This is a genomic window from Flavobacterium sp. BFFFF1 (genome assembly GCF_002256285.1).
In the GTDB taxonomy this organism is placed as follows: domain Bacteria; phylum Bacteroidota; class Bacteroidia; order Flavobacteriales; family Flavobacteriaceae; genus Flavobacterium.
Genome location: NZ_NKJE01000009.1, coordinates 1 through 57,671, shown reverse-complemented (window position 1 = coordinate 57,671; position 57,671 = coordinate 1). Strand labels below are relative to the sequence as shown.

Annotated in this window: 40 protein-coding genes, 4 tRNA genes and 1 pseudogene (1 of these 45 running past the window's edge); 36 read left to right on the top strand and 9 right to left on the bottom strand. The window is 44.1% G+C overall.

Going from position 1 to position 57,671, the window contains the following annotated elements; all coding sequences use genetic code 11:
* A protein-coding gene (locus CFE23_RS07390) for a T9SS sorting signal type C domain-containing protein (RefSeq protein WP_291086297.1) crosses the window boundary here: on the bottom strand, positions 1–4,398 show its 5' portion. It extends 3,591 nt beyond the left edge of the window; only the first 4,398 of its 7,989 coding nucleotides appear in the window; its start codon is at positions 4,396–4,398; its stop codon lies beyond the left edge, outside the window.
* Between the two features lie 440 nt (positions 4,399–4,838).
* Positions 4,839–6,779: a putative porin gene (locus tag CFE23_RS07385; protein WP_291086295.1), complete on the bottom strand. Its 1,941-nt coding sequence runs from the start codon at positions 6,777–6,779 to the stop codon at positions 4,839–4,841.
* 177 nt (positions 6,780–6,956) lie between these two features.
* Here CFE23_RS07385 and CFE23_RS07380 point away from each other — a divergent pair, with 177 nt between their 5' ends.
* Complete coding sequence (locus CFE23_RS07380; RefSeq protein ID WP_291086293.1) at positions 6,957–13,454, top strand: MG2 domain-containing protein; 6,498 nt, start codon at positions 6,957–6,959, stop codon at positions 13,452–13,454.
* Positions 13,455–13,513: 59 nt separating this feature from the next.
* Positions 13,514–15,295: a T9SS type A sorting domain-containing protein gene (locus CFE23_RS07375; protein ID WP_291086291.1), complete on the top strand. Its 1,782-nt coding sequence runs from the start codon at positions 13,514–13,516 to the stop codon at positions 15,293–15,295.
* Between the two features lie 291 nt (positions 15,296–15,586).
* Here CFE23_RS07375 and CFE23_RS07370 read toward each other — a convergent pair whose 3' ends face one another.
* The 6 genes and pseudogenes from CFE23_RS07370 to hpt all read right to left on the bottom strand — a co-directional run bounded on the left by CFE23_RS07370 (position 15,587) and on the right by hpt (position 21,794).
* Positions 15,587–17,731 (bottom strand): S46 family peptidase, encoded by a 2,145-nt coding sequence (locus tag CFE23_RS07370; RefSeq protein ID WP_291086289.1) that lies wholly within the window; start codon positions 17,729–17,731, stop codon positions 15,587–15,589.
* A gap of 113 nt (positions 17,732–17,844) precedes the next feature.
* On the bottom strand, positions 17,845–18,846 hold the full coding sequence (gene obgE, locus CFE23_RS07365) for a GTPase ObgE (protein WP_291086287.1): 1,002 nt from the start codon (positions 18,844–18,846) through the stop codon (positions 17,845–17,847).
* A 2-nt stretch (positions 18,847–18,848) separates the two neighbouring features.
* Positions 18,849–19,252, bottom strand: a pseudogene (locus CFE23_RS07360) (four helix bundle protein).
* A gap of 81 nt (positions 19,253–19,333) precedes the next feature.
* Positions 19,334–20,611, bottom strand: coding sequence for a hemolysin family protein (locus CFE23_RS07355; RefSeq protein WP_291086285.1), 1,278 nt, complete (start codon positions 20,609–20,611; stop codon positions 19,334–19,336).
* Positions 20,612–20,639: 28 nt separating this feature from the next.
* The gene (locus tag CFE23_RS07350; protein WP_291086283.1) at positions 20,640–21,212 is read right to left on the bottom strand and encodes an adenylate kinase; all 573 of its coding nucleotides are present in this window, start codon (positions 21,210–21,212) and stop codon (positions 20,640–20,642) included.
* Between the two features lie 51 nt (positions 21,213–21,263).
* Positions 21,264–21,794, bottom strand: a complete 531-nt coding sequence (hpt, locus tag CFE23_RS07345) for a hypoxanthine phosphoribosyltransferase (RefSeq protein ID WP_291086281.1) — start codon at positions 21,792–21,794, stop codon at positions 21,264–21,266.
* 484 nt (positions 21,795–22,278) lie between these two features.
* Between hpt and CFE23_RS07340 the strand changes: the two genes are divergently transcribed.
* From CFE23_RS07340 to CFE23_RS07285, 12 genes are all read left to right on the top strand, one after another.
* Positions 22,279–23,547, top strand: coding sequence for a sorbosone dehydrogenase family protein (locus tag CFE23_RS07340; protein WP_291086279.1), 1,269 nt, complete (start codon positions 22,279–22,281; stop codon positions 23,545–23,547).
* Between the two features lie 3 nt (positions 23,548–23,550).
* A complete protein-coding gene (locus CFE23_RS07335; RefSeq protein WP_291086276.1) occupies positions 23,551–25,623 on the top strand; it encodes a TonB-dependent receptor in 2,073 nt (690 codons plus the stop codon).
* An 80-nt stretch (positions 25,624–25,703) separates the two neighbouring features.
* The gene (locus CFE23_RS07330) at positions 25,704–26,138 is read left to right on the top strand and encodes a response regulator (protein WP_291086274.1); all 435 of its coding nucleotides are present in this window, start codon (positions 25,704–25,706) and stop codon (positions 26,136–26,138) included.
* Positions 26,139–26,146: 8 nt separating this feature from the next.
* Entirely contained in the window at positions 26,147–26,764 is a 618-nt protein-coding gene (locus tag CFE23_RS07325) for a biliverdin-producing heme oxygenase (protein WP_291086272.1), read from the top strand.
* Positions 26,754–29,018, top strand: coding sequence for an ATP-binding protein (locus CFE23_RS07320; RefSeq protein WP_291086270.1), 2,265 nt, complete (start codon positions 26,754–26,756; stop codon positions 29,016–29,018). Before CFE23_RS07325 ends, CFE23_RS07320 begins: the two co-directional genes overlap by 11 nt.
* On the top strand, positions 29,011–29,550 hold the full coding sequence (locus tag CFE23_RS07315) for a hypothetical protein (protein ID WP_291086268.1): 540 nt from the start codon (positions 29,011–29,013) through the stop codon (positions 29,548–29,550). Before CFE23_RS07320 ends, CFE23_RS07315 begins: the two co-directional genes overlap by 8 nt.
* Positions 29,551–29,592: 42 nt before the next feature.
* Positions 29,593–30,804 (top strand): cation:dicarboxylase symporter family transporter, encoded by a 1,212-nt coding sequence (locus tag CFE23_RS07310; RefSeq protein ID WP_291086266.1) that lies wholly within the window; start codon positions 29,593–29,595, stop codon positions 30,802–30,804.
* 230 nt (positions 30,805–31,034) lie between these two features.
* Positions 31,035–31,421: a DUF5675 family protein gene (locus CFE23_RS07305; RefSeq protein ID WP_291086264.1), complete on the top strand. Its 387-nt coding sequence runs from the start codon at positions 31,035–31,037 to the stop codon at positions 31,419–31,421.
* 79 nt (positions 31,422–31,500) lie between these two features.
* On the top strand, positions 31,501–31,695 hold the full coding sequence (locus CFE23_RS07300; protein ID WP_291086262.1) for a hypothetical protein: 195 nt from the start codon (positions 31,501–31,503) through the stop codon (positions 31,693–31,695).
* A 249-nt stretch (positions 31,696–31,944) separates the two neighbouring features.
* Entirely contained in the window at positions 31,945–33,306 is a 1,362-nt protein-coding gene (locus tag CFE23_RS07295) for a pyridoxal-phosphate dependent enzyme (RefSeq protein ID WP_291086260.1), read from the top strand.
* 17 nt (positions 33,307–33,323) lie between these two features.
* Positions 33,324–33,812 carry a 3'-5' exonuclease gene (locus CFE23_RS07290; RefSeq protein ID WP_291086258.1) on the top strand — a complete coding sequence of 163 codons (489 nt, stop codon included), beginning with the start codon at positions 33,324–33,326 and terminating at the stop codon, positions 33,810–33,812.
* Between the two features lie 70 nt (positions 33,813–33,882).
* Positions 33,883–35,154 carry a DUF2851 family protein gene (locus tag CFE23_RS07285; RefSeq protein ID WP_291086256.1) on the top strand — a complete coding sequence of 424 codons (1,272 nt, stop codon included), beginning with the start codon at positions 33,883–33,885 and terminating at the stop codon, positions 35,152–35,154.
* Position 35,155: 1 nt separating this feature from the next.
* Here the strand turns inward: CFE23_RS07285 and CFE23_RS07280 are convergent, their stop codons facing one another.
* Positions 35,156–36,346 carry a hypothetical protein gene (locus CFE23_RS07280; RefSeq protein ID WP_291086254.1) on the bottom strand — a complete coding sequence of 397 codons (1,191 nt, stop codon included), beginning with the start codon at positions 36,344–36,346 and terminating at the stop codon, positions 35,156–35,158.
* 95 nt (positions 36,347–36,441) lie between these two features.
* Here CFE23_RS07280 and CFE23_RS07275 point away from each other — a divergent pair, with 95 nt between their 5' ends.
* From CFE23_RS07275 to CFE23_RS07170, 22 genes are all read left to right on the top strand, one after another.
* Entirely contained in the window at positions 36,442–36,669 is a 228-nt protein-coding gene (locus CFE23_RS07275) for a PspC domain-containing protein (protein ID WP_291086252.1), read from the top strand.
* Positions 36,670–36,688: 19 nt separating this feature from the next.
* Positions 36,689–37,567, top strand: a complete 879-nt coding sequence (locus CFE23_RS07270) for a helix-hairpin-helix domain-containing protein (RefSeq protein WP_291086250.1) — start codon at positions 36,689–36,691, stop codon at positions 37,565–37,567.
* Between the two features lie 31 nt (positions 37,568–37,598).
* Positions 37,599–38,768, top strand: a complete 1,170-nt coding sequence (locus tag CFE23_RS07265) for an acyl-CoA dehydrogenase family protein (protein ID WP_291086248.1) — start codon at positions 37,599–37,601, stop codon at positions 38,766–38,768.
* Positions 38,769–39,182: 414 nt separating this feature from the next.
* The gene (gene rpsU, locus CFE23_RS07260; RefSeq protein WP_291086246.1) at positions 39,183–39,377 is read left to right on the top strand and encodes a 30S ribosomal protein S21; all 195 of its coding nucleotides are present in this window, start codon (positions 39,183–39,185) and stop codon (positions 39,375–39,377) included.
* A gap of 70 nt (positions 39,378–39,447) precedes the next feature.
* A complete protein-coding gene (locus CFE23_RS07255; protein WP_291086244.1) occupies positions 39,448–40,344 on the top strand; it encodes a tyrosine-type recombinase/integrase in 897 nt (298 codons plus the stop codon).
* 34 nt (positions 40,345–40,378) lie between these two features.
* Entirely contained in the window at positions 40,379–40,681 is a 303-nt protein-coding gene (gene raiA / locus CFE23_RS07250) for a ribosome-associated translation inhibitor RaiA (protein WP_291086242.1), read from the top strand.
* Positions 40,682–40,774: 93 nt separating this feature from the next.
* Positions 40,775–40,848, top strand: a tRNA-Thr gene (locus CFE23_RS07245).
* Positions 40,849–40,957: 109 nt separating this feature from the next.
* A tRNA-Tyr gene (locus CFE23_RS07240) sits at positions 40,958–41,038 on the top strand.
* Between the two features lie 220 nt (positions 41,039–41,258).
* Positions 41,259–41,330, top strand: a tRNA-Thr gene (locus CFE23_RS07235).
* 53 nt (positions 41,331–41,383) lie between these two features.
* Complete coding sequence (gene tuf, locus CFE23_RS07230) at positions 41,384–42,577, top strand: elongation factor Tu (protein WP_291086240.1); 1,194 nt, start codon at positions 41,384–41,386, stop codon at positions 42,575–42,577.
* Between the two features lie 59 nt (positions 42,578–42,636).
* Positions 42,637–42,707, top strand: a tRNA-Trp gene (locus tag CFE23_RS07225).
* Positions 42,708–42,725: 18 nt separating this feature from the next.
* Positions 42,726–42,920 (top strand): preprotein translocase subunit SecE, encoded by a 195-nt coding sequence (gene secE, locus CFE23_RS07220; RefSeq protein ID WP_291086462.1) that lies wholly within the window; start codon positions 42,726–42,728, stop codon positions 42,918–42,920.
* Positions 42,921–42,934: 14 nt separating this feature from the next.
* The gene (gene nusG, locus CFE23_RS07215) at positions 42,935–43,486 is read left to right on the top strand and encodes a transcription termination/antitermination protein NusG (RefSeq protein WP_291086238.1); all 552 of its coding nucleotides are present in this window, start codon (positions 42,935–42,937) and stop codon (positions 43,484–43,486) included.
* Positions 43,487–43,553: 67 nt separating this feature from the next.
* Positions 43,554–44,000, top strand: coding sequence for a 50S ribosomal protein L11 (gene rplK, locus CFE23_RS07210; RefSeq protein ID WP_291086233.1), 447 nt, complete (start codon positions 43,554–43,556; stop codon positions 43,998–44,000).
* Positions 44,001–44,003: 3 nt separating this feature from the next.
* Positions 44,004–44,693 carry a 50S ribosomal protein L1 gene (gene rplA, locus CFE23_RS07205; protein ID WP_291086231.1) on the top strand — a complete coding sequence of 230 codons (690 nt, stop codon included), beginning with the start codon at positions 44,004–44,006 and terminating at the stop codon, positions 44,691–44,693.
* A gap of 19 nt (positions 44,694–44,712) precedes the next feature.
* Positions 44,713–45,207, top strand: a complete 495-nt coding sequence (gene rplJ, locus CFE23_RS07200; RefSeq protein ID WP_291086228.1) for a 50S ribosomal protein L10 — start codon at positions 44,713–44,715, stop codon at positions 45,205–45,207.
* 67 nt (positions 45,208–45,274) lie between these two features.
* Positions 45,275–45,646, top strand: coding sequence for a 50S ribosomal protein L7/L12 (gene rplL / locus CFE23_RS07195; protein WP_291086225.1), 372 nt, complete (start codon positions 45,275–45,277; stop codon positions 45,644–45,646).
* Positions 45,647–45,902: 256 nt separating this feature from the next.
* Positions 45,903–49,715: a DNA-directed RNA polymerase subunit beta gene (rpoB, locus tag CFE23_RS07190; RefSeq protein ID WP_291086223.1), complete on the top strand. Its 3,813-nt coding sequence runs from the start codon at positions 45,903–45,905 to the stop codon at positions 49,713–49,715.
* A gap of 113 nt (positions 49,716–49,828) precedes the next feature.
* Positions 49,829–54,136, top strand: coding sequence for a DNA-directed RNA polymerase subunit beta' (gene rpoC / locus CFE23_RS07185; RefSeq protein ID WP_291086220.1), 4,308 nt, complete (start codon positions 49,829–49,831; stop codon positions 54,134–54,136).
* 3 nt (positions 54,137–54,139) lie between these two features.
* The gene (locus CFE23_RS07180) at positions 54,140–54,451 is read left to right on the top strand and encodes a DUF3467 domain-containing protein (RefSeq protein ID WP_291086217.1); all 312 of its coding nucleotides are present in this window, start codon (positions 54,140–54,142) and stop codon (positions 54,449–54,451) included.
* A 235-nt stretch (positions 54,452–54,686) separates the two neighbouring features.
* Positions 54,687–55,190 (top strand): hypothetical protein, encoded by a 504-nt coding sequence (locus CFE23_RS07175; RefSeq protein ID WP_291086215.1) that lies wholly within the window; start codon positions 54,687–54,689, stop codon positions 55,188–55,190.
* 20 nt (positions 55,191–55,210) lie between these two features.
* Complete coding sequence (locus tag CFE23_RS07170; RefSeq protein ID WP_291086212.1) at positions 55,211–57,571, top strand: hypothetical protein; 2,361 nt, start codon at positions 55,211–55,213, stop codon at positions 57,569–57,571.
* Positions 57,572–57,671 lie beyond the last annotated feature (100 nt).

Here is a 57,671-nt window from a genome sequence, read left to right as displayed (position 1 = left end):
CTTATTCACAAAAACATTGTTCCTGATATCAATCGTGGTATCTGCACCTCCAACGGCTAAGGCCAAACTTGAGCCGTTAGTTCCCGTGCCCCTGTCTCCCGCCATGGAAACGCTATTATGATACACCTGAAGTGAAGAACCGGTAGCAGGAATCACAAAAATACCCGCAGTGATATCCCCTCCGGTGGAATTGCCAATAACGCCATAGACTCCATTATTGATAACCCGGTTTGTTCCGGATGCCGCAGGGCCCACAAGAATACCCGCAGCGCTATTGGTCCCGGTATTTTGAACTGTCCCAATAGTATTATTGCTGATAGTAGTATTCGTGACTTCGCTTCCAGTAGTAGTAGTGGCAACCCACGAGTTCAACCCAAGAGAAATTCCAAATGCATCTGTCGCCGAATTAATTCCTGAAACTATATTTCCCGAAACCGTATCTCCCGTCTCAAAGGCCAGGAAAATTCCACCTGTCTGTACGTTATCCGGAGCAAGCGCAACAATCGCGTTTTGGTTTACAATAGTCCCGGTATTCTTCGCTACCGAACTGAGTCCCTGGCAAGAAATACCGAATTGAGATCTGGACAAATTATTATTGATAAAGGAATTGTTATTGTTTCCTCCGGTGGCACCGGTATTTACAGAACCGATTCCTGTACGGGTAGTCGTATTAGAGTTACCCACTATGTTGCAATTCTTAATCGTGTTATTTGAAGCACCATTGGTACCATTATTAGTAATTCCAAGTACTCCAGACAACGTGCTCGTGTTGGTATTGGTAATGGTAAGGTCTCTCGTAGCAACGCTGGGAGGACAAATCGTATTGGCCGTACTTCCAAGTGAACCATCAATGATGACGTTATCTGCACCAAACAAAAGAATCAAAGTGGTAGTCGAACTTCCCGAGATTGCTCTTGGACTTCCGGTAGGCTTTATGGTAAGCGTGTATAGTGAAGCAAACTCGTTTAAGGTAATCGCGCCGGTTTCTGTAGTTAGATCGCCGGCGATTTCGAGTGTGATATTTGAGGTAACAACCGAATTGTTGATTGCCTGGAAGGCACCTCCGGCAACGGTAAGGGTAGCATAATCACAGCCCGAAGGACATACTGTTTTAGTCCCTCCAATAGCATTAAGTATTGTATAGGAATTAATGGTTCCTCCGATAGGAAACTGGGCTGACAAAAGCGCCACACTGCTTGGAGACGCAGTAAATGTGCCTGAATTGATGGCGACATTGGGCCCAGCGGTATCCTGAGCCACCACAAAATACTGAATTACATCATTAACAGAGACGGAACCTGCATTCAGCAATGAATAATCGATAGTAAAATCAAATGGAGACGTCGTCCCATTTGCTTCAACAAATTTCCATCCTGTAAGGTCATTCGCATCTCCTGATTTTTTATAATATAAACGCGGTTTAGTACCGGGGGTTACATTAACACCGGTTACATCGGTAATCGTAACATTCGTGAACGCCCTGGTTGTATTGACAAGATCATTGCTAAGATTTGTATATCCGATTGCCGGAGCGGCAAGATCCAATCCGATAAAGTTGCCTGCGTCGGCACCAATATCAGTTGGTGTTAAACCTGAACGCGTCTGTCCATCAAAATCATCAGTTACAGATGCTATCAGGAAACCATTCGCTTCCGCCGCGGTTGCAACAGCGGGATTGATATGCAGGTCTGGCGTTGCACTCGCAGGCGCAACGAACTGCGGATTCGTATCAAAACTGCCGGCGTCCTGCCCTACTGCTGTTCTCCATGCCGGTAACGAAAGTACATCAAGCGAGTTGAAGAATCCGAAGACCGCGCCCGTTCCCGCAGCATTATAAATGTTGTTATTAATAGTCAACCCTGTCGGGTTTGCCGCAGTACCTCCTACCCTAATGATGTAGTTCTTACCGGTTGCTCCATTGTTTGACCTATTGTTTACAAAAATGTTATTCCTGAAAGATCTTGTATTGGACGGAACTGTACTGTGGAATGCAAAAGAATTCGCTGTTCCCGCAGTTGGGGCACCACCAATATAAACACTATTATTAAAAAAGCTGTTGGTTCCTGTAGGCTCATTGATACCATTGACCACTATCGCATTGGCAATACCATCGCCTACAGCAATCATGTTATTTTTATAAACACTGGTACCACTTCCTACCCTGATTCCATTGATTTCCGCAGTAGCAGCATTTGTGGCGGCAGTAAGGCCATAAATCAAATTCCTTTCAATTACACCGGTAGTACCCCCTCCGTATTGTATACCAGTAACGGTAGACGCTGCTGTCGCATTGGTGTTTGTAAGGTTGAAAATGGTATTCTGTGACAGTGTGCCGCTACCAGTGCTCGCAGTAATAAGGATTCCAACTACTGAAGCAGTCGTTCCAGTTCCCGTGCCTATATTATTGGTAAGGTTCCTGATGGTATTGCTGGTGAGCAATGAAGGTGCGTTACCCGTGAACATCCCTACAACCTGAGATGCAGTTCCTGGGGCATTCAGCTGGATTGAATTGGCCACTGTGCCACCAATGTTATTGCCTGAGGCAGTCCACAATGTCGAACTGGTAGTATTAGCCCTCATACCATAAACGAGGAAGGTTCCCGACGCACCAAGGTTCGTTGCAGAAATCCCCCCGATATTATTATTGTTTGAAGTCCACGTGCTTGAGCTAAAATTATGAATGCCGTATACATCTGTAGCACTGGTCGTAGTAGTAGAAAACACCAATGATCCTGTGGCAGACTGGCTTCCTATGGTATTACCGTTGGTTATCCCAACACCTTCCTGGAAAAAAATTCCCATAAACACACCAGCCGAACTTGTACCGGCAGATGTAACACCCGTCATGCTTACAGCAGCAACGGTGTTGTTTGAAATCGTAGTTGCAGCACCTGTTGAAATTCCATTGAAATGGATACCCCAAAAACGCGCACCAGTAACAGCACCCGTTAAAGCATAGGTGCCTGTTTGCGTGTTGGAAGCATATCCAATGATGTTTCCTGTAATGGTAAAGGCCTGCGCACCGCTTGTCGTTGTAGTTGACGCTATCCAGATCGGGGAATGCTGCCCTCCGGTGGTCCAGGTGCGTGTGCCTGTCTGGTAAAACCTGTTATTGGTAATGGTCCAGGTATTACACCCACCTGAAACGTTAATCCCCGCACTCGTACCTTGAGCAAAGAAGTCAAAAATATTATTGTTGTTGATTACGATACCACTGTTTCCAATTGCCGTGGTGGTCGTCGAACCGTTTCCATAAATTCCTTTAGAAGGCAGGTTACTTCCCGCAGGCCCGATATTACAATTTGAAATCGTGTTGTTGTCATTTCCATTTGCCGTTACGCCATCAGTACTAAAGAAGATATTACCCCCATTGGTTACCACTGACATCGTTGCAGAACCTAATACACTGCAATTTGTAATTGTATTCGAAGTGGCACCACCTATAAATTTCAGGGTACTGGTTCCAGAAGTAGCCGAGGTACTGGTGTTTGAAATCGTAAGCGAATTACCGCCCGTATTCAAACCATCAACCGTTACATTATCGGCACCATTGAACAAAATCAATTCAGTAGCCATAGAACCCGTAATGGTACGCGCGCCGCCTCCCACTGGAACAATACTCATTGACGTATAAGAGGCCGATCCAGCACCGCTTGCATTTAATGAAGCAATGGCTGCCTCAGTTGTATTTCCGCCGATATAAACTGAAATAACGCCGGTATGAGTACCTGCGTTCACCGCGTCAAAAGCAGCTTTTAATGTTGCATAACCTGTTAAGGTAGTCAGGCCCGTTGTTGAAGATACCAATACCGGTAAAGCAGGATCCGCCTGTACCGTAAAAGTGGCCTTGTAATTATTCCCTCCATTGCTGGAAAAAACAGTTCCGGGAACACCGTCCGCTTCTGAATACACCTCCAGGGTGTAATTCCCCGGAATCCTTCCACTGATGATGTTCGTGGTACCACCGGTGCCCTGCCAAGTCTGGTTTCCACCACAACCGCCGGAATCGTTGGAAAGGAACCCCATACTTTCGGCGTTGAATGCGCCTGATGCGCCGGCACTTGTAAGCCAAACCCGCCATCTCAGTTTACCATTCGTGATGTCTCCACCACTGCATTTGAAGGTCTTGTTCTGACCTCCTTTTACCACCAGGGTATTGGTTCCCAAAGTAAATGACCCCAGGTTAGCCCCATTTAAATCGGGGTTTACTGTTGCTGCCTGCATGTCATAGTAGGCATTTGCGCCTCCATTGACACTTAAGATAGCATAGCTTTCATAAATGCCGTTTGACTGTGCCGCTGCAAAATTTACGACACACAACAGCATCAATGACAACAGCAATTTTCCCTTTTTAAGGAGCGTACTGCCATCAGCAAATAAGCGTAAAACTCGTTGCATAATTTTTTTGATTTAGATTAACATTTAGATTTTAGAAATTTTCATAGCCTGCAAAAATAAAAAAAATAATATACCGTAATATTTTAACCATTAGAATTACGAAATACATATTTTTTAGTCAGTATGACTGCAAACATCTCGATATTTTGCCAAATCTAGCCAATTTAATAACACACAAAGTTATCAAAGCTGATAATTTGTTAAACTACAACGTTTTCGTGTTGAAAAAAGTTATAATTTTTTATATCTGGCTGAAATAGATCGGAAATAACACAAATGTATTAACGTAATTTTAGCAATTACAGTTTTAAGATACAAACAATCGGGAAAATTGCTCCAGGTGACGAGCGTGCCACTTTAGGAAGTTAGCAAACATATACAGGATACAAATGCCTAAGATTTTCCAGACCGTATCCAATCGTAGCGGGATTACCCTGAATTTATTGGAAGAAATTCCAGACCAGCCCGAAACGGATGACAAAATCCTTGTATGGATAGTTTGGCGCGGCATAGAAGTTATTACCGGTCATTGCAGAATTGAAGTGCTCGGCCTTTAAGTAGATTCTTGTTTGCTTAACCCGGGCATTCACAAAAAAGTCAAGCATAGGGAACGCGCCTATTTCCTTTTGGTTTTGCACGTAGAATTCGCCCAGAACAGGATTGTAGTCATTCGCAAAATACTTCGTAAAATAACTAAAAGTCACTCCTGTCTGAAGGAACATCGCTTTCCTGAAAACATAATTGCTATAGTAAAGTGTATTTCTGGTTAACAATTGCGGCACATTCAGGATATCGTTATCCTGGGCTGTTTTCTGGTACAGCACGGTATTGTCAAGCGCAAAATGCCCATATTTAAATTCCTTAGAGACCTTAACTGACAAATAATTGATCGTGCCATCATATTGTTTTGGAGAAACAATCAGTTGCGAGCCGCTGTCATTGCTGAAATAAAGCTGGTCTTTAAAAACCGACAACTGCAGTTCTGCCGCACCCCATTGCGTATCAGCCTTGACAATAAGGTTGTTGATTTTTTCATTCTTAAAATCGTTGTACCAGTTGTATGCGATATAACTGCTTTGGAACAGATTATAATTGACATTCGGAAGCTTGTTGATTTTCTGAAACTGAAACGAAACAACGTTATAATCGTTCGGCTGCCAACTTAATGACAGATCAATATTGGAAAGATCCTGATCGGTAATGGAATTGGAGTAAAGCGCCTTCCCGTTCCAGTCTTTTTTGCGATACGCATATTGGGCGCCAAAAGCGCTTATGTGGTCGTTTATTGATGAAGGCACCGTACCGCTGCTCTGCACAATGATGCTGTTGTAATAATAATTGTAATTAAAGTCTTCGAGGTAAAAACCGATTTGACCTAAGGTCTTATTTTCATAAGCAGCCCCTACCTTATTATACAACCTGTTGTAACGCGTCTTGTCCTTTATATTCGACGGCACGTATGACGCGCCAAACCTATCGCTGATGGTAGGCTCATTAAACTCGTAAAACTTGTTTTCAAAATTGAACTGATGCGTCAGGTAAAGGTTATTTTCATTGTCGCTTTTATTGATCCGGAACGAATGATCGAGAAACAGCCTGTTCCCTTTCATCACTGATTCGGCATCCCGGAGATACACCTCAAGCCTTGCCCGGTCTTTGAAGTCAGAATTACCGCTTTCAAAATCCTCAACATTAATAATCCCTCCATTCTCCTGGTTCAGGAAATCCTGTCCCGTAAAGTGCATATTCAGCAAATAACGGCCGCTCTTCGTACTGTAATTGCTGGTAAACCTGAAATTTCCGGTACTCGAAAGTTGGTTAACATACTTCCCAAGGGAACGCAGGCCCTTGTAAGCAATCGAAAAATTCAATCTTTCGTGTGTATTCAGCGTGATAAAAGCGTCCAGCGACTGTCCCTGTTCCAAAACCGTTTTAAAATACAATTCCGTCAACGGTGTCGGTACTGAAAAATATTTTATATCACTGACTTCCTGATACCCAAAATGCCTTGCCTTAAACCCAAACTCAGGATAAGGAGAAAAGGTATTGAGGCTGTACTGAAGCGTGTTGTATGGCTGTCCGTCATTAGAAAATGGAAGCAAACCAAAGTTGTCCCTCCTAAGATAATTAAAAATATAATCCTTGTAAATTGTCAACGAAGTGTCAATGGCAGTGGTGTCGCGCTCCAGCGTAATAACCTTATACATGTCAATTGTCGCTTTGGGTGCGGCGGCGGAGGTGCTTTTTGTATCTGACGACAACCGATTTGTTGAGGCTCCGGCGGGAAGGGTTTTTAACTGCTCCGTTTTTGTCTGCGTTTTCTGCGCAGCAGCAGTTATGGAGAGCACCAAAATAAACAGTAAGAAGAGCTTCTTTGTCATTGCATTAGCCGGATATGGCGCAAAGGTAGCATTTTTAAAGAGAAAAAAAACTTAAAAAAGAGGCTGTATCTACGTAACCTGCCCGGGTCATTTCAGGAATTTACTATCTTCATAAAAATTTTGCAATTTGGAGATTTCCCAGCCTTCTTACTCCAAAAAGCATCAATAACCAAAAACATGAAAAAACTACTTCTCATATTATTTTTCATTTATTCAGCTTCATCATTTTCACAGCATTTCAATGATGATTGGGAAAAAGTCGTCTTACTGGAAGAACAGGAAAAAATTAAGTCGGCTTCAGAAATTGTCGACAGGATTTACGCGAAAGCGAAATCAAGAAAAGACGAACCGCAAATCATCAAATGCTTTTTCTATCAGTCAAAATACATGCTGAAACTCGAAGAAGAGGGCCAGTCAAAGATACTGGCATCGCTTCGCAGGAATATTGACATCGTCTCCATTCCGTCAAAATCACTACTGGAAATGGTGTACGCAAAATGCCTCGACAAATACCTGCAAAAAAACAGTTACAAACTCTATTCCCGCAAAACTCCCGCAGATTCTAACGGAAATTTCCTGACTTGGAACCACGCTGAATTTACAAAGGAAATAGAACTCGCTTACGAAAAATCCGTCGCAGATAAGGAGGTTTTAGAGAAAACGTCATTGCTGGCATACGAACCGGTATTTGACTTCCTTAGACCTGAAAAATTCAAAAAGGAAAATCTATACGATTACCTGCTGAAGGAGTACATCGACTATCTCTCAAAGCAACTCTTTTTAAATGACTACAACAGGTTGAAATTTGATTACAGCTTGTTTTTTTCAGATTCCGCCAGATTCCTTACTGCTGATTTTTCAATTTTACAGAACGGGCAACTTCCAACAATCATCAAATGCCTCAAAGAGCTTGAAGCAAATGACGCTTCCGCAGAAAGACAACTGTACCGCATTGTCTTTTTCGGCATCCATGCCTCCCGCGACGAAAGTTACCTAAACGCCTTGGAACGCATCGGAAAAATGAATACTGACATGGCCTTAGCGCAGGAAATCTTACTATCGAAAGCGCTTTATTTTCAGGAAAAAGCATCAAAGCAGGAAACAGCAGATTATCTGGTGCGATCGGTAAACATCTGCGACAGTATTATGGCTATGAAAAACAGGCCGAATGCTTACCGTTCCGCTTTGGTCTTAAAAATGAGGATTCAGTCAAAAACACTGAGTGCAGACCTGGAAAAATACACGTATCCAAACCAAAACGCCCGTGCTTTTATCAATTACAAGAATGTGAATCGTGTTTCGGTGTCGTATTATTCCATCAGTAATGCCTTTGCAAATAAATTCATGTATGAAAAAAATAAGGATAGTATTGTCGGGAAAATCAGGGAAACAAAGCCCGTGGCAAGTCAGGAGTATAACCTCATCAACAAGAATGATTATTTGAATTATACTACGGAACTGCTGCTGCCAAAAATCGGAAAAGGCAATTACCTGGTCTATTTTGAAAGCGACGGAAACGAGGATAATAACAATGCATTCGCTGCCGAAATCATTGCTGTCACCGATTTCAGCGTGGCCCACAACAGGACAATTGACGAAGATATTTATCAGGTAAAGGACCGCAGGACAGGATTCCCGATACCGAATGTAGTGGTTAAAAAGGATTCCACTACCGTAAAAACGGATCGCAATGGCTATGTATTTGTAAAAAGGAACAAGAACACCGCAGACCAGATTACGCTTTCAAAGGATGGGGACACCCTTTCTTTTTCTGCTTATAACCGGTACGGTTATGAAACCTATGATAAGTATAAAAACAATAGAGACGATAAGGACGACGAAGATTATGAATTCGAAACGGAATTAAACATTTATCTGGATCGCGCTATTTATCGCCCGGGGCAGACCGTATATTATAAAGCGATTGCAATATCGCGTCTGGGAAATGAGACCAGCGTGGTATCCCACACTAAATTTGCAGTAACCATTACAGATGCACAGGGTAATGAACTGAAGAAATATGACATCCGTACGAATGAATTCGGGTCTTTTTCAGGAGAATTTACAATCCCTGAAAACACTTTGACAGGGGAATTTGAAATCGCTGTAGATGAGCCGGAAGATTATGAGGATGACCCAGTTTACAATAAAAGAAAAGACGAGCATCCTTTTTGGGATTATGCCGATTTTAATGGCAGAGAAATTAGTTTTGTTGTAGAAGAATACAAAAGACCACGATTTGAAGCGTATTTTGAGCCTGCAAAAGGGCACGTCGGACTCTATCAGAATATTACTGCCGAAGGCGTCTGCAAAGCATTTGATGGAAGCACAATGGCCGGCGCAACAGTGAAGTACACTATTGCATGGGATAGCTACGGCAGTAAAGAAACCGCGGACCAGATTGAAGGCACCGTTAAAACCGATTCTGCGGGGAAATTTAAGATTGATTTTACAACCAACCCGCCTGCTGATTTTGACGAAAACAATGAACTTACCTATGAAATAAAAGCCGACATCACTGATCTGAATGGTGAAACACACACTGCAGAAACCATAATCCGGGCAGCGAAAAAGACATTGCGGATCCAAACCCAGATTCCGGGTGTTGTGATGACAGAAGATAAAAATTTCGTAACCATCCGCACCAACAGCCTGAATGGCCAATTTATTCCGGCAGACGGCACCCTTGAAGTTTTCTTTTTAAAACCCGATAACCAGAAATTTAAGAAAAGAACTTTTCCGATGCCCGATTTACCTGGATTTACAAGCGATGAATTTGAAAAAATATTCCCTTACGAAGACAATTCAGATGATAAAAAAGGCGTTGAAAATAGTGAAGGAACGCTTGTGTATTCCAGAAAAGTCAATACTGCTGAAGAAACCAAAATCGCAACCGACTTCATGTCCAGTTTTAACCCGGGCAAGTACAGATTGGTGTTTTCTGCCGAAGATGCCGGTAAAAACCTGATCAAAGGCACTTCTCATTTCATCCTGAAACGCAGTAACCAGCCGTTCGATCCTTCGCAATTAATTACAGTTAAGCAGATTAATGCAAATGCCAGACAGGATGGTCATGTCATGTTAAAGATCACATCAGCCACGCCGGAACTTTTCGCCAATATTTCCGGGTTTTATAATGGTGACAGGTATTTCCAGAAGGACATTATGATTCATAAGAATGAAGCGGTAATAAAAATCCCGGTCAATGATGAATTTCGCGAAAATATAGTATTCTCTTTTGAAAGCACTTATGAAAACCAGGCTTTTAATTTTGAAAAAGAGATACTCCTGCCCGATGAAAAGCCTACGGTAAAATTCGGGGTGGAAAGTTTCCGTTCTAAAATACAGCCGGGTAGTATTGAAAATTGGTCATTTGCAATACAGACGGAAAAAACATCAAACAAAATGGAAGTGCTGGCTTCGATGTATGACCGTTCACTCGACGAATTCGTACAACGCGAGTGGCAGGATTTCTACTTTGAAAGAAACAGGAATTACGCCTCCAAAAGTAATCCTGTTGGGTTTCAACAAATCAATCTAAACATCAAAAACCTGAATACGTTAATACCCCAAATGGATTTCAAACAGGAGAACACGCAACTGATCTGGTTTGGTTTTGACTTTAATGATGCACGGCCAAACCTTACCGTTTATAAAGAGCAGATTACCAAAAAAGCTAAAAAACCGGCAAATGCAGCATTAATACACGGCATAGTTTCTAATGACAACATGCCCTTACCCGGCGTATCTGTAATTGTGAAGGGAACCATCCGCGGTACAGAAACTGATATTGACGGCTATTATGAGATTGAGGCGGCACCGGGGGAATCACTGGAATTTCATTATGTAACACTGATAACCGAAACTGTGCCTGTAAACGCTCTTGAAATAGATGTAGCAATGAGAGAAGATGATAGGGCACTGGAAGTTGTTACAATCAATACAGGATATAAGACTTTTACGAAGAGGGATAATCCTTCAGCGATTTCCTCAATAACAATAACTGATATAGAGGAGCGTGCCAATGCTTCCATACTACAAAACCTTCAAGGACGGGTTGCAGGTTTGAGTATTGCAACAGGAAGCGGACAGGTTGGATCTGACAGTACGATCATTCTTCGTGGGGTCGGCTCTGTCAACGGTAATATTGAACCGTTATTCGTTGTTGACGGGGTTCCGGTTGATGAAGGTGCTTTCAGGAGCATAAACCAGAATGACATTGCAAACATTAGTTTTTTAAAGGATGCATCAGCCACAGCAATCTATGGGAACAGGGGAGGCAATGGTGTCATTGTCATCACCACGAAAAACGCGGCTTTGCAGAATGAAATCGCCAGAAGGGCTTTGTCTCAGGTTAAAACCCGGAAAAACTTCAATGAGACTGCCTTCTTTTTCCCAAAAATAAGAACGGATAAAAACGGACGCCTGAGCCTTAATTTTACCTCTCCCGAAGCACTAACGGAATGGCGTTTCAGGATGCTGGCACACAATATGGACGGCGTTGTCAGTCAGTTCGAAGATTTGGTCACCACCCAGAAAGACCTGATGATTACACCAAACTTTCCCCGGTTTTTCCGTGAAAAGGACACTATCGAAATTTCCGCTAAAATTGCCAACCTCAGCAGTACATCGAAATCCGGCATGGCAGTATTGATGCTTTTTGATGCCAATACGATGCAACCCATCGACACGATTGCGATGAATACTGAGGATACACGCAATTTTACCGTGAATCCAATGGGGACAACCTCAGTAAGCTGGAAGATTTCAATTCCAGAAGGACTGCAGGGAGTCCAATATAAGGTACTTGCAAAAGCCGGCGACTTTTCTGACGGCGAGGAAAACATCATCCCTGTCCTGAGTAATTCCATATTGGTAACAGAATCACTGCCACTATGGGTAAGGGAAAACTCAAAGAAGACGTATGTGTTGAACAACCTGAAAAACAATACCTCAACTACGCTTCGCAACCACAATCTTACGCTCGAATACACCTCAAATCCGGCCTGGATAGCCATACAATCGTTGCCCTACCTGATGGAATATGAGCATGAATGTGCAGAACAGACCTTTTCGAGGTTTTATGCCAATGCGATTGCCACGAAAATTATTTCAGACAATCCAAAGATTTCGTCCGTATTTAAAGAATGGAAAGAAAAAGGGAAAGGACTATCAGAACTGGAACAAAATGAAACACTGAAATCCATCGCACTGGCAGAAACACCGTGGGTTGCTGATGCCAAAACCGAAGAGGAGCAGAAAAAAAGGCTTTCGTTACTTTTTGACCTGAATAAACTCAGTGGTTCCCAAGCTGAAACTGCACAAAAACTCTCAGAAAAACAAAAACCATCAGGTGCTTTCGGTTGGTTTGACGGCAGCCCCGAAAGCCCTTACATTACCCGCCATATCCTTGGCGGACTGGGACACCTTAAGCAATTGGGAATCCAAAATCCGGTGACAGACAAAATCATCCTGAATGCTGTCGCGTATACTGACGGTGAATTCATGAAAGAAATAGCAAACTCCAAATCCAAAACAGGCATTCGGTATAACAACTCTTATAATGGGCTGCACTATCTATATATGCGCAGCTTTTTCCTTAAGGATCATCCGTTGACACAGCAGCTGGAAAAAGAAATTGCCATTCAGCTCAAAACAATAAACCAAAACTGCCTTCAATATTCATTATACGAAAAAGGCCTGGCGGCGTTGGTATTGTACCGATTCAATGATAAAGCGGGTGCCGATAAAATCCTGACCTCACTTAAGGAAACTTCGTCCAACAATACAGACTGGGGCATGTACTGGATTGAAAACAAAGCCGGCTGGTATTGGTATCAGGCTCCGATTGAAACGCAGGCACTGCTTATTGAAGCCTTTACCGAAGTGGATAACGACACCAAATCTGCAGATGCGATGAAAGTATGGCTGCTCAAGAACAAGCAACGTAAAAACTGGCCTTCGACCAAATCAACGACGGAAGCTATTTATGCACTTTTGATGCACGGCAGTGACTGGCTCGACATTAAAGACAATACTGTTTTTAACATCGGGGATGAAAAGATTTTTACAAAAAAGCTTTCGGAAAATGAAAAAGAAGCGGAAACCGGGTACATAAAAATCAATTGGAAGCCCGAAGAAATCAATAGTGATGTGGCAACATTATCGGTAGAAAACAAGTCGAAAGTTCCTGGTTATGGTGGTTTTTACTGGCAGTATTTTGAAGATATTGACCAAATCAAAGCAAGTGATTCCCCGCTTTCGGTAGCCAAAACAATGTACCTGAAGCAAAATGGAAAAGAGCTTCAGAAAATAACGCCCGAAACCGCGCTCAGGGTTGGAGATTTAGTGACGATACGACTTGTTGTTAAAGCAAATGAGGATGTTGAGTATATTCACCTAAAAGATCTTCGTGCCTCCTGTTTTGAGCCAGTTGATGTGCTTTCAGGCTACCATTGGAACGATGGATTGGGTTATTACCAAAGCACAAAGGATGCTGCCACGCACTTCTTCTTCGACAGTATCAGCAAAGGAATTTATACGCTTGAGTATGATGTCAGGATCAATAATACCGGCGACTTTTCCGCAGGCTTCGCAAATATAGAGAGCATGTATGCGCCTGAATTTGCCGGACATTCAAAAGGGAGCAGGTTGCGCATTTCGGATAAAAAATAAAGCAGCAGCCTGCTCACCGTCAGGTGGTTATTTGCATATATTTGCGGGAAACTATTGGCATGATTAAAAAATACTTGTTCGGAATCGCGTTTGTCGCGTTCAGTAATTTTGCGCTCTCCCAGCAATCACCGTTGGTTCACGGCAGCATCAATGCGCCCGCATACGTTTGCGACCCCGGCGCCTGTGTTACCCTTACCGCGGCGTTGGAGCATTCGAGACAGACCACAGATTATACCGTGAACCCGATTGTTTACCAAAGCCTTTTTCCTTACACCGGCGGCATCGTAATTCCCCCAGTGGACGACGATGTTTTCGGGCCTGCCTTTGCTTTGCCTTTTAACTTTTGCTTTTACGGAAATACCTATTCAAGCATTTATATTGGCACCAATGGCGTCATTTCATTTTCGGCGCCTACCCAGGGTGTTTTTTGCCCCTGGCAGTTCTCTGGCCCGATTCCAAACGAATCCTTCCCAATAAAAAATGCCATTTACGGCGTTTATCAGGATACCGATATCCAGGTGGTTGGTGACGACTTGGGCGCTGTGATTAATCCTTCATTACAGAATGTCAATTATTATGCCGGTGGCGAAGCCCCAAATCGGTATATCGTTATCAATTTCAACGAATTGCCTTCTTATTATTGTGGCGCAGCAAACCTTCAGACAAGCCAGGTCATATTGTATGAATCATCAAATATCATTGATGTTTATATAAAAAACCGAACCAGTTGTGGTGGGTGGAATAATGGGGTCGGTGTAATCGGCATCCAAAATGAAGCCGGTACACTCGCTACCGTGCCTGCCAACCGCAACACCGGAAACTGGGATACCGCTAACGAAGCATGGCGTTTTCTTCCAAATGGGGACCCAACAACCGCCATGACATACCAATGGTCAAAAAATGGCGTGTATATTCCTAACGAGGTTACCAATACCATTACCATATGTGACGATGTTCCGGGAGTATACGACGTGTCTATTTCATTTATAGACTGCGGCGGTACCGAAAAAACGGTATCAGCAATGGCTACTGTCGAGAGCGGCATGATGGATTTCAACGATCCTCCGGACCTGTCCGTTTGTGCTGACCAGGATACTGCGGTCTTTGACCTTACATCGAACATCCCATTGATGCTGAACGCAGTAAATCCGGACGATTATGAAGTGCTATTCTACCATAGTTTAATGGATGCATTGAACTACGCTCCGAACAATATCCCTCAAGCTGACGCAATGTCTTATGTGGGAATGGACGGAGAAGAAATTTATATAAGGATTACGAACCTTGCGTCTGCGTTTGATTGTCCGGCGGTTGAATCATTTGCACTAAACATTGAACCTTTTGCTGTAACGCCGGATGGCGCAAGCGATCAGGATTTTGTTGCAGGGGAAACGCTTGCAGACCTTGAGGTCGCCGGCGACAATATCACCTGGTGGGATGCACCCGAAGCCGGGAATGAATTGCCTGAAACGACACCAATGGTAGATGGTACAACCTATTATGCAGAGGCCACCAATGAAAATGGCTGTTCCAATGCTGAAAACAGGATGGCTGCACAAAGGCTTGCAGTGACTGTGACACAGGTTACACTGGGCACTGCGGAATGGTCAAAAACCGCATTGACAGTAGCACCGAATCCTGTTAAGGACGTTTTAAGCGTTAATTCGGCGCAGACCATCACTTCGTTGTCTGTTTATAATTTAATTGGACAGCGCGTCTTAAATTCGTTTCCAGGCACGTTGCAAGCGCAAATAAACCTCTCAGGATTTCCTGCAGGAACTTATTTGATGAAAGTACAGTCAGGAAACAAGGTCAAAACGGTGAAGCTGGTAAAGAAATAGTCTGAAGATCGGAAGTTCATGAGATCGGCAGATTATCCTCGTCCAAAATACAAAAAACCGTCCTGTGAAGGGCGGTTTTCATTTTTTCTGCGATTGCGACAGGTTCCGAAGCGTCGGAAGAAGCGGCATCCTTTTTCAGCGGTCCTTCGCCCCACGTTACCGACAAAACGCAAATGCTAAAAAAGATACAGCGGACAACCCGGCCGTTCGCCCGGAAAATCCTGATCATAAAAAAACCGCTCCATTAGTGAAGCGGTTTAAATCTTGATTCTTGTCTCTTGAATCTATTTTCTATTTCACAATCGTCATCTCATCCACGATGTTCTTTGCACCGGCATATTTGTCGATGATCCAAAGCACGTAACGGATGTCTACGTTGATGGTCCTTTGCAATTTAGGGTCAAAGATTACGTCTCCGGCCATCGCTTCAATATTCCCATCAAATGCGATCCCGATCAGTTCCCCTTTGCCGTTCAATACTGGCGAACCTGAGTTTCCTCCGGTAATATCATTGTCTGTCAGGAAGTTAACCGGCATGTAGCCCGCTTTGTCCGCATATTGTCCAAAATCCTTATTCTTGTTCAATTCCATCAGCCTGGCAGGCAGGTCAAATTCTTCGTCACCTGCTTTGTATTTCTTAATCATACCTTCCATAGTGGTATAATTGTTGATTTTGGCGTCGTTGCGTTTGTCAGCAGGAAGTGAACGTACCTTTCCGTAAGTCAGCCTCAACGTGGAATTCGCATCCGGATACTTGATAGGTGCCATTTTCGATACGCGCAGCCCGTCTACAAGGTTGCGGAACGCAGCACCATAATCGTTTTGGGCTTTTGCGATCTCATCTGATTTAGAAGTAAGGTGTGCCAGTAAATCCGTTGAAAGCGCGTATAACGGATCTCCAGTCACCATGCCTGCGCTCGGTACTTCGAGAAATGCTTTCATTCTCTCTTTGGACGAGAACATGCTTAATTCAAATGCACTGGTCACGTAAGTAGAAAAGTCATTGTTATTGGCTTTGCCTAGTTTATCTACCATTGGAGCCAGTTTGTAACCAGTTGCTTTGGTAGCATACAAATGCAATTGTGCAGCAAGGATATCTCTTTCTGCCGGAATATACACTTCTTTGAAAAACTCATCGATCGCCATGGCAAGATCTGGTTTTTGCAGGTCACGCTCTTCCTGAGCCGCGCTTGCGTAATCCAGCAAGGCTTTACCTAATGAACGCGAAATGGTACCATAAGAACTTGTACGAAGCAATTGCTGCAGGTAGTTATCATGGCGTGATTTCTCATTGGTCATGCCATAAAACTTGTTGATGTTGGCAATCGCATTTCCATATTTCGCTTTGTTTTCGGACTTGTTGGCCCATTTGTCAAACTTGGCTTCCTGTGCGGCCTTTGTTTTAGCGGTTCCAAATTTCGAAAGGGCATCAATCATACCCTGGCGGTTTTTCCAGTAATTTGCCGTTGAGGCATATTTAGAGGCATACATCAGGCGGATGCCCGCATCCTGATCCATGTATTTCTTCATTTGATCCATTCCTGTTTTAGCACCTTCAACCCATGCAGGGTAAGCAAATTTCACATTCTGCTCAATACCGCCTGCAGGCATCCAACGGTTTGTCCTTCCCGGATAGCCGAGGATCATGGCAAAATCATTTTCTTTAACGCCCTTTAAACTTACCGGCAGGTAGTGTTTTGGTTGTAATGGCACATTGTTTTCAGAGTAATCTGCCGGATTTCCGTCTTTGTCCGCATAGACACGGAACATCGAGAAATCCCCGGTGTGTCGCGGCCATTCCCAGTTGTCTGTGTCGCCACCAAATTTCCCCACGCTTTCTGGTGGTGTACCCACCAAACGCACATCTTTGTAATCCTGGTAAACGAAATAGTAAAATTCATTCCCCTGAAAGAATGAGCGCACCGACACGGTGTATTTTCCGCCTTCATTGTTTTCCTTTTCGATTAATGCCGTTTCTGCGGCGATGGCTTTGTCACGCTCTGCTTCTGTCATCTTATCGTTTAACTTGGCAAGGATTCTTTTGGAAACATCATCCATACGCACAAAGAAACGCACAAACAAGGAGCTTGGTTTCATTTCTTGTTTACGGCTTTTCGCCCAAAATCCATTCTTCAGGTAATTCTGCTCTGCGGTCGAAAGCTCTGCGATGGCATCGTAACCACAGTGGTGGTTTGTCAGTACGAGGCCGTCCTTAGAGACAATCTCAGCAGTACAGCCTCCGTTAAACTGTACGATGGCATCTTTTAAGCTGTGGTGGTTGATGCTGTAAATTTCGTCAGCGGTAAGCTGAAGACCCATTTTCTCCATGTCGCGGTGGTTGAGGCGTTCGATGAACATCAGGAACCACATTCCTTCATCAGCGCGCATCGGGAATGCCGAAAGGCCCAACAGCAGGAATAAAATAATTTTTTTCATTCTAAAAAATTTTGAAAAGTTAGTGACTAGTAGTCTTGGTTAGTTTGTAATTGTTACAACGTTTGCGAAGATAATATAAAGTTTGAAACTCAAAGAACACCCCCCTGTGTAAATTACTGATTCAGCATCTGCCACAATTTGTCTTTTAACTCCACCAATCCCTGTTGGGCAACAGATGAAATCAGCATGTAAGGGGTACTTCCGAAGTCCTTATCCAGCTGTACTTTCAACTCCGCTTTCAATTCATCATCGAGCATGTCACATTTGGAAATAACGACAATGCGTTCCTTGTCGAGCATTTCAGGATTGTATTTGGTGAGTTCGTTTACAAGGATGTCATATTCCGCCTTAATATCCGGCGTATCAACCGGAACCAGAAACAGCAGTGTGGAGTTTCGCTCAATATGCCTTAGGAAATAATGCCCTAGTCCTTTTCCTTCCGCCGCACCTTCAATGATTCCCGGGATATCGGCGATGACAAAAGACTGAAAATCGCGGTACGCTACAATCCCAAGATTTGGCTTTAAAGTGGTAAAAGGGTAATCTGCAATCTTTGGTTTGGCCGATGTCAATACGGATAATAAGGTAGATTTTCCGGCATTGGGAAATCCTACCAGTCCCACATCCGCAAGTACTTTCAATTCGAGTACGATATCGGCTTCCACCGATGGCAATCCTGGCTGTGCGTAACGCGGTGTCTGGTTTGTGGAACTCCGGAAATGCCAGTTTCCCAAGCCGCCTTTTCCACCCTGGGCCACAATTTTTTTCTCGCCGTCTTCGGTGATTTCAAAAAGGATCTCATTGCTGTCCTTATCACGCACCACTGTTCCCAGCGGCACTTCAATATACTTGTCTTCGCCATCGGCGCCGGTACTTCTGTCACTACCGCCATCGCCACCGTGCCCCGCTTTGATGTGCCGGGCAAACTTCAGGTGAAACAACGTCCAAAGGCCTTTATTCCCAACCAGGTAAACGTGGCCGCCACGGCCGCCGTCTCCCCCATCAGGACCGCCTTTTTCAATAAATTTCTCGCGATGTAAGTGCGTTGATCCTTTGCCTCCCTTTCCGGAAGAAACATATATTTTTACGTAATCTACAAAATTTCCCTCTGTCATTTTCAGTTTTCAGTCTCAGTCTCAGTTTTCAGTTTAGTGACCATGCCACATCCGAACTTTTGAGGATTCGAAACCATATAATTAATTAATTTTCCTATTTCTATATTCTTTTGTGATAGTGAACCATACGAACCTTCACTGATATAACCACAACTTAGCGCAAATTCAAGCCAAACATTAGTCTCAGAGTTTTCAGCATCACTGTCGGTTAGTTTACTGATGAAATGATTCGGGTAAATCCTCTTCCGGTATGCTTCCGCAATGTTAGCACAAACACTTCTTGAAGATCTCCGAACCTGGTCCGTAGTGAATATTGCTCTTCTTTTGGAAACATCTTAGAAATCTCAAAGATTTCCATCGCCAGTTCAAACGATTTCTGATAGGCATATAAATTTCTGAAGTCCATTGTATATTGTCATTTTGGCGTATATTTATCTTCCGTAATATTTTTCTGCGACTGCGACTGCGACTGCGACTGCGACTGCGACTACTTCTCGTTCCTTGCTTTCACCAGCACCTTATCAATCTTCACGCCATCCATATCGACCACTTCGAGCTCATAACCATGCCAAACGAGTTTTTCGCCTTCTTTTGGAATATAAGACAATTCGGTCATGATTAACCCGCTGACGGTATTCACTTCATAATCGTTTGTAAGCTCATCCAACTCAAAATAGGTCAGGAAATCGTGCAACGGGTAATGCCCATCCACGAGCCATGTGCCATCTTCGCGCGCCACGAGCTTGAAATCATCTTTATAAAAATCCGACGCATCGCCAACAAGCGCTTCCAAAATATCATTCAGCGTGATGATTCCCTGGAAAACGCCATATTCGTCTGCCACAAATGCATAATGGATTCCGCTCTTCTTGAAATTCTCCAGTGCCTTGTAGGCCGTAGTCTGTTCCATGATGTACGGCGGATCGGTCATAATCCGCGCCAGGTCAAAACTCTCTTCCTCAAAATGCGCGAAGATATTTTTCAGGTTCACCACCCCGATGATGTCATCATGATTGTCGCCATATACGGGATAAATCGAATGCAGCTCCTTCAACATCAGTTCCTTTACTTTCTGCCTGTCAGATGATGCGGGCAGAAACACCACGGATTTACGGTGTGTCATCAATGAGTTTACCTTGCGGTCCCCGATATGGAAGACGCGTTCCATGATGTCATGCTCGATTTCCTGTACTTCGCCGCCTTCGGTGCCTTCTTTAATAATCGCTTTAATCTCTTCTTCTGTGACTTTACCATCCGTAGATGGCTTGATCATCAGTATTTTCAGCAATGCTTCTGTCGAAATCGTCAACAGCCATATAAACGGTGCCGTAATAATCGAAATGTACTTCATCGGCAGCGCTACCGATTTTGCAATCTTTTCCGGATAATTCAATCCAATGCGTTTGGGCAGCAACTCCCCTAAAACGAGCGAGAAGAACGTCAGCACCACTACGACTACACCCACTGCAATGGAATCAGCATAAGGTTTCAGCATGGGAAAACCCTGGAAAAATATACGGACATCGGACGTGATTTTATCGCCGGAAAAAATACCGGTAAGTATCCCGATGAGGGTAATCCCGATTTGTACGGTGGAAAGAAATTTATTGGGTGAATTGGCTAAATCCAACGCGGCTTTTGCACTTGGATTGCCCTTTTTTGCAGCATTTTCAAGCCTGCTTTTCCGTGCGGAGATCAGGGCGATCTCTGACATGGAAAACACGCCATTTAAAATGATCAGAAAAAATATAATTGCTATTTCCATAAGTTGCTACGGCCACAGCCATGTTGTTTTATAAACTGTCGATTACGCTGCTTAAGCGATCCGTGATTTCCGCGATAGAACCTATCCCGTTCACCGGATGAAACTTTCCGTGGGCTTTGTAATAATCAATCAGCGGTGCAGTCTCATTGCTGTATACCGCATAACGGTTCCTGATGGCACTTTCATCCATATCATCAGGCCTGCCTGAGGTTTTCCCGCGCTCCAGAATACGCTGCACCAGCACCTCATCGTCTGCTTCGAGGGCTACTGTGGCAGTTGTCGACCAACCTTTTGATTCCAGGAATTTTTCCAAAGCATCCGCCTGCGCTACATTCCTTGGAAATCCATCAAAAAGGAAACCTTTTGTTTCAGGGTGTTTGTTCACTTCGTCTTCCAGCATTTTAATGGTAACGGCATCAGGCACCAAGGCGCCACGATCAATATAGGATTTGGCTTCGAGTCCAAGCGCAGTATTGTTTTTGATATTATAGCGAAATAAGTCCCCTGTCGAAATGTGCGTCAGACTGTATTTTTCCTTTAAGAATTCTGCCTGCGTCCCTTTGCCGGCTCCCGGTTTTCCGAATAAAACGATGTTGATCATGATAAGCTTAGAAATAGTATTGAGAATTGAGAAATCAGTAATAAAAAAAATTTAACCTTTCAGTTGATAAACCTCCGGCAGGTTGCGGCCCAAACCATCATAGTCGAGTCCGAAGCCCACGATGAACTTATTCGGGATGCGGATTCCGACATAATCAATCTTAATGTCTTTTTTATACGCTTCAGTCTTCAGGAAAAGCGTAGCAATCTTAAAATGCGCTACGTTTTGCTGTTTGAAAAGTGCCTTTAATTCCACCAAAGTGTTCCCGGTGTCTACGATATCCTCGATGACTACCACGGTCCTTCCCGTTAAGTCCTGGTTCAGCCCAATCAATTGCTTGACTTCGTTCGTCGATTCAGTACCTTCATAGGAAGCCATTTTGATGAAACTTACTTCGCAGGGCGATTTGTAGTGTTTCATAAAATCAGAAACTACCATAAATGCGCCATTGAGCACACCAAAAAATATAGGGGTTTCTTCTGCAAAATCAGCTTCTACCTGAGCCGCCATCGAAGCAATGGCAAAGTCAATTTCTTCTGCTGAAATGAACGGTTCGAATTGTTTATCGTGGAGTTGTAACACTTTTTTCGGTTTTGAAATAAGTGGCAAATATACTTATTTCCATTGGAAGTTGGGAAATTCAATTGCAAGACTGTTAAAGAAATACCCGGAAATTGAAAATCGATTTGCATCATTCCGGTTTGGAAATTTACTTTTTTTTAAGAAATTGTGTTAAAAATGATGTCCCAAATAGTACCCGCCGCAGTTCGCTTCGTATTTGATTCATGTTTCGTTCGTATGCGTTCTAACGAGGCAAAAACAAGCATTTTTCGTTCTCGAAGGAAACTCGAACGAAACTAGAACGAAACTAGAACAAAACCAGAACGAGTCATCTTTGAGTAAAATACCGTATTCGACATCCCGGAAATGTCGTCCCGGCCTCCACCCAAATGTTAAAATTGCTTCACCCGAATTTGTTAAATAACCCTTAATTTTCCAGACCCAACTTTCGTACGGTTTTTTTATTTGCTAAATTGTTCTGTCTTAAACACAAACACACACTAAAATGAAAACGACAACGCTTATGCCATTCGCCGCTTTACTCGTGCTTTCCTGCAACGGCCAGGTTAAGAAAGAGGAAAAGGAAGCATTGGAAAAACAGCCTGCCAATGTGGTACACACCGCCATTGGCGATATCACATTACCGCCCCCTTATGCCACAGCTTCCAAAGCAACCCGGAATACCATGATCGATTGGCCCTTAGGCCAGACGCCCGTAGCACCGGAAGGATTCACGGTAACAAAATTTGCAGACAACCTAAACAATCCACGCAATACCTACATCGGCCCAAATAACGATGTGTTTGTGGCTGAAAGTGGCACACGGACCAGCGTGGACAGGATTACCGTATTCCGGGACAAGGACAATGACGGAAAGTTTGAAACCCGGGAAGTCTTTCTGGAAGGACTGAACCGTCCGTACGGCATGCTGATCCTGAAAGATTATTTCTATGTCGCCAATACTGACGGCTTATACCGCTATCCGTATCCGTCAGGGACACTGAAACTCAACACAAAATCAGAGAAGATTGTAGACCTGCCGGCCGGCGGCTACAACAACCACTGGACGCGCAACCTCATCGCAAATCCTGAAGGCACTAAGATATACATCTCCGTCGGCTCCGGCAGCAATGTGGCAGAGCACGGCATTGAAGTAGAGTCACGGCGCGCCAACATCCTGGAAGTCAATCCCGACGGCAGCGGTGAACGGGTGTATGCAGCCGGCCTGCGAAATCCTGTCGGGATGGACTGGAATCCCGTCAACAAAGAACTGTGGACTGCCGTAAACGAGCGCGATGAGCTTGGCGATGACCTCGTCCCTGACTATGTAACAAGCGTAAAAGAAAATGGATTTTATGGATGGCCTTACACTTATTTTGGCGACATTCCGGATCCACGCATGAAAGGAAAAAAATCAGGCCGGTCTGAAAAAACCCTGGTGCCTGACGTACCAGTTGGTGCACATACCGCTACACTCGGCCTTGCTTTTTACAACAAATCCAATTTCCCGGCCAAATACCGCAATGGGATTTTTGCGGGACAGCACGGATCATGGAACCGCTCAAAAATTGTGGGGTACAAAGTGATTTTCATCCCTTTCAGCAATGGAAAACCCTCCGGACCACCGCAGGATTTCCTGACTGGTTTCATTGCCAATCCCGAAAAAACCGAAGTGTATGGAAGGCCAGTCGACGTGACGGTTATGGCGGACGGCTCGCTGTTGGTAAACGATGATTCCGGAAATAAGATCTGGAGGGTCAGTGCCAATAAATAACCAATGCCAAAATTCCTTTTGCCGCTACTGCTGCTGTTTTCATGGCCCGTCCTCGCACAGCCACGTGCGGATAGCATCCGTACCGCAACCACGGGCAAAGATCTTGACGAAGTGATCATTGCGTCGTTCCTCGTCAACGACAGCATTAAAAATCTTCCTGCTGCCATTGGCGTGATTACCGAACGACAATTGCTTGCCAACAACGGCGTGGAACTGGCTTCATCGATAAACAGAATCCCCGGCGTTTACATGCAGTCAGGTGGATACAATACCAACCGCATTGCCATCCGTGGTATCGGTTCGAGGACACCCTATGGCACCAACAAGGTGAGGGCGTTCTATGGCAATATTCCGCTTACCTCCGGCGATAGCGAGACGACCGTGGAAGACCTGGATTTGCAGGCAATGGGGCAAGTAGAGATCATCAAAGTGCCGCAGTCGGCGGTGTATGGCGCTGGGCTGGGTGGCGCGATACGCATCACGCCCCGAGCGGCCGCAAACGAAGTATCGTCAAATACCACCGTTGGCTCCTACGGATTGCTAAAAAGTACATTAAGTGCGGGAGTAAACAAAAAGAACTCAGCTTTTAATGTTAGCTATCACCACCTCGAATCGGCAGGATGGCGCGAAAACAGTGCTTATAAACGAAATGGGATTACCGTCTCAGGCACCGTTTTTAAACGGGTGAGAAGCAAACTCGAATTCATCGGAAATTACACCCATTTAAAAGCGTTTATCCCGAGTTCGATTGACAAGCCTACGTTCGAAAACAGTCCGGAATCCGCTGCACCAACCTGGAAGGCATCAAAAGGATTTGAAGCTTATGATGCCTATTTAAGCGGACTATCCTATGCCTATGAATTTTCCAATAGGATAACATTCAGCACATCGGTCTACCTGACGCACAAGGAAAGCAATGAGCCAAGGCCATTCGACATTTTACAGGAAAATACCACCGGATTTGGCATGCGTACGCAGTTTTCCGGACGGCTCGGAAAAAATGCGCAATCAGACTTTATCGCAGGAATAGAACTCTTCAGGGACAACTTTAAGGCACGTACCTTTGAAAACTTATACCGGCAGAATAATGGACAGGGCAGCCTCGAGGGATTCCTGCTGACTGATGCGCAGCAAAACAGGGCGTTTTATAACGCATTTGCACAGGTGAGAGTCCCCATTTACAACAAACTATCGCTTCATGCCGGAGTAAATGTCAACAATACCAATGTCAGCCTTTCGGACAATTTTCCTGAGCGGCGGCAGCAGGCCTATGGGTATCGGCCGGTGTGGTCACCACAATTGTCACTGCTTTTTCATCCGGGTAAGAACCAGTCGGTATACGCTTCAGTCAGCCATGGCTTTTCGCTGCCGTCAACATCGGAATCGTTGTTATCCGATGGGAGCATCAACAGCAACATCAAGCCTGAAACCGGTTACCAGTTTGAATTGGGCTACAAAGCGTGGTTCCTGGATAACCGGCTGCACGTCGAAACTGCGGTATACGCACTGCGGATCATAAACCTGCTGATCGCGGAGCGCATCGGCGACGACCAATACCTCGGGGTGAATGCAGGCAGGACTTCTCATGACGGCATTGAGCTGCTTGCCGACTATTACGTCGCGCTGTGGCATGGCTTTTCACTGAGCCCGTACCTATCTGCATCTGTCGGAAAATATGAGTTCCGGGAATTCAGTTACAATGGCAGCAACTACGCCGGCAAAAAGCTTACCGGAGTACCTGCGAACAATGCAGCGGCAGGCATTACTATATCAGCTCCATGGTCGGTTTATGGTTCAATATCATGGCGGTACACGGACGGAATACCATTGAACGACGCGAATACAGAAAAAACGGGTGCTTACGCCTTAACAGATGTCAAACTGGGTTATAAGCATACCTTTAACGGCCACTTTGAAGCACAGGCGGCTTTTGGCATCAACAATATATTTAACACGAAATACGCGGCCATGATCTTGCCAAATGCAATGGGTTTCGGCACCAATTTGCCGCGGTTTTATTACCCCGGCCTGCCTCTGAATTATTATTCGGGTTTTTCTTTCAAATACATTTTTTAGCATTTTTTTAAGCTATTTCGCCAGTTTTTCTGGGCTAAAGTCCTTAAATTTGGAATTGACCCAATGTAAATTTTGATGCTATGAACGAGTCCCTCACGATATTTTATACCGACGATGATCAGGAAGATCTGGAATTTTTCAAGGAAGTGGTCGGTTCATTTGGACGTCACATAGAGGTCGTTACACAAAACAAACCGGCACAGCTTTTACACGCGCTGAAAAACCCTCCGCCATCGCCACAGATCATATTCCTAGACGTCAATATGCCATTGATCAACGGGTTTGACTTGTTACAACAGATCCGCGCCCATGCAGAATTCAGTGACATTCCTGTTGTAATGTTCTCTACTTCAAGGGACGAGCACAATATCGCGAAAAGCCGCAGCCTTGGGGCAAATTATTACCTTCCTAAACTGGAATCGTTTGACGCGTTTAAAAAATCTATTGACCACACGCTGAAAATCAACTGGAGCACGTTTAGCCCGACGGCAGCTGATTTTGCTTACCGAAATTAAATCTACATATGAATACCGATATTACCAATGTACAGGAACTCACCTGCTCAGACTTATTCCTGAACAAATTGCGCCAAAGTACTGCCGATTCACATAAAAAACTCGAGTCGCTCCCAGTATCAAGGTCGATCACCTCGCCACAAATTACAAAATCAGATTACACATTTTACCTAAGCCTGATGGGCGACGTCGTTAATGATATGGAAACACATATTTTCCCGTTGCTGAAACCGTTGTTGCCAGACATTGATGAACGCCGCAAGACCTCATGGATTGTCGATGACCTAAGTGTTCTGGAATACCGTAAAAACCCATATAGCCCTGTTTTTAAGAATCCTGCGGTTTCAGTTCCTTTTGCCTTGGGAATGATGTACGTTGTGGAAGGGTCTGTCCTCGGCGGACGCTTTATTTTGCAGAATATCCAGGCTTCCTTGGGATTTAATGAAGAAGGGGCCCGCTATTTTACAGGTTACGGCAATAAAACCGGTAGTTACTGGAAAAAGTTCCTTAAGGCATTCGCCGATTATGCCATCATTAACAACGCAGAAGAAGAGATGGTCGCCGGAGCGAATTTTGCGTTTGAACAGATTTACAAACACCTTAACCAGGCCGCAAATGAAAATTAAAGATATTGTCAACCGCGATATTGTCAACCTTACCAATTGCGAGCATGAACCCATACACATTCCCGGAAGCATTCAGCCGCATGGATTTCTGCTCGCCATCGGCCAGGAAGATTTCAACATCCATTACTGCAGCGGGAACACATCTGATTTTATAGGATTTTCATTTGAGCAGCTGCTTGGGAAATCATTTACCGAAGCGTTCGGAAATGAAAATGCCGCCTTGCTGGAACAGTATGTCGGGGTCCTAAAAAAAGGCCCTGATTCGCCGTTAAAACTCAATCTAAACGGATGTAGCCTTCAATGCATGCTGCATCAAAGTGAGGGACAATATGTGCTTGAAGCCGAACCGGACGTGGCAGGATCGATTGACGTGGTAGACGTGTACGAGCAAACCGCGCAGTTCCTGTCCTACATGAACAATACAACAACCCTGAAAGAACTGTGTGATCTTGTTGCCAAAGGAACGCGGGACATTACAGGTTATGACCGCGTAATGGTGTACCGGTTTGATAAGGAATACAATGGCGAAGTGTTTGCCGAATCCTGCGCCGATAACATTGAGCCGTTCCTCGGGCTGCATTACCCACACACCGATATTCCGGCGCAGGCCAGGGCGTTGTATATGAAAAACCTGTTGCGCATGATTGCGGACATTCATTACAAACCCGTACCCATTTATACGATTGACGATGCTCCCAACAAAAATCTTGACCTAAGTCTTTCCATCCTGCGCAGTACCTCACCGATTCATGTGGAATACCTGCAGAATATGGGCGTCGGGGCGACAATGACCATATCACTGATTCACCGTGGCAGGCTTTGGGGATTGATTGCATGCCACCATTATTCCCCAAAAAACCTGACGCCGGAAGTCCGGCTCGCAGCGCAATTGCAGGGGCAGTTCATCACCTCGCAGATTGATGTCAGGCAATCCAACGAAGAATATGATGTGGCACGGAAAAGCAATATCGCGCTTGAAAAAATCAATGCTTTTGAATTGCCTCCTATCGCCGAATCGTTTAAAATCATCAGCGTGAGCCCTGAGCTGCTGAAACTTTGCAATGCTGCTGGGGTATCACTGATGGTGAGCGGAAAAATCTACAAAACCGGGCTGGCCCCTTCAGACGAGAATATCAAAGCATTCTCAGACTGGTTGATGGCTTACAGCAACGATTCCACTTTCCATACTGACAAGCTGATTAATTTTGTTCCGGACATGAAAGAAATATGCGAAAATATCTCCGGCATTATTTACCATTCCCTCGGCAATGGCAACAGCATTATCTGGTACCGCCCCGAAACCTTAACCGAAGTGAACTGGGCAGGAAATCCTGACAAAGCGATTGTCAAGGACAGCAACGGGCTGCATCCGCGTAATTCGTTTAACCTGTGGAAACAAATTATCAAATGCCGCAGCAAGGAATGGCTGCAGCCTGAATTAAATGCCGCGGCCAATTATGCCCATATCCTGCAAAAACAAATCAGCATGCAGTTGTTAAGCCAGGAACAGGAAAAATACAGGAAGCTGAACGAAACACTTACCGAGACCAATGCGGAGCTTGAAAACATCAACTGGATCAGCACTCATGATTTGCAGGAGCCACTTCGGAAAATACAGCTGATATCATCCAAGATGATGTACAAAGGCACAGACTTTACTGATGAGACGATTGAGTCACTTAAGCGCATGAACACGTCTGCCAATCGCATGCAGACGCTGTTGGTAGACATCCTGAAATACACCCGCATTAAATATTCGGAAGAAGCATTCGAAACCATAAACCTGTCCGGGATCCTGAATGAAATCCTTGAGGAGATCCATGAAATCTTACAGGAAAAAAATGGAATTGTCCATGCGTCCCCGCTTCCTACTGTGCGTGGCATTCCATTTCTTGTTAAACAACTATTTTCGAACATCATTTTAAATTCGCTGAAGTACGCAGCTGCAGAAAGAAGCCCCGTAATTACTATTTCGGCGCAGGAAATACAGATAACGAACCTGTATTCTAAAAACAAACCAGCCTATGCGATCCGCTTTGAAGACAATGGCATTGGATTTGAACAGCAGTACGCCGACTCGATTTTTAATATATTCACACGGCTTCATGGCAACACAGAATACAATGGATCCGGCGTAGGACTCGCGCTTTGTAAAAAAATCATGCAGACACATGGCGGGTCGATCAGTGCGGTCGGTGTACCCGGAAAAGGGAGTACCTTTACACTTTACTTTCCAGTAAACAGCCATGAATAACGCGTTTTACGATCGCATCAGCCGAAGCACCGCCCACCGCAACAGCCGGGAGGACAATGCGCACTACATTCTTGAAAATCCGGACAAGCTTCCAGCGCTGTTTCAGATTGCCGTGACAGTAAATGATAAAAACCATCATAAAGCCTGCTGGATCCTCGAGCTCATCTTCGAGACCAACATTCAGCTGTCGGGGCCATTTCTTGACCCTTTCTGCACGGCATTACCGCACTGGAAAGTAGATGGCGCGGTGCGCTCCGCATCAAAAATCTGTATGATGCTTTCCCAACAGCACAGCCGGCAGCAATTCCTTTCGCAGAAACAGGTTGCGAAGCTTTCTGAAAGTTGTTTTGACTGGCTGATCAGCGACGTAAAAGTAGCTCCTAAAGCCTACGCTATGCGGGCACTTTTCGAATTGGGAAAATCAGAACGCTGGATTTACCCGGAGCTGAAGATCATACTGTCTGAAGATTTCACCAAACATTCGGCAGCCTATAAAGGCGCTGCGAAAGATATCCTGAGAAAAATCGGCTAAGTACTAAAAATTGTATTTTAGCGTCAGGATAATACCACAGCCGTGCCTTCAAAAACAAACCACATTATTAGTCGCCTCTTTACAAACCTCACATTTTGGGTACTGCTTGCCATCCTTTCCGGTGCTGCACTAGGGCACTTCTATCCTGAAACCGGCAGGAATATGGAGGATGTCAGTAAAGGTTTTATCTTTTTGGTAAAGCTTTTTATCGCTCCCATCATTTTCCTGACGATTGTACTTGGAATCAGCGGCATGGGCGATTTACGCAAAGTGGGACGCATTGGATTGAAAGCACTGGTTTATTTTGAAATTGTAACAACATTCGCGTTGGGCATCGGGATTCTGGCAGCGGTCATTATCAAACCCGGCAGTATTGACCGCAGCGGACTGAAGACCGATGATGTGGCGATTTATGCTGAAAAAGCGCGGGAGGTATTTGATTGGTGGACGTTTTTTAAATCAAATTTTACACTGCAGGCGTTGGTATTGGCCATCGCATTTGGCATTTGCCTGAATTACTTCAGAAACAGGGAACAGGTCGTCGCGGTGCTGTATCGCGGTTCCAGGTTCACTTTTAAACTATTGAAAATCGTGATGTATCTCGCGCCCGTTGGGGCTTTCGGAGGTATGGCATTTACTGTAGGGAAATTTGGACTGGGTTCGTTGCTGCCTTTGGGAAAACTGATGCTGACGATGTACGTCACCATGGCGATTTTCATTTTTATGGTTCTCGGCGCGATCCTCCGGTATTACAAACTCAGCATCTTCAATTTACTCAAGTCGCTAAAACCCGAGCTGCTCATCGTGCTTGGAACCTCGTCATCAGAGCCTGCGTTACCCAGCCTGATGGAGAAACTGGAGCGCATGGGCTGCAGCAAACCCGTTGTCGGACTTGTCGTCCCGACTGGCTATTCCTTTAACCTCGACGGCACTTCGATCTACCTTTCCATGAGCATCATCTTTCTCGCACAACTGTACGATGTAACACTTTCATTGCCGGAAATCATGACGATCATCGGACTGCTGATGGTGACTTCAAAAGGTGCTGCCGGGGTAACCGGAAGCGGATTCGTGATTCTGGCTTCGACGATGACGGCACTGCACAACATACCTATTGAAGGGCTGGGATTTATCATCGGCATTGACAAATTCATGAGTGAAGCCCGCGCGATAACGAATCTGATAGGCAATGCCGTGGCCACAATAGTTATCTCCAAAAATGAAGGCGACTTTGCAGACCCTGCCCAACTTTGACACCCGGTTAGCTGTTATTAGGCTTCCTAAACGCCATTCACACGGTACCCAAAACAATGAATCCTGGAGCTTTTTTTAAAGTGGTGCAGACTGAAGTAATGTCCGGCAATGCAGTAATTTTCGCGAAACACATCTTGATTAAAAATACCCGATACAGGGTATTTACTTTAAAATATAAACAATCTAATTTTACAAAATAATGATAACCAAAACTTTAAAGCAAAAAAATTATGGAATTAGTACTTACAAGAAAAATCAGATCTGCCAAGTCGACCATTGGCGAACTCACGATCGATGGAAAGTTTGAATGCTTCACGCTCGAAGACGTCGAAAGGGATGTCAAGATCCATGGCAAGACGGCCATTCCTAAAGGACGCTATGAACTGACCATTACGATGTCCAACAGATTCAAGAAAGAACTACCCCTACTAATCAACGTTCCCAATTATGAAGGCGTCCGCATCCACCCCGGAAACAAAGCGGAGGACACTGAAGGCTGTATCCTGGTCGGGAAGACCAAAACCACTGATTTTATCGGCAATAGCCGTGATGCATTTGAGGCCTTGTTTCCCAAACTCAAAAACTATCCCGGAAAAAAGTACATCACAATACAATAATCTTACAACCAAAACTCCGAAACCTGTAACAGTATTCCTGATGTAATAATGGAAATTTACACGACTAAAATCCAACATCATGAACATCAAACGAATTTTTGGATCCATCCTGACCATTTTGGGAATTATAGGGTTGATTTACGCCGCAGTAGTTTTCGCCAGCACGAGCGGTGGCGTCCGCGACATCAAAGCACTTACCATTTATGGCATTCTGGGCATCGTTTTCTTCTTCGCAGGCATTGGCCTTGTGAGGAATACAAAAGACGAAGCTTAAAAGCCACTTCTTAAAATCACGAATATCCGCAGGCAGCATTTCTCTGCCTGCTTTTTTTTTTTGGCGAATGGCCGGGCTGTTCGCCATAGCCCTCCCTCTGGCCGGGGTTGCCGCTGCCCCCGAAGTTTCGGGGCTGTCGCGGCGCCATGTCCTTAAATAATACCGCCGACATTTGCAGGCCTTTTTTTTATCGGTATATTTGTAGCCGTTTATTTTTGGCGAAAGCCGGAACAACATAAATCACACAAAATGAACTACGCAGAAAATATCCTAGGCACCATCGGAAATACACCATTGGTAAAACTCAATAAAATAACAGCTGAAGTCGACGCTTTGGTGCTGGCAAAAGTAGAGACTTTCAATCCCGGCAACTCGGTAAAAGACCGTATGGCCGTCAAAATGGTGGAAGACGCTGAAGCCGACGGAAGATTAAAGCCGGGCGGTACCATCATTGAAGGAACTTCCGGAAACACCGGAATGGGACTCGCACTGGCCGCCATCGTGAAAGGCTACAAGTTAATCTGCGTGATTACAGACAAGCAGTCAAAGGAAAAAATGGACATCCTACGGGCCGTGGGCGCTAAGGTGATCGTTTGCCCGACTGACGTGGAACCATCAGACCCAAGATCGTACTATTCCGTTTCAAAAAGGCTGGGCGAAGAAACCCCGAATTCCTGGTACGTAAACCAATATGATAATCCTTCAAATTCATTAGCGCACTATGAGTCGACAGGCCCTGAAATCTGGGAACAGACGGGCGGAAAGGTAACCCATTTCATAGTAGGCGTAGGTACCGGGGGAACAATTTCAGGTGTCGCAAAATACCTGAAAGAGAAAAATCCGGCCATCAAATGCTGGGGCATTGACACCTATGGGTCTGTATTTAAAAAATACCATGAAACAGGCATTTTTGACGAAAACGAAATCTACTCTTACATCACAGAAGGTATCGGTGAAGACATCCTTCCAAAAAATGTGGACTTCTCGCTAATCGACGGTTTCACCAAAGTAACCGACAAAGACGCAGCCGTTTACCAAAGGAAGCTGGCACTGGAAGAAGGTATTTTCGTAGGCAACTCTGCCGGATCTGCAGTCAAAGGGCTGTTGCAGCTCAAAGAACATTTTAAACCCGAAGACGTGGTTGTGGTACTTTTCCACGATTCAGGAAGCCGTTATGTCGGAAAGATGTTTAACGACGACTGGATGCGCGAACGCGGATTTCTTGATGAGGAAGTTACCAAAGCAGAAGATGTCATCAAAGACCATATCGACAAGCCGCTGGTAATCGTTCGTACAGAAGAATTGGTGTCCCATGCCATCGAACGGATGCGTAAATACAAAATCTCACAAATCCCGGTCATCGATATCAACGGATTCGCGGGTTCTGTGGATGAAACCGATTTGTTCCAAAGCTATATTGAAAACAAAGATGTTGCCGATAAGCCTATTCGGGAAGTCATGGGCAAACCCTACCCTATCGTAAAAGCGGGTACTTCCATCGAAGACGTTTCCAGGCTCATCAATAAGGACAACCAGGCTGTATTGGTCGAATTGGGGAATGGCAAGCATCATATCATTACAAAATACGACATCATCGGATCGATAAAATAGGCAAGAATACTGCATAAATGACTTTCACCGCGATCGACTTTGAGACTGCAACCGGCCATCCTGAGAGTGCCTGTGCGGTCGGCATTGTCACTGTTGATAATGGCATCATCACGGATAAATACTACACGTTAATCCAGCCGCCATTCAACGACTACTGGTACCATAATATCAAGGTTCATGGTATTTCTCCTGCCGATACGTCAAATGAAAAAACGTTTGATGGGCATTTCCCGGAAATACGAAAACGTCTTTTCGGCAGGACCATCGTCGCACACAATGAGTCGTTCGACCGCAATGTTTTAATGCGAACCATGAAACACTACGGTTTGTATTATGATGAACTTGAAATCGCAGACCGTTGGGAATGTACCTGCCGGATTTACCGGGCCAAAGGATACAAGCCGGCCAATCTTAAATACTGCAGTGAACGCAACAATATCTCCTTAAACCACCACGAAGCATTGTCGGATGCCGTAGCGTGTGCACAGCTATATCTGCTGAAATAATTTTGTCAGTATACAAAAAATTGTAATTTAGTGTTTTAAACGCCATTTACTTTTTTTAAACGCCATACAGATGAAAGAAGATTTCCTGCACTATTTGTGGAGATTTAAGAAATTTCCAATGACCGGATTGAAAACGACATCCGGTGACGACCTCCAAATCCTGAATACCGGACAATATCCTGAGCTTTCCGGGCCTGATTTTTTCAATGCACAAATCATCCTGGGCCAGCAGAAATGGGCAGGAAACATCGAGATTCACCTTAAATCTTCAGACTGGTACCTACACCACCACCATCATGATGCCGCGTATGATAATGTCATTCTGCATGTGGTTTGGGAACACGATTCGGTAATTTTCCGTAAAGATCATTCGGAACTGCCTACCTTAGCACTGCGACATTACATACCTGAGGATCTCGCTGCGTCTTACCGGGAATTAATTCGCCCGAAATCCTGGATTTACTGTGAGAAACAATTGTGTTCTGTCGATCTGTTCACTATGAGGAACTGGATGGAACGCCTTTTTATAAACCGGATGGAGCGAAAATCTGAAATGATAGACGCCCTTTTAATAAAAAAATCCGCGGATTGGGAAGGCGTTTTCTTTTGCTTACTGGCAAAAAATTTTGGATTAAACACGAATGGGCAGTCTTTCCTTGAAATGGCAGAATCACTGCCGTTTGGAACCATCAGGAAAGAGCATTTTGAGGTTGAAAACCTGGAAGCCTTATTTTTTGGACGGGTTGGCCTGCTGGAAGCCGAAAAACAAGACCAGTATTTCCTGAATCTAAAATCACGGTATCATTATCTAACCCAAAAATACCGTCTCAACCACGCGGTTATTGCTCCCTTACAGTTTTTTAAACACCGCCCGGATAACTTTCCTACCATACGGCTCGCACAATTGGCGATGCTTTATCAAGCAAGGCCCGAGTTATTTTCATCGGCTGTTGAGTGTGCGGATATCGCTGAAACTAAATCACTATTCGATGTTAAGGTCTCAGACTACTGGCAAACCCATTACCAGTTCGACCGCGAGAGCCCGCCAAAAAAGAAAGCGCTAACAACATCTTTTGTCGATTTATTAATTCTCAACACATTAATACCTGTTCGATTTGCCTATGCGAAAAGGCGTGATAAGGACATTATTGAATCGCTTATTGCCTGCGCAGCATCGTTGCCGCCGGAAACGAACGCCATCGTCGATAAGTTTAAAACATATGGCCTTGAGGCACAAAATGCATTTGAATCTCAAGCTTTACTGGAATTGAAAACTGAGTATTGCAATAAAAGCAGGTGTTTGCAGTGTGCGATTGGTGCAGCACTCTTAAAACCGGGCTGATTTAAGGGGCTTTCGTCTGATATACCGCAATCCGATGTGATCGAAGTAGGTATTTTGAAAATTCAGAGTTCTTATATTGCTGGAAAATGATGGCTTGCGAGGGCTGTTTAGGCATATGGCATTCCACGCAGTCATGCTCCCAACGCTTTGCCTTAATGGTTTTCAAAGTGCCGCCGGTATGGGCGATTGTCTCATGGCAGCTGGTACAAACCGGTGCGAAATCAGCGGGCGCCTGCCGCTTATCCTGGTGCGGGTCGTGGCAGGTAGTACAAGTCATGTTCTTGCTTACGGAAAAACATTTGCTTTGTGTCAGCATGCCATATTGGTTGCCGTGCACGTCATAAGAATCATACGCTTTCTTAAGATAAAAATCGGACATTTTATCACCGGGCTTGAAGCTGAAAGTCGACTTGATTTTAACACCTTTAGTCCCGGAATGGCAGATGGCACAGGCTTCAATTTTTTGCGCATTCGTGAGCGTACTGAACTTTGTAATGAAATTAGCCGTTTTGACGTCGGGGTATTTCAGATGAAAGCTGACATGTTTCTGTGCAGGACCATGGCAACGTTCGCAGTCAATACCAAACACGATTGTTTTTGGGTCTATTGCGTCCTCATAGTCCTCAGTCATGAAATTGACCTTGTCCGATTGGCCTGTGACCAGCCTCCCACTGGAATTGGAACTGTGACAGGCATAACAATCTTTCACGACTTTACGATCAAAATAAGGTTGGGTGGACGAAAATCCGGGGCTGGTTCCCCAATTATTGACCGATTTATAGTAAGATAGAGGCAGTTCGAAAGTGTTGTGGTTGTTCCAGTAAACAGGTGTCTGAGCATTTTTTGAACCAAAAACAATGCCTACAGGATACGCTTTTTGTTCCTTTCCATTTTTATAAACCACATGAAAAACACTATCGCCGCGCTTTTCAATGGATATCTTTACATTTTGATCGTATTCAAACGTATTGTGTCCGGGAGTGAAATTCCCGAGTATATTGTCAACAGTCCCGGGAGCCGTTGCCGTGAAATGGGCGTGCATCCTTGCCGATTCAGAGGTATGTTTATGACACTGAATACAGCTTTGGGACCCGGCATAGTCGGTGCCGCGAGGGTCGATATATTCCGCATCTTTATCAGCACATCCGACAAGAGGCAGCGACAGCAAAAAAAGCAGTCCGTATTTTTTCATCACCGTAAATGTAAACTTTTTAAGATAAAAATCTAAACCCGTTCGAATGGAACACATCCCGAAAAACAGTATTTTTGTTAATCCAAATTAAAAAAATGTCAATTGTTATCCCGCTGAAGTATTTTTTCGAAAAGCATGGCTTTAATGCAGCTTCGCGGCTCGCTGATAAGCTGGGCATGCGCGCGAGCAGCGTACGGCTTTTTTTCATTTACATTTCTTTTGTCACCGCCGGACTCTGGTTCGGGGTTTACCTGACACTTGCCTTTTGGATCCGGCTTAAGGATCTGATCCGGGCGAAGCGGTCATCGGTGTTTGATCTCTGAAACTTTAAACTCCAATAATATGTTATCCACGCCATTCAGACAATTTTTTACTTTTACCACCCAACAACGTTTCGCCATCCTTTTGCTGCTTTTCGTAGTCGTCACCGGCCAATGTCTTTACTTTTTTCTCGATTTTACGCCGACAGAAATCAACTCCAAAGAAAAATTACAGTGGCTGGCCATGCAGCACGAAGTTGACTCACTGAAAAAGGAGTCGAAAAATAACGTTCCAAAAATTTATCCCTTTAACCCCAATTTCATTACGGATTTTAAGGGGTACAAACTCGGGATGTCCGTTGCGGAAATAGACAGGCTTTTGGCATATCGTAAAAAGGACTTGTATGTAAACTCTGCAGCAGAATTTCAGGATGTCACACAAATTTCAGATGGCCTATTGGCGAAGATTTCGCCGTACTTCAAGTTTCCGGATTGGGTTAAAAACAAGAAAGCGTTTCATAAAAACAACTACTTCACCGCTTCCGCAGATAAAAAAAAGTCCATCGTGGTGAAAGATATCAATCAGGCGACACAGCAGGATTTAATGGATATCTACGGCATCGGCCCCGCGCTGTCAGAGCGTATTTTAAAGGAAAAAGAGAAATTTGGCGGATTTGTTTCCATGCAGCAAATGGAATTCATCTGGGGATTGTCACCGGAAGTGATCGATCAGCTGGGGGCCCACTTTAAAATTTTATCGGTCCCGGAGATCAGGAAAATCGCCATCAATAGCGCATCGATTAAAGAACTTTCGAAAATCCCTTATCTGAATTATTACAGCGCGAAAGAAATCGTCACCTACAGAAGCATGAACGGAACGATCAAGACTGAGGATTTGATAAAAATTAAAGACTTTCCTGTTGAAAAAATAAAAATAATTGCCTTATATTTGGAATTCTAAAAAAATAGAGGAAAAAACACCGGTATATTATATGAATTCAGCATATTTTACAGAAGAACACGAGTTGTTCAGAAAGAGTTTACAGGACTTTTTAAGGACAGAAGTGTCTCCACATATTGAAAAATGGGAAAAAACAGGTACGATTGAGCGCTTCATCTGGAAAAAATTCGGAGACATGGGCTTTTTCGGCATCGCTTATCCGGAAGCTTACGGCGGAATGAACCTGGATCTGTTTTACACCGTGGTGTTTTTAGAAGAACTTCAAAAAATAAAATCTTCCGGCTTTGCAGCAGCGATGTGGGCACACGCTTATCTGGCGATGACACATCTAAATGCAGAAGGCGACGAAAGAATGAAGCAGGACTACCTGGCGCCAAGTATTCTCGGCGATAAGATTGGCGCGTTGTGTATTTCAGAACCTTTTGGAGGAAGTGATGTTGCGGGGATGCGTACGACCGCTGTAAAAAAAGGCGATAAATATATCATCAATGGGTCAAAAACCTTTATCACCAATGGTGTTTATGCCGACTATTATGTCGTAGCGGCAAAAACCAACCCGGAGTTAGGCAACAAGGGCATCAGCATGTTTCTGATAGACACCGACATCAAAGGCATCAGCGCAACGAAACTCGACAAACTGGGATGGAGGGCATCAGATACTGCGGAGATTGCGTTTGATAATGTAGAGATTCCTGCCGAAAACCTGATGGGAGAAGAAGGCAAAGGATTTCCATACATCATGCAGCATTTTGCCTTGGAACGGCTGATTATGGCCATCAACGCACACGCCAGGGCCGAATACGCCATTGAGTACACTGTGGAATATATGTCACAACGCCACGCGTTTGGCACGACCATAGACAAGTTTCAGGCATTGCGACACACGATGGTCGACCATGCCACCGAAGTGGCGCATTGTAAAGTATTCAACTATGCTGCCGTTGCCCGTTTAAACAATAAGGAATATGTAGTCAAAGAGGCGACGATGGCCAAATTAAAATCGACAAAAGTCGCCGATGAAACCATATACAACTGCCTGCAGATGCTGGGTGGCTACGGTTATATGGAAGAATATCCGCTGGCGCGCCTGCTAAGGGACAGCCGATTAGGACCAATTGGCGGCGGAACATCAGAAATCCTTAGGGAGATTTTGTCAAAAATGATCTTTGACAAGCAAAGCTACCAGCCTGCGGTGAAATAAGAAAAAAGACCGCTTTGCTGCAAGAGCCAAGACCGCTTCGCTGAAAGAAGTACAGAAAAGATAAAACTTAGTCATTTTTTGTCTTTCTTCTTTCAGCGAAGCGGTCTTGGCTCTTTTCTCTTTCTTCTGCGTGAGGGATGGCAGCGGAAATCCTTTTTTTATTTTGAAGAAGCGCTCCGACTGCGCTGAGCGCGACAAATAAAAAAGATTGCAGCGTACAGCCCGACGATGGCCTGGAAAAATTTCGGACACTTAGAGAATTTCCGGCCAGCGGCACGCCACAATCAATTAATAATTAAGAATGAATAATTAGCTAATTAATATTGCCTACTGGCGAAAAATTATTAATTATTAATTGCTAATTGTTAATTAATTTTTACCTTTGCACCCTTAACGAGAGGAGGTGTCTATATTATGTTAATTATACCAATTAAAGACGGAGAAAATATCGATAGAGCATTAAAGCGCTATAAAAGAAAGTTTGACAAGACCGGAACTGTACGCCAGTTGCGCGCAAGACAAGCATTCATCAAACCTTCTGTAACGCACAGGATGAAAATCCAGAAAGCGGCTTACATCCAGAACATGAGAGACAATCTGGAAAACTAAGCAGTTATTTCTGCAGCAATACAACCGTTAGTCAGCGAAGTTTTATACTTTTGAGGCTAGCGGTTTTTTTATGTCCAAACTTCAGCAGGCGTTCAATGATTATTTGTCAAAGGAGCGGAATTGTTCGCCCCATACCCTATTGGCTTATGCGCGTGACCTGGAATCGTTCGCTGAATTCCTAAGTGCCACTTTTGACCAGCATGATTTAACCGACGTCAATTACAGCCAGATTCGCAATTGGATCGTTTCGCTCGTGGATTCAGGAATCTCTAACAGCTCGGTGAACCGGAAAGTTTCATCACTCAAGGCCTTTTATAAATTCCTGCTCAAGACACGGGAGATTGATTCGAGTCCGTTGTTGAAGCACAAAGCCTTAAAAACACCAAAAAAACTCCAAATTCCGTTCTCCGAAAAAGAGCTAGACAACGTATTAAACCACATCCAGTATCCGGACGGATTTGAGGGCCTGCGCGACAGGCTGGTCATTGATCTTTTTTACACTACGGGAATCCGGCGGGCGGAATTGATCGGTTTAAAGACGCAGCATATTGATTTTTCCACGGGAACTATAAAAGTACTAGGCAAAAGGAATAAGGAACGCATTATCCCGATTTTGCCAATTATTTCACAACAACTCCATATCTACATAAAGGAACGCGCTAATTTAGAAGTAATTAAGGATTCCGAATATTTCTTCATTACGTTAAAAGGCATTAAAATGAACGATTCACTTGTGTATCGATTAATAAATAACTACTTTAGTAATGTCTCCGAAAAGGTAAAAAAGAGTCCGCACATCCTCAGACATACATTTGCGACCCATTTACTGAACAACGGGGCCGACCTGAATTCAGTCAAGGAATTACTTGGTCATTCCAGCCTTGCGTCGACACAAGTTTACACACACAATAGTTTGGCAGAGCTTAAGAAAGTGTATGGTGACGCGCATCCAAGGAACCAGAAGTAATCCTGACAATGTTTAACCATATAAAATTTTGATTATGAAGGTAAATGTTCATGCAGTTAACTTTACTGTTGACAGAAAACTGGTAGATTTCATTCAGGAAAGAATGGACAAACTGGAGAAGTATTATGACAAGGTGGTTTCGTCTGACGTTTTTTTGAAAGTTGAAAAAACAAGTGATAAGGAAAACAAGATAGCAGAATTGAAGATACATGTTCCTGGCGATGAATTTGTCGTCAAGAAACAGTGTAAAACTTTTGAGGAAGCGATGGACCTATCAGTAGAAGCCGCTGAAAGATTATTGGTAAAACGAAAAGAGAAAATACGAACATTTAGTTAATCTTATTTTTTTTCAAAAAAATGTTTTGATTAACAAACAAAAACATATACATTTGCAGTCCGTTAGAAATAGCGGACTTTTTTTATTGTTAATGCCGGTGTAGCTCAGTTGGCTAGAGCAGCTGATTTGTAATCAGCAGGTCGTGGGTTCGAGTCCCTCTATCGGCTCAGAAAAGTTATTTTAAATGCTGAATTGTAAATTTTAAATGGCCCGTTTTCATTCAAAATTTAACGTTTAAAATTTAAAGTAACAAGTTCATTGAATATTGAAAATACCGGGGAGATACTCAAGCGGCCAACGAGGGCAGACTGTAAATCTGCTGTGAGAACTTCGCAGGTTCGAATCCTGCTCTCCCCACAAAATTTTTGATTGAGACAACGTCGAAAGCTTTGCTTTCGTAAGTTGATGAAAGCGAAAATTTGTTAAGGGTTCCCCCCTGACGGATCACCGAGCGACAGCGAGGTAATCCTGTGGGAGTCAAATCAAATTAAGGCTTTGGAATCAAAAACCATAAGGTCTATCCTTAGGAGTTAATAAATAATTATTAATTGTCAATTGTCAATTACTAATTATATCCGCCGGTGTAGCTCAGGGGTAGAGTGCTTCCTTGGTAAGGAAGAGGTCACGGGTTCAATTCCCGTCATTGGCTCAATTTAGTATAATTGAACACTAATATATAACTAAGATTAAAAATTAAGTAAAATGGCAAAAGAGAATTTTAATCGTTCCAAACCGCACTTAAATATCGGTACTATTGGACACGTGGATCACGGGAAAACTACTTTGACTGCTGCTATTACTAAAGTAATGGCTGAAGCTGGTTTTTCTAAAACTGCTGCTAAATCTTTCGACCAGATTGATAATGCACCTGAGGAAAAAGAAAGAGGTATTACTATTAATACTTCACACGTAGAATATGAAACAGCTAACCGTCACTACGCTCACGTAGACTGTCCAGGTCACGCGGATTACGTAAAGAACATGGTTACTGGTGCTGCCCAAATGGACGGTGCTATCCTTGTGGTTGCTGCAACAGATGGTCCAATGCCACAAACACGTGAGCACATCCTTTTAGGACGTCAGGTTGGTATTCCAAGAATCGTTGTATTCATGAACAAAGTGGATATGGTTGACGATGCTGAGCTTTTAGAGCTTGTTGAAATGGAAATCCGTGACCTTTTGTCTTTCTACGAATATGATGGAGACAATGGACCAGTTATCCAGGGATCTGCTTTAGGTGGATTGAACGGAGATGCTACATGGGTTCCTAAAATTCTTGAATTGATGGAAGCGGTTGACAACTGGATCGAAGAGCCAGTTCGTGACGTAGCTAAGCCATTCCTTATGCCAGTTGAAGACGTTTTCACCATCACAGGTCGTGGAACTGTTGCAACAGGTCGTATCGAAACAGGTATCGCTAACACAGGTGATGCAGTTGAAATCATCGGTATGGGTGCAGACAAATTGACTTCTACCATTACTGGAGTTGAGATGTTCCGTAAAATCCTTGACCGTGGAGAAGCTGGAGATAACGTAGGTCTTCTTTTGAGAGGTATCGATAAAGCCGATATCAAAAGAGGTATGGTTATCATTAAGCCAGGTTCAGTTAAACCACATGCTAAATTTAAAGCAGAGGTTTATATCCTGAAAAAAGAAGAAGGTGGTCGTCACACGCCATTCCACAATAACTATCGTCCACAATTTTACGTTCGTACAACTGACGTAACAGGTATCATTTCATTGCCTGCAGGTGTAGAGATGGTTATGCCTGGGGATAACTTGACTATCGATGTAGTACTTTTAAGCCCAATCGCAATGAGCGTAGGTCTACGTTTCGCTATCCGTGAAGGTGGTAGAACAGTAGGTGCTGGTCAGGTAACTGAAATCACAGAATAATTATTCTAAACATTTTTATAGAACCAGCAGCGTCTCCCGATGCTGCTGGTTTTTAATAAACGGGCGTAGTTCAAGGGTAGAATAGCGGTCTCCAAAACCGTTGATGGGGGTTCGAATCCCTCCGCCCGTGCAATTAAAAAACAAAATTATAATGAAAGTATTCAATTATATATCAGAAGCGTTTGAAGAGTTAAAAACTAACGTAACCTGGCCGGAATGGGCAGAAGTACAACGCCTTACTGTTGTAGTTGCTGTTTTTTCTGTTTTGTTTTCCCTAGCGACATGGGGAGTTGACGAAGTTTTCGCAAAAGCATTGGCTGGATTTTTCAGCTACATTAAATAATTAATACTTTGGCGATGTCAGAAAATAATGTGAAAAAATGGTACGTTGTCAGGGCGGTAAGCGGGCAAGAGAATAAAGTAAAAAACTATATCGAGACTGAAATTAACAGGCTTGGTATGGCCGACTATATTTCTCAGGTCCTTGTGCCTACCGAAAAAATAGTACAGGTAAGAGACGGTAAAAAGATAACAAAGGACAAAGTTTATTTTCCTGGTTATGTCATGATTGAAGCCAACCTTACCGGTGAAATTCCGCACATTATCAAGTCCATAACAAGCGTTATCGGTTTTTTAGGCGAAGTTAAAAATGGTGACCCTGTGCCTTTGAGAATGTCAGAGGTAAACAGAATGCTTGGAAAAGTAGATGAATTGGCAGTGAAAACCGATTCTCATGCGATCCCATTCAATGTAGGGGAAACAGTCAAAGTCATTGACGGCCCATTCAACGGTTTCAATGGAACAGTTGAAAAAATAAATGACGAAAAGCGTAAGCTTGAGGTAATGGTGAAAATCTTCGGAAGAAAAACACCATTAGAACTTAGCTTTATGCAGGTTGAAAAAGTATAATTTGTTACACTATTATATATAACCGCATGATCCTGCTTCCACAGGGAATTGCAAATTTTTAAAAACAATGGCTAAAGAGATTAGTAAAGTAGTTAAACTACAAGTTAAGGGAGGTGCCGCGAATCCATCGCCACCGGTAGGACCTGCTCTTGGAGCTGCTGGTGTAAACATCATGGAATTCTGCAAACAATTTAATGCAAGAACCCAGGATAAAGCCGGCAAAGTATGCCCAGTGCAAATCACTGTGTATAAAGACAAATCATTCGATTTTGTCGTAAAAACTCCTCCTGCTGCTGTCCAGTTAATGGAAGCTGCAAAGCTGAAGTCCGGTTCTGGTGAACCAAACCGTAAGAAGGTTGCTAGCGTAACCTGGGACCAAATCAAAGCTATCGCTGAAGATAAGATGGCTGATTTAAATGCATTCACAATGGAGTCTGCTATGAGTATGATCGCTGGTACAGCAAGATCTATGGGTATAACTGTATCGGGAGAATCTCCTCTAAAAAAAGCTTAAGACATGGCAAAATTGACAAAAAAGCAAAAAGAGGCTGCTTCAAAGATTGAGAAGAACAAATTGTATTCTTTAAAAGATGCTTCTGCATTGGTTAAAGTAATCGCTTCTGCAAAATTTGATGAGTCTGTGGATATCGCAGTAAAATTGGGTGTAGATCCAAGAAAAGCGAATCAAATGGTAAGAGGTGTGGTTACATTGCCACACGGTACCGGTAAAGATGTAAGGGTTCTTGCCCTTGTCACTCCGGACAAAGAAGCGGAAGCTAAAGCTGCTGGTGCAGACCACGTAGGTTTAGATGATTACTTGCAAAAAATCAAAGACGGCTGGACGGATATTGATGTCATCATCACCATGCCTGCTGTAATGGGTAAATTGGGACCATTAGGACGTATCCTTGGACCAAGAGGCTTGATGCCAAACCCAAAAACCGGAACGGTTACCATGGATGTAGCGAAAGCTGTAGCTGAAGTAAAAGCCGGTAAGATTGATTTCAAAGTAGACAAAACAGGTATTGTGCACGCTGGTATTGGAAGGGTTTCTTTCAGTGCAGAGCAAATCGTGGACAATGCGCACGAAATTATTCAAACATTAATTAAACTGAAGCCAACTGCGGCAAAAGGACAATACATCAAAAGCATTCACTTGTCAAGTACAATGAGTCCTGCGATTGCCCTTGATTCCAAAGCAGTATAAGCAGTAAAAAATTTTTAATATGACTAGAGAAGAAAAATCAATCGCAATTGAAAATTTAACTGCACAGTTAGCCGGTAGCAATACCGTGTATATGGCAGATATTTCAGGACTGGATGCTGAAACGACTTCGAACCTGAGAAGGGCTTGCTTTAAAGCCGGAATCAAATTGGAGGTAGTAAAAAACACTTTGCTTGAAAAAGCAATGGAAGCATCAGACAACAACTACGGAGACCTGGCTACCATTTTAAAAGGAAACACCTCGATCCTTCTTTCAGAAACTGCTAACGCACCTGCAAAGATCATCAAGGAATTCCGTAAAAAATCGGACAAACCAATCCTCAAAGGAGCTTACATTAATTCCGAAATCTATATCGGTGACAACTTATTGGAATCATTGGCATCATTGAAATCCAAAGAAGAAGTTATCGGCGAAATCATCGGATTGCTTCAGTCACCTGCTCAAAGAGTTATTTCAGCTCTTAAGAACCAGTTTAAAGACGAAGAAGCAGCTTAATTTAAGCCCATTAATAAGCGCACAATAATAAATTATATTTTACAAATCATTTTAAACGATAGAAAAAATGGCAGATTTGAAACAATTCGCAGAACAATTAGTTAACCTTACAGTTAAAGAAGTTAACGACTTAGCTACAATATTAAAAGACGAATACGGAATTGAGCCTGCTGCTGCTGCAGTAGTAGTTTCTGGTGGTGGTGGCGAAGCTGCTGCTGAAGAAGCTCAGACAGAATTCAACGTAATCCTTAAAGATGCAGGTGCTTCTAAATTAGCAGTAGTTAAATTGGTAAAAGAACTTACCGGTTTAGGTCTTAAAGAAGCTAAAGAAGTAGTTGACAGCGCTCCAAGTGCAGTGAAAGAAGGTGTTTCTAAAGAAGAGGCTGAAGGCCTGAAAAAAGCTTTAGAAGAAGCCGGAGCTGTGGTTGAGCTTAAATAGTACAACTCGGTTTTGAAAACTAGGTTTAGGTCTTGGATACGCATCCAAAGACCTAAACCATTTTTCGTATAATAAAATTATATCCAGTTTTATTATCCTTTTAAGTAAAAACGAAAAAGCTTTTAATCAATACGAAGAAAGAAATAAGCTCCTTACTTGGCTTATTTTTAAAGATGTGTTGATCATAAAAAGAAAGTACGGATTCCAAGTGTTCACACAAAAAATTACTTTTTTTTAATCAAAATTTTGTCCATTGATGATAACAAATCAGACTGAAAGATTGAATTTTGCCTCGACCAAAAATATCCCGGACTATCCGGATTTCCTTGATATTCAGGTCAAATCCTTTAAAGATTTCTTCCAACTGGAAACCAAATCCGACGAAAGAGGCAACGAAGGGCTTTATAACACCTTCATGGAAAACTTTCCAATCACTGACACCAGAAACCAATTCGTACTGGAGTTCCTTGATTATTTTGTTGATCCGCCACGTTATACCATTCAGGAATGTATTGAGCGAGGACTGACTTACAGTGTGCCTTTAAAAGCAAGGCTGAAACTGTATTGTACAGATCCGGAGCATGAGGATTTTGAAACTATTGTACAGGATGTGTACCTCGGTACTATTCCTTATATGACACCAAGCGGCACATTTGTTATCAACGGTGCTGAACGTGTGGTTGTATCCCAACTGCACAGATCACCGGGTGTTTTCTTTGGACAATCGTTCCACGCCAATGGAACCAAATTGTATTCAGCCCGTGTCATCCCTTTCAAAGGATCATGGATTGAATTCGCAACCGATATCAACAGCGTCATGTACGCGTATATCGACCGTAAGAAAAAATTACCTGTAACCACTTTATTCCGCGCCATCGGATTCGAAAGAGACAAGGATATCCTTGAAATCTTCGACCTTGCTGAGGAAATCAAAGTGTCTAAAACAGGCCTTAAAAAATATATCGGAAGGAAATTAGCGGCACGTGTATTAAACACGTGGCATGAGGATTTCGTGGACGAGGATACCGGCGAGGTAGTTTCTATTGAGCGTAACGAGATCATCCTTGACCGTGATACGATTATCGACAAAGATAACGTAGAGGAAATCATCGAGGCTAATGTCAAATCGATCCTTTTGCATAAGGAAGACGCGAATCAGGCTGATTATGCGATCATCCACAACACACTGCAAAAAGACCCGACAAACTCTGAAAAAGAAGCCGTTGAGCACATCTACCGTCAGCTGCGTAATGCAGAACCACCTGATGAGGAAACCGCTCGTGGTATCATCGATAAATTGTTCTTCTCCGACCAACGCTACAACTTAGGTGAAGTAGGCCGTTACAGGATGAACAAAAAACTGAACCTTGATATCCCAATGGAGAAGCAGGTGCTTACCAAAGAAGATATCATCACCATCGTAAAATACCTGATCGAACTGATCAACTCTAAAGCAGAGATTGATGATATCGATCACTTGTCTAACCGTCGTGTACGTACTGTTGGTGAACAACTTTCAGCACAGTTCGGCGTTGGATTGGCGCGTATGGCACGTACAATCCGTGAAAGAATGAACGTTCGTGACAACGAGGTGTTCACTCCTATCGATTTGATCAATGCCAAAACATTGTCGTCGGTAATCAACTCTTTCTTCGGAACAAACCAGTTGTCTCAGTTTATGGACCAAACGAATCCATTGGCCGAGATTACGCACAAAAGAAGATTGTCTGCCCTTGGACCTGGTGGTCTTTCCCGTGAAAGAGCCGGATTTGAGGTACGTGACGTTCACTATACACACTACGGCCGTTTATGCCCGATTGAAACGCCTGAGGGACCAAACATCGGTTTGATTTCTTCGCTTGGTGTTTATGCGAAAGTAAACGGAATGGGCTTTATCGAAACGCCTTACCGTAAAGTGACGAATGGTAAAATCGACATCAATTCTGAACCGATTTACCTCAGCGCTGAAGAAGAAGAAGGCAAATTGATTTCGCAGGCCAACATTGAAGTGGGTGCTGACGGAACCATCCTTGCTGATAAAGTTATTGCCCGTGAGGAAGGTGACTTCCCGGTTGTTGATCCGCACAGGATTGATTATGCCGATGTGGCGCCAAACCAAATCGCTTCGATCTCCGCTTCCTTGATTCCGTTTTTGGAGCATGATGATGCGAACCGTGCGTTGATGGGGTCAAACATGATGCGTCAGGCCGTACCATTGTTACGCCCTGAAGCCCCAATCGTTGGAACAGGTTTGGAAAGACAGGTCGCTTCTGATTCGCGTGTTTTGATCAATGCGGAAGGCCACGGAACCGTAGAATATGTTGATGCGAATATCATCACCATTAAATACGACCGTACGGAAGAAGAAAGAATGGTAAGCTTTGACACGGATGAGAAGACGTATAATCTGATCAAATTCCGGAAAACGAACCAAAGTACCTCTATCAACCTGAAACCAATCGTAAGAAAAGGCGACCGCGTGATTCCCGGACAAGTACTTTCTGAAGGTTATGCTACCCAAAACGGAGAGCTTGCCTTGGGAAGAAACCTTAAAGTGGCGTTCATGCCATGGAAAGGATACAACTTCGAGGATGCGATCGTAATTTCTGAAAAAGTAGTTCGCGACGACATCTTTACTTCTATCCACATCGATGATTATTCATTGGATGTACGTGATACGAAATTGGGTAACGAAGAGTTGACCAATGACATCCCGAACGTTTCTGAAGAGGCGACGAAAGACCTTGATGAAAACGGTATGATCCGTATCGGTGCTGAAGTAAAACCTGGCGATATCCTTATCGGAAAGATTACTCCAAAAGGAGAATCAGATCCAACACCAGAGGAAAAACTGCTTCGTGCGATCTTCGGTGATAAAGCCGGCGATGTAAAAGATGCGTCATTGAAAGCTTCTCCATCGTTGCATGGAGTCGTATTAGACAAAAAACTGTTCGCAAGAGCAGTAAAAGATAAAAGAAAACGCACCAAAGACAAGGATGATTTGGGATCCCTTGAAATGGAATTCGAAACCAAATTTGTCGAATTAAAAGACAAACTGGTTGACAAATTATTCCTGATTGTTAATGGTAAGACTTCTCAGGGTGTGATGAATGATCTGGGCGAAGAAGTACTGCCAAAAGGCAAGAAATATACCCAGAAAATGCTGAACGCAGTGGAAGATTTCGCCCACTTAAGCAAAGGACAGTGGGTTGCAGATGAGGAAACCAATAAAATGGTAAACGACCTGATCCACAACTACAAAATCAAACTGAATGACCTTCAGGGTGCTTTAAGAAGAGAGAAATTCACAATTACCGTAGGTGATGAATTGCCTGCAGGTATCCTGAAACTGGCTAAAGTTTACATCGCTAAGAAACGTAAACTTAAAGTGGGAGATAAAATGGCGGGACGTCACGGTAACAAAGGTATTGTTGCCCGTATCGTTCGTCACGAAGACATGCCGTTCCTCGAAGATGGAACGCCTGTAGATATCGTATTGAACCCACTGGGTGTACCATCGCGTATGAACATTGGTCAGATCTATGAAACCGTATTGGGTTGGGCAGGTCAAAACCTGGGCAGGAAATTTGCAACACCGATTTTCGATGGCGCGACACTTGACCAGATCAACGAATTGACTGACGAGGCCGGAATTCCGCGTTTTGGCCATACTTACCTGTACGATGGAGGAACCGGAGAGCGTTTCCACCAGCCTGCAACCGTCGGTGTGATCTACATGCTGAAATTAGGACACATGGTTGATGATAAGATGCACGCACGTTCTATCGGACCGTACTCATTGATTACGCAGCAACCTCTTGGCGGTAAAGCGCAATTCGGTGGACAGCGTTTCGGAGAGATGGAGGTTTGGGCACTAGAGGCTTATGGCGCTTCCAGCACACTTCGTGAAATCCTGACTGTGAAATCAGATGACGTGATCGGTAGAGCCAAAACTTACGAGGCCATCGTAAAAGGCGAAACCATGCCGGAACCAGGACTTCCTGAGTCGTTTAATGTATTGATGCACGAATTGAAAGGTCTTGGCCTTGACATTCGTTTGGAGGAATAAATACAGCATTTAGCATTCAGCTATCAGCTATCAGTACTAAACTGAATGCTGAAAGCTAATCGCTAAAAGCTATAAAACGTTTTCAATTATCAAAAAAATCAATAGTAAAAACTATGATGAATAATAGAAATAATAAAGATAAAAATCAAATCAAAAGGTTCGATAAAATCTCTATTGGTCTTGCTTCGCCGGAATCAATCCTGGCAGAGTCAAGAGGTGAGGTTCTAAAACCTGAAACCATTAACTACAGAACGCACAAGCCGGAACGCGATGGTCTTTTCTGCGAAAGGATTTTCGGACCTGTAAAGGATTTCGAATGCGCCTGTGGTAAATATAAAAGGATTCGTTACAAAGGCATCGTATGCGACCGCTGTGGTGTTGAAGTAACTGAGAAAAAAGTACGTCGTGACCGTGTCGGGCATATCAACCTTGTCGTGCCAATCGCACACATCTGGTACTTCCGTTCACTTCCAAACAAAATTGGATACATCCTGGGCTTGCCATCTAAGAAATTAGACATGATCATTTACTACGAAAGATATGTAGTGATCCAGGCCGGTATTGCAAAAAATGCTGAAGGCGATAATATCCAAAGGTTAGACTTCTTAACCGAAGAGGAATACCTGAATATTTTAGACAGCCTTCCGCAGGAAAACCAATATCTTGATGACAATGACCCGAATAAATTCATCGCCAAAATGGGTGCTGAATGTATCATGGACCTGTTGGCCAGAATTGACCTTGATGCCCTTTCTTATGAATTGCGTCACTCGGCAAATAATGAAACGTCTAAACAACGTAAAACGGAAGCTTTAAAAAGGCTTCAGGTTGTGGAATCTTTCCGTGAATCTAACGAGAACCGCGAAAACCGTCCGGAATGGATGATTATGAAAGTGGTTCCTGTGATCCCGCCGGAATTGCGTCCGCTGGTGCCGCTTGATGGTGGCCGTTTCGCTACATCGGATTTGAATGACCTTTACCGTCGTGTAATCATCCGTAACAACCGTTTGAAGCGTCTGATGGAGATTAAAGCTCCTGAAGTAATCCTTCGTAACGAAAAACGTATGTTGCAGGAATCGGTAGACTCGTTATTCGATAACACCAGGAAAGCTTCTGCCGTTAAGACCGAATCAAACCGTCCGTTGAAATCGCTTTCTGATTCCTTAAAAGGAAAACAAGGGCGTTTCCGTCAGAACTTACTTGGAAAACGTGTCGATTATTCTGCACGTTCGGTAATCGTCGTGGGACCTGAATTGAAATTATTCGAATGCGGTCTGCCAAAAGATATGGCTGCTGAGCTATACAAACCGTTCGTCATTAGGAAACTGATTGAGCGTGGTATTGTGAAAACAGTAAAATCCGCTAAGAAAATCATAGACAAAAAAGAGCCTGTAGTATGGGACATCCTTGAAAATGTAATCAAAGGACATCCCGTATTGCTAAACCGTGCTCCTACCCTTCACCGTTTGGGTATCCAGGCGTTCCAGCCAAAACTGATTGAAGGTAAAGCGATCCAGCTTCACCCATTGGTTTGTACGGCGTTCAACGCGGATTTCGATGGTGACCAGATGGCGGTACACTTGCCACTTGGACCGGAAGCGATCCTGGAAGCACAGCTTTTGATGCTTGCCTCACACAACATCCTTAACCCTGCCAACGGAGCGCCAATCACGGTTCCTTCTCAGGATATGGTTTTGGGTCTGTATTATATGACCAAAGAACGTTTGTCTACTCCGGAGCATAAGATTTTAGGTGAAGGCCTGACTTTCTATTCTGCCGAAGAAGTAAACATTGCCTTAAACGAAGGCCGTCTGGAATTGAACGCAAGGGTGAAAATCCGCGCGAAAGATTTCAACGAAAACGGGGAATTGGTATACAAAGTAATCCAGACCACTGCAGGCCGTGTATTGTTTAACGAAGTAGTACCGGAAGCAGCAGGATATATCAATGATGTACTTACCAAGAAAAATCTTCGTGATATCATCGGGCACATTTTAAGTGTGACCAATGTACCAACGACAGCAGCTTTCCTTGATGAGATGAAAGATATGGGCTACAAATTCGCTTTCAAAGGCGGATTGTCATTCAGCCTTGGTGATATCAAGATTCCTGAGCAAAAACAGGACTTAATCACTGACGCTAACGAACAGGTTGATGGTATCCTTGCGAACTATAACATGGGTCTTATCACCAATAACGAGCGTTACAACCAGGTAATTGACGTTTGGACCTCAACAAATGCCTTACTTACTGAATTGGCCATGAAAAATATCCGTGAAGACCAACAGGGCTTCAACTCGGTATACATGATGCTTGATTCAGGAGCAAGGGGTTCCAAAGAGCAAATCCGTCAGTTAACCGGTATGCGTGGTTTGATGGCGAAGCCTAAAAAATCTACTGCCGGTGGTGGTGAGATTATTGAAAACCCGATCCTTTCCAACTTTAAGGAAGGTCTTTCGATCCTTGAATACTTTATCTCTACGCACGGTGCCCGTAAAGGTCTTGCCGATACCGCCCTTAAGACTGCGGATGCCGGTTACCTTACAAGAAGGCTCCATGACGTATCCCAGGATGTTATCGTAAATCTTACAGATTGTGGTACGCTAAGGGGTGTCGAAGTTTCTGCCTTGAAAAAGAATGAGGAAATCGTTGAATCATTAGGGGAAAGAATCCTTGGCCGTGTGGCGTTGCAGGATGTCGTAAACCCATTGACAAACGAAATCATCGTTGAAGCCGGAAAACAAATCACTGAAGCGGAAATGAGGATCATCGAAGCTTCTCCAATCGAAAGAGTGGAAGTACGTTCTCCTTTGACCTGTGAAGCTATTAAAGGTATCTGTGCAAAATGTTACGGAAGAAACCTTGCTACCGGAAAAATGACCCAAAGAGGTGAAGCTGTCGGTGTAATCGCTGCGCAGTCCATCGGTGAGCCTGGTACACAGCTGACACTTCGTACCTTCCACGTAGGTGGTGTGGCCGGAGGAATCTCTGAAGAATCAAGTATCGTGGTTCGTTTCAACGGACGTCTTGAGATCGAAGATCTTAAAACAGTTAAAGGTGAGGACAATGAAGGAAATACCGTTGATATCGTTGTTTCACGTTCTACGGAATTGAAACTGATCGACGAGAAAACCGGAATTGTTTTAAATACACACAATATCCCTTACGGTTCAAGCATCTTTGTAAAAGACGGACAGTCTGTTAAGAAAGGTGACATCATCTGTAAATGGGATCCATATAACGGTGTTATTATTTCTGAGTTTACCGGAAAAATCGCTTACGAAGATTTAGAGCAAGGACAATCGTTCGTTGTTGAAATCGATGAGCAGACCGGATTCCAGGAAAAAGTAATCTCTGAAGGAAGAAACAAGAAATTGATTCCTACCTTATTGATCTACGGAAAAGACAATGAATTGATCCGTTCTTATAACTTACCAGTGGGTGCCCACCTTATGGTTGATGACGGCGAGAAGATTAAAGCTGGAAAAATCCTTGTGAAGATTCCACGCCGCTCTTCTAAAGCTGGAGATATCACCGGAGGTCTGCCAAGGATTACCGAGCTTCTTGAGGCACGTAACCCTTCGAACCCAGCGGTAGTTTCAGAAATCGACGGTGTTGTTACATTCGGAAAAATCAAAAGAGGTAACCGTGAAATCGTCATCGAATCTAAATTTGGTGAGATTAAAAAGTACCTTGTTAAATTGTCAAGCCAGATCTTAGTACAGGAAAATGACTTCATCCGTGCGGGTGTACCATTGTCAGACGGAGCCATTACTCCGGAAGATATCCTTAGAATTCAGGGACCAGCAGCAGTGCAACAATACCTTGTGAATGAAATCCAGGAAGTGTACCGTCTGCAAGGGGTGAAAATCAACGACAAGCACTTTGAAGTTGTGATCCGCCAGATGATGCGTAAAGTTCAGGTTCAGGATCCGGGAGACACATTGTTCCTTGAAGACCAATTGATCCACACGAAAGACTTTATCGTTGAAAATGATAAGCTTTACGGAATGAAAGTGGTTGAGGATGCCGGTGATTCTGATAACCTGAAACCAGGACAGATTATTTCGCCACGTCAATTGCGTGATGAAAACTCGATCCTGAAACGTACAGATAAAAACCTTGTTACAGCGCGTGACGTGATCACCGCTACAGCAACGCCTGTACTGCAAGGTATCACAAGAGCATCGCTTCAGACCAAATCATTCATCTCTGCCGCATCGTTCCAGGAAACTACAAAAGTACTGAACGAAGCTGCCGTAGCCGGAAAAGTAGATTATTTAGAAGGATTGAAAGAGAATGTTATCGTAGGACACAGAATCCCTGCCGGAACCGGTATGAGAGAATACGACAATACGATTGTAGGCTCTAAGGAAGATTTCAACGAAATGATGGCTGCTAAAGAAGAATACAACTATTAAGATATGAGTGATAACAATCAACCAGCCGGACAGATCAATATAGAATTGGACGAGAAAACAGCGGAAGGAATTTATTCCAACCTTGCGATTATCAATCATTCTGCTTCAGAGTTTGTTTTAGACTTCGTATGCATCATGCCGGGTACACCAAAAGCAAAGGTAAAATCGAGAATTGTCCTGACGCCACAACATGCCAAAAGGCTGCTGAAAGCGATGGGAGAAAACATCCACCGATTTGAATCTGCCCACGGCGAAATTAAGGACACGGAACAACCTCCGATCCCATTGAACTTTGGCCCAACAGGGCAAGCGTAATAAGAAGAAAGCCTCCCAAATTTGGGAGGTTTTTTTTTGACACAAAATGATATCACATAGCATTCACAACAGTTTTTACCTGGTTATCAGGAGTTTTGAAACCGAAGACGCTTATCGACTTCGCAAAAAAAGTAATCAAAAAATCGTTTTCGTAGTCAAAAATGCTTTGTAATTGATGTTAACATATTTATATTTACCCCTTCATTATTTTTTATCAGGAAATATTTTACAATAAATGAGGGGAAAAATACACACCACCAGGAAATTATTGTGCTGCTTAGGATTGATACTATCCGGCTTATTTTTTAGCTACGCCCAACCAACAGTCCTTGGAACACAACTGGCCAACGGCAATTACAGCGCTTATGACCTCGCTGATCGCGGCGGAGTCCGTTTCGTCAGGATACAGGCCACCTCGGCCGGACTATCGGGAACCCGCAGTTGGGAGTTTGCACGGGGTACTGCCTCCAATGCCGACTACAGCACCAACTGGCGACCCTACAGCACCGTTTCTGCCATAGCGCTAAACACGTACATAAACCCTTCCAATACAGAGGCCTCAGCAAGGTACAATACCGGATTTGGTGGATCGAAAGGTTCACTTCCCGCCATCACACTAAGTAGCTACTACACCGTCAATATTGGTAAGAACAGTACTGCCGATAACTTCATGTCAGTGCTCTCAACTACGTATAACCCAAAAACATTACCTCGGTTTCCCAAAACCCATCCACAGTAGCCAATGGGCAGCCTGTTGTCGTGACGATCAACCTCTCAGCGAATTTGTCGTCAGGAGAATACGCCTATCTGCGGTACTCCACCGACAATTTTGCCACCTCCAATGTTGTCGCTATACCGACCAGTGGAACGGCCGGATTCGCGACCATCCCGGGCTCGGCGAATCTTCAGGGGGCGAATGTGGCTTACTATGTTTTTACTTCAAATCAATCCACGGCACCCACCCACACCACTGCAGACTACTTTACCCTCAACTCCTACAACAGTGGTGGGCAAAATGTCAACGCGGCGAACTTCACCTATACCGTTTCGAACCCAAGTCCGACCTATGTATGGAACAAAACTGGCACGGCAGACTGGACCATCCCAACAAACTGGACACCGTCAAGGACGATTGTCGGTACTGCCGACCTGCTGGTGTTCAATAATGGAGCAACATGTTCGGTTAGTAGTGTCGCATCCGAAACGATTGCAGGGTTGAGTGTGGCCTCCAATACGAATGTAACATTTACTTCGGGCGCAAACCTCACCATTTCAAATGGGGTCAATGGAGCTGACTTTACGGTAGACGCGAGTTCCCAGTGGAACGTCTTGACCACAAGTACTTTTAAGCTAATATTAGCCAGTGGTGCCACCGGCAGCGTGTCGGGCGCTATCAACTTCAAAGGGAATGGAATCGATACCGACCAGTCGATCACACCGACAGACGCCAACAGTCTGACATTCAACAACGGAAGCACATTTACACAAGATCTCAATAGCACAGGCAATGCCTTTGGTTCGACGGGTACGGCCAACGCTGTGGTTTTTAGCAATGGTGCCACTTTTATCCAAAAAGCGGGATCGAATCCGTTTGCACTGCAAGCGCCCTCTTCCAGGGTTGTTTTTAATCCCGGTAGTCTTTTCAACCTGGCAGTCGCCCAGGCACCCTCCTTCGCAGGACGCACTTACGGTAACTTTCAATATACCGGAACAGGCACAGCGTCCGTCTCCGGCGGAAGCAGCTTTACCGTTTATGACCTAACTGTTTCCGCGTCGACGCTTACTTTCGATGTGACAGCCGGTGGCAATATAAAAGGAAATATTACTGTTGTCAGTGGTGCAACACTGAACATGACCTCAACGAGCCCGCCCTTCAATTTAAATGGCTCTGCCCCCCAAACCATTACCGTCAACGGGACAATGCGTTTGCCTTCAGGCAGCCCGATGACTGTAGCATCAGGAAGTACGGTAAACCTAACTCCCGGGACTGCAATTATTGGAGACGGGATATTTAATGTAGCATCCGGTGCGACGCTGGGTATCGGCTCCACCGCAGGTATCAGTTCGAGTGGCAATTCAGGAAACATACAAACCACCAACCGAAACTTCAGTACCGGTGCCAACTATGTCTATAACGGCAGTGCCAACCAGATTACAGGAACGGGACTTCCAGCAACAGTCAGCAACTTGGCAATCAATAATTCCGGCGCAAGCGGAGCCAATACAGTCACACTGACAAACGCAGTCACCAGCTCGACGCTCGCATTGACGGCTGGTCAACTTGAACTCAACAACAAAATACTTACGGTAGCTTCGGGTGGTTCAGTAACTGCGGCCTCAGGGAACTTTATGGCGACCCCAGGACGGGTTAATTTTGCAGGGACAGGAACCGTAAGCGGCACAGTGAACTTTCCTGATGTAACCCTGGCCGGCGGTGTCAATTTCGGACCGGCTTCCAATATAAACGGTTCATTGCAAATCAACAGCGGTGGGTTTGTCAACACCAATGCGCCCACCTTTGGTTCCGCATCCACGCTTATCTACAACACGGGCGGGGTATACGCAAGAGGGAACGAATGGTCGGCAGGCAGCGGAAAAGGCTATCCCAACCATGTACAGTTGAGTAATGCCACAACCCTCGACCCAGGCGGGACCACTGCGACGGGTACCGTGTTCACCATGGCCGGCAACCTGACAGTGGGTGCGGGATCTTCGTTATATATGGATTACTCCGGGCATAACATGACTGTTCCGTTAACTATCAATGGTGATTTGAACCTAAACGGGAACCTGTCGGCATCCGGTGTAAACGGTGGCGATGTCATTATCAAAGGGAACTGGAACCGTGTTGGGTCGTTTGCACCGAACAACCGCGCAGTATTTTTCCAGGGATCTAATGCCCAAACGATGACAGGAATCACCACTTTTGATTATGTGCTTATCGACAAATCAGGTGGCAATTTGACGTTGGCCAATAATATGGTATGTAACAAAACCTTAAGCTTTACCGCTTCTAATGTAGCCAATATCAATACCGCCAACAACACGGTACAGATCAACCCGTCGGGAAATGTCAACCGTTTGAGCGGATGGGTCAATGGTAATTTGATTTCTACGTAAACGGTAAAGTTACCGTTAGCGCAGGTTCATTGACTTTTGAGGATGGCTCTGACCTTGTTCAGACCCTTAACGTTGCCAACCAGGGCAATATCGCTTACAA

Bases quoted from the DNA above. Each gene is read 5' to 3' on its own strand.
- CFE23_RS07285 (WP_291086256.1), top strand. From the start codon at position 33,883: ATGAAAGAAGATTTCCTGCACTATTTGTGGAGATTTAAGAAATTTCCA.
- CFE23_RS07330 (WP_291086274.1), top strand. From the start codon at position 25,704: ATGAACGAGTCCCTCACGATATTTTATACCGACGATGATCAGGAAGAT.
- CFE23_RS07375 (WP_291086291.1), top strand. From the start codon at position 13,514: ATGATTAAAAAATACTTGTTCGGAATCGCGTTTGTCGCGTTCAGTAAT.
- CFE23_RS07265 (WP_291086248.1), top strand. From the start codon at position 37,599: ATGAATTCAGCATATTTTACAGAAGAACACGAGTTGTTCAGAAAGAGT.
- rplA (WP_291086231.1), top strand. From the start codon at position 44,004: ATGGCAAAATTGACAAAAAAGCAAAAAGAGGCTGCTTCAAAGATTGAG.
- rpsU (WP_291086246.1), top strand. From the start codon at position 39,183: ATGTTAATTATACCAATTAAAGACGGAGAAAATATCGATAGAGCATTA.
- CFE23_RS07385 (WP_291086295.1), bottom strand. From the start codon at position 6,779: ATGACAAAGAAGCTCTTCTTACTGTTTATTTTGGTGCTCTCCATAACT.
- CFE23_RS07305 (WP_291086264.1), top strand. From the start codon at position 31,035: ATGGAATTAGTACTTACAAGAAAAATCAGATCTGCCAAGTCGACCATT.
- CFE23_RS07320 (WP_291086270.1), top strand. From the start codon at position 26,754: ATGAAAATTAAAGATATTGTCAACCGCGATATTGTCAACCTTACCAAT.
- CFE23_RS07280 (WP_291086254.1), bottom strand. From the start codon at position 36,346: ATGAAAAAATACGGACTGCTTTTTTTGCTGTCGCTGCCTCTTGTCGGA.
- CFE23_RS07370 (WP_291086289.1), bottom strand. From the start codon at position 17,731: ATGAAAAAAATTATTTTATTCCTGCTGTTGGGCCTTTCGGCATTCCCG.
- CFE23_RS07275 (WP_291086252.1), top strand. From the start codon at position 36,442: ATGTCAATTGTTATCCCGCTGAAGTATTTTTTCGAAAAGCATGGCTTT.
- CFE23_RS07325 (WP_291086272.1), top strand. From the start codon at position 26,147: ATGAATACCGATATTACCAATGTACAGGAACTCACCTGCTCAGACTTA.
- CFE23_RS07175 (WP_291086215.1), top strand. From the start codon at position 54,687: ATGAGGGGAAAAATACACACCACCAGGAAATTATTGTGCTGCTTAGGA.
- rplK (WP_291086233.1), top strand. From the start codon at position 43,554: ATGGCTAAAGAGATTAGTAAAGTAGTTAAACTACAAGTTAAGGGAGGT.
- rplJ (WP_291086228.1), top strand. From the start codon at position 44,713: ATGACTAGAGAAGAAAAATCAATCGCAATTGAAAATTTAACTGCACAG.
- CFE23_RS07255 (WP_291086244.1), top strand. From the start codon at position 39,448: ATGTCCAAACTTCAGCAGGCGTTCAATGATTATTTGTCAAAGGAGCGG.
- CFE23_RS07295 (WP_291086260.1), top strand. From the start codon at position 31,945: ATGAACTACGCAGAAAATATCCTAGGCACCATCGGAAATACACCATTG.
- CFE23_RS07380 (WP_291086293.1), top strand. From the start codon at position 6,957: ATGAAAAAACTACTTCTCATATTATTTTTCATTTATTCAGCTTCATCA.
- CFE23_RS07340 (WP_291086279.1), top strand. From the start codon at position 22,279: ATGAAAACGACAACGCTTATGCCATTCGCCGCTTTACTCGTGCTTTCC.
- CFE23_RS07335 (WP_291086276.1), top strand. From the start codon at position 23,551: ATGCCAAAATTCCTTTTGCCGCTACTGCTGCTGTTTTCATGGCCCGTC.
- obgE (WP_291086287.1), bottom strand. From the start codon at position 18,846: ATGACAGAGGGAAATTTTGTAGATTACGTAAAAATATATGTTTCTTCC.
- raiA (WP_291086242.1), top strand. From the start codon at position 40,379: ATGAAGGTAAATGTTCATGCAGTTAACTTTACTGTTGACAGAAAACTG.
- rplL (WP_291086225.1), top strand. From the start codon at position 45,275: ATGGCAGATTTGAAACAATTCGCAGAACAATTAGTTAACCTTACAGTT.
- CFE23_RS07350 (WP_291086283.1), bottom strand. From the start codon at position 21,212: ATGATCAACATCGTTTTATTCGGAAAACCGGGAGCCGGCAAAGGGACG.
- rpoC (WP_291086220.1), top strand. From the start codon at position 49,829: ATGATGAATAATAGAAATAATAAAGATAAAAATCAAATCAAAAGGTTC.
- CFE23_RS07290 (WP_291086258.1), top strand. From the start codon at position 33,324: ATGACTTTCACCGCGATCGACTTTGAGACTGCAACCGGCCATCCTGAG.
- CFE23_RS07355 (WP_291086285.1), bottom strand. From the start codon at position 20,611: ATGGAAATAGCAATTATATTTTTTCTGATCATTTTAAATGGCGTGTTT.
- tuf (WP_291086240.1), top strand. From the start codon at position 41,384: ATGGCAAAAGAGAATTTTAATCGTTCCAAACCGCACTTAAATATCGGT.
- CFE23_RS07315 (WP_291086268.1), top strand. From the start codon at position 29,011: ATGAATAACGCGTTTTACGATCGCATCAGCCGAAGCACCGCCCACCGC.
- CFE23_RS07300 (WP_291086262.1), top strand. From the start codon at position 31,501: ATGAACATCAAACGAATTTTTGGATCCATCCTGACCATTTTGGGAATT.
- rpoB (WP_291086223.1), top strand. From the start codon at position 45,903: ATGATAACAAATCAGACTGAAAGATTGAATTTTGCCTCGACCAAAAAT.
- CFE23_RS07180 (WP_291086217.1), top strand. From the start codon at position 54,140: ATGAGTGATAACAATCAACCAGCCGGACAGATCAATATAGAATTGGAC.
- CFE23_RS07270 (WP_291086250.1), top strand. From the start codon at position 36,689: ATGTTATCCACGCCATTCAGACAATTTTTTACTTTTACCACCCAACAA.
- nusG (WP_291086238.1), top strand. From the start codon at position 42,935: ATGTCAGAAAATAATGTGAAAAAATGGTACGTTGTCAGGGCGGTAAGC.